The organism is Citrobacter sp. Cpo126, assembly GCF_030332445.1.
Classification (GTDB): domain Bacteria; phylum Pseudomonadota; class Gammaproteobacteria; order Enterobacterales; family Enterobacteriaceae; genus Citrobacter; species Citrobacter portucalensis.
On sequence record NZ_JAOWHT010000032.1, the window covers coordinates 286,561 to 344,231 of the forward strand.

The window sequence follows — 57,671 nt, forward strand, 5'->3', positions numbered from 1 at the left end:
CTTGATGTGACGCGTGCAGGGGATAATGGCGTGCTGGCTGCATTATTACTGCGGGCGCTATTTAATGGTTTACTGCAGGAGCAACTGACACAACAAAATCAACGGTTGCCGGAGTTGGGTACGTTATTGAAACAGGTAAATCATTTGTTGCGGCAAGCCAATTTACCAGGGCAGTTTCCCTTGCTGGTGGGGTATTACCACAGCGGATTAAAAAATCTGATTCTGGTATCGGCAGGGCTGAATGCGACATTAAATACAGGTTCCCACCAAGTGCAAATCAGCAATGGCGTTCCGCTGGGTACCTTAGGTAATACGTATCTTAATCAGCTGAGCCAACATTGTGAGTCATGGCAATGCCAAATTTGGGGGGCGGGAGGTCGCCTGCGCTTGATGTTGTCTGCGGAATGAACAATTGAGAGGCGTGCAAATGAAATTGGTTCACCCTCCCCATGTTGCGAGTGCTACTATCAACGCCAGATTTATTCGTATTTATCTTAATTATACCGACGCGCGTCCTTTTCAGACCAGAAGCTTGTCGCTGTACTGATATACTCGGATGCGATACAGAATGATGAACACGTTCAATACATGAACAGTCCAGGAGAGTTTTAAATGGCTGCCCTTAATTCAAAAGTCAAAAAAGCCGTTATCCCGGTTGCGGGATTAGGAACCAGGATGTTACCGGCTACGAAAGCAATCCCGAAAGAGATGCTACCGTTGGTTGATAAGCCATTAATTCAGTACGTCGTAAACGAATGTATTGCTGCGGGCATCACTGAAATTGTACTTGTAACTCACTCGTCTAAAAATTCCATTGAAAACCACTTTGATACCAGCTTTGAACTTGAAGCGATGCTGGAAAAACGTGTAAAACGCCAGCTTCTGGAAGAAGTGCAATCTATTTGCCCGCCACATGTGACTATTATGCAGGTGCGTCAGGGGCTAGCTAAAGGTCTGGGCCACGCGGTATTGTGCGCGCACCCTGTGGTTGGCGATGAACCGGTAGCTGTAATCCTGCCGGACGTAATTCTTGACGAATACGAATCTGATTTATCCCGCGACAACCTTGCCGAAATGATTCATCGTTTTGATGAAACAGGTAGCAGCCAGATTATGGTTGAACCGGTAGAAGATGTTACGGCTTATGGCGTTGTTGATTGTAAAGGCGTTGAATTATCCCCGGGCGAAAGCGTCCCGATGGTTGGCGTGGTTGAAAAACCAAAAGCTGATGTTGCGCCTTCTAATCTGGCCGTTGTGGGTCGTTACGTTCTTAGTGCCGATATCTGGCCTCTGCTGGCTAAAACCCCTCCAGGAGCGGGTGATGAAATTCAGCTGACAGATGCTATCGATATGCTGATTGAAAAAGAAACGGTTGAAGCTTATCACATGAAGGGCAAAAGCCATGACTGTGGTAATAAACTGGGCTATATGCAGGCGTTCGTTGAATATGGTATTCGCCATAATACTCTCGGCGCCGAATTTAAAGCCTGGCTGGAAGACGAGATGGGTATTAAGAAGTAACCTTCTGGTATTATCTGGTCAGAACGGCGCTGTATTAACAGCGCCGTTTTTTTATACCTAATCCGGGTAGGGTTGAGCGAAGTACCGGTAAAAAAAATCCCGCCAGTGGCGGGATTTTAAGCAAACTATTTCTGAATTATTCCTTGATCAGGAAATCGTCCAGTTGTTTACCTTGTTCTTCCATCGCTTTTTTGATCACTGCCGGTGTACGGCCCTGGCCAGTCCAGGTTTTAGTTTCACCGTTTTCGTCAACATAGCTATATTTAGCCGGACGTGCAGCGCGTTTAGCTTTGGTGCCAGATTTAACAGCAGCCATGCTATTCAGCAATTCGTTCGGATCAATGCCGTCAGCGATCAGCATTTCACGATATTGTTGCAGTTTACGAGTACGTTCTTCAACTTCAGCAGCAGCAGCGCTTTCTTCTTCGCGACGCTCGCTAACTACAACTTCTAATTTTTCCAGCATTTCTTCAAGCGTTTCCAGAGTGCATTCTCTTGCCTGCGCACGAAGAGTACGGATGTTGTTCAGAATTTTAAGTGCTTCGCTCATTGTAGTAATCTCAAACTTATATTGGGGTGGTTTGTTGAGCTAATAATAGAGCGATAAATTCAGTTGTGCAATAGCCAGGAATGTAAGGAATTCAAAATTGCGCTTTATTTAGTATCAGAATTAATTCTCCTGTCTTAAATTCCCCATGATGTTGGGCATAAAAAAGGCTTATTGACGAGGGGGCTTCTCAGCGGCTGAGAGTAAAAATTCAAGATTCAGGTCACATTTTATGGTGTACAAATAGTATCTCTTTGCAGTGATTTCAACCTTTTGTATTAGTTTTGCTTACGTGAATTCGCTAATACACGGCGACAGTGGGTAGATTCAATAACAATATGGGAAGGGTTTCTTTATTGCCGTATGATGATAAGTGACATTGATAAATTTCATGAGCACTATTTGTGAAAGAGTGTGTATATACGCGTCCGAGTTCAGGCTGTTTGGTCGATGGTTGTATGCTCTCTCACTATCCGTTACTTAAATTCAGGCGGCACTGTGCGAGCTTGCCCGCTCATTTATACGCCTTTGTGGCCAACGCTACACCGACATGTTCGTGAAATATGATACAATCCAGCCCATATTTATTTCCCCTCGTGAGGGCCTTCGGTCAATGGCACAACTATATTTTTACTATTCTGCAATGAACGCAGGTAAGTCGACTGCCTTGTTGCAATCTTCGTACAATTATCAGGAACGTGGGATGCGTGCCGTTGTATATACAGCGGAAATTGATGACCGTTTTGGTGCTGGAAAAGTAAGTTCACGTATAGGTCTGTCGTCACCTGCAAAATTGTTTAACCAAAATTCATCATTGTTCGAAGAGATTCGCGCTGAGAATGCGCAGCAAAGAATTCACTGTGTACTGGTCGATGAGTCTCAGTTTCTGACCCGACAACAGGTTTATGAATTATCTGAAGTTGTCGATCAACTGGATATTCCTGTTTTGTGTTACGGCTTACGCACTGATTTTCGTGGTGAGTTATTTGGTGGCAGCGAATACCTGCTTGCGTGGTCAGATAAACTGGTTGAATTAAAGACCATTTGTTTCTGTGGCCGTAAGGCCAGCATGGTATTACGCCTTGATCAGGCTGGAAGACCTTATAACGAGGGCGAGCAGGTGGTTATCGGCGGGAATGAACGCTATGTGTCGGTATGTCGTAAACACTACAAACAAGCGCAGTCTGAGGGCTCTCTGACGGCGATACAAGAACGACACAGCCACGATTAACCCTGTACTCTTCTGAGCGCTTATAAACACAGGGTAGGCCGGAACCTTCGTCAATGTTCTCTACCCTGTCAGACTCTTTTCTGACGGCTGGTCTCACATCTTCCTGAATACATCTCTTACACTGCCATTCTATTCACATGGTTAAATTGTGTATTCCCCGATGTTCATAACACAAGACGAAAAAAACGGCCCCAATTGGGACCGTTTATGATGAAGCTAAAACTTATCTGAGCAAATTAAGCGGATTTCTTCGCTTTCTTTTCTGCTTTCGGTGCAGCTACTGCTTCAGTCTTAGCGGCGGTCTGACCTTCGCTATACTCACGACCGTAGTAGGTATCCAGCAGGATCTGTTTCAGTTCAGAAATCAGCGGGTAACGTGGGTTAGCACCAGTACACTGGTCGTCAAACGCATCTTCAGACAGTTTGTCCACGTGTGCCAGGAAGTCAGCTTCCTGAACGCCAGCTTCACGGATAGACTTAGGAATACCCAGTTCAGCTTTGATTTCTTCCAACCAGCCCAGCAGTTTCTGGATTTTCGCGGCAGTACGGTCACCCGGTGCGCTCAGACCCAGGTGGTCTGCGATTTCAGCGTAGCGACGGCGTGCCTGCGGACGGTCGTACTGGCTGAATGCAGTCTGTTTAGTCGGGTTGTCGTTCGCGTTGTAACGAATAACGTTGCTGATCAGCAGGGCGTTCGCCAGACCGTGAGGAATGTGGAACTGAGAACCCAGTTTGTGCGCCATTGAGTGACATACACCCAGGAAGGCGTTAGCAAACGCGATACCGGCGATAGTTGCTGCACTGTGTACACGCTCACGCGCTACCGGGTTCTTAGAACCTTCATGGTAAGACGCTGGCAGGTTTTCTTTCAGCAATTTCAGCGCTTGCAGAGCCTGACCGTCAGAGAACTCAGAAGCCAGTACTGAAACGTAAGCTTCCAGAGCGTGAGTGACGGCATCCAGACCACCGAACGCACACAGTGACTTCGGCATATCCATAACCAGGTTGGCGTCAACAATCGCCATATCCGGAGTCAGCGCGTAGTCTGCCAGCGGGTATTTCTGCCCAGTTGCATCGTCGGTAACGACCGCAAACGGAGTCACTTCAGAACCGGTACCGGAAGTGGTGGTAACTGCAACCATCTTCGCTTTTACGCCCATTTTCGGGAACTTGTAGATACGTTTACGGATGTCCATAAAGCGCAGTGCCAGTTCTTCGAAGTGAGTTTCCGGGTGCTCGTACATAACCCACATGATTTTCGCGGCGTCCATCGGGGAACCACCACCCAGTGCGATGATTACGTCTGGTTTGAAGGAGTTAGCCAGCTCTGCACCTTTGCGAACAACGGTCAGAGTCGGGTCAGCTTCAACTTCAAAGAACACTTCGGTTTCAACGCCAGCAGCTTTCAGAACGGAGGTGATCTGGTCTGCATAACCGTTGTTGAACAGGAAGCGGTCGGTCACGATCAGCGCACGTTTGTGACCATCGGTAATCACTTCATCCAGTGCGATTGGCAGAGAGCCACGACGGAAGTAGATAGATTTCGGAAGTTTGTGCCACAACATGTTTTCAGCTCGCTTAGCAACGGTTTTCTTGTTGATCAGGTGCTTAGGACCAACGTTTTCAGAGATGGAGTTACCACCCCAGGAACCACAACCCAGTGTCAGGGAAGGTGCGAGTTTGAAGTTGTACAGGTCACCGATACCACCCTGAGAAGCCGGGGTGTTGATCAGGATACGTGCGGTTTTCATCATCTGGCCGAAGTAAGCAACACGCTCTGGCTGGTTGTCCTGGTCAGTGTACAGGCAAGAAGTATGACCGATACCGCCCATCGCAACCAGTTTTTCAGCTTTAATGACTGCGTCTTCGAAGTCCTTCGCACGGTACATTGCCAGCGTCGGAGACAGTTTTTCGTGAGCAAACGGTTCGCTTTCGTCGACAACCTTCACTTCACCGATCAGAATCTTAGTGGTTTCTGGTACGGAGAAGCCTGCCAGTTCAGCAATCTTGTATGCCGGCTGACCAACGATAGCTGCGTTCAGCGCGCCATTTTTCAGGATAACGTCCTGAACAGCTTTCAACTCTTTACCCTGCAGCATGTAACCGCCGTGAGTTGCAAAACGCTCACGTACAGCATCATATACAGAGTCAACCACGACGACAGACTGCTCAGAAGCACAGATTACGCCGTTATCGAAGGTTTTTGACATCAGAACAGATGCAACAGCACGTTTGATATCAGCGGTTTCGTCGATAACAACAGGGGTGTTACCTGCGCCTACGCCGATAGCCGGTTTACCGGAGCTGTATGCCGCTTTAACCATGCCTGGACCACCGGTCGCAAGGATCAGGTTGATGTCCGGGTGGTGCATCAGCGCGTTAGACAGTTCAACGGAAGGTTGATCGATCCAGCCGATCAGATCTTTCGGTGCGCCAGCAGCGATTGCTGCTTGCAGAACGATGTCAGCTGCTTTGTTTGTTGCATCTTTTGCGCGCGGATGCGGAGAGAAGATGATGGCGTTACGGGTCTTCAGGCTGATCAGTGATTTGAAGATCGCAGTAGAGGTAGGGTTAGTGGTTGGAACGATACCGCAGATGATACCAATCGGTTCAGCAATGGTAATGGTACCAAAAGTGTCGTCTTCAGACAGCACACCACAGGTTTTTTCATCTTTGTAAGCGTTGTAAATGTATTCAGAAGCGAAGTGGTTTTTAATCACTTTATCTTCGACAATACCCATGCCGGATTCGGCAACGGCCATTTTCGCGAGAGGAATTCGAGCGTCTGCGGCAGCCAGAGCGGCGGCACGGAAGATTTTGTCAACCTGTTCTTGAGTGAAACTGGCATATTCACGCTGGGCTTTTTTTACGCGCTCTACAAGTGCGTTAAGTTCAGCGACATTAGTAACAGCCATGATGCTCTCCTGATAATGTTAAACTTTTTTAGTAAATCATCTGCTCGATACGAGAGTATAGACAGACCGACGAAAATTTGTGTAATGGTTTGAAAATCAAACGGTTAATTAACGTCCACTTTACTTTGATTTACTAAAAGAGCTTATACGCTAGCGCCTGTTAACTCTAACGCGTTACCTCCAGGTGGCGTAAGCAAGATTACTCACTTCTGAGTAGTAATTGCGTGATCTGGATCAAAAATTCGCAAAGCTGACACCTTTCAGCAGGCCCTTTTAGCGTTTCTCGTTAAGTGTTAATAAATTGACGTAATGAATGCTAATAACATTAGCATATTTAATACATATTAATAACACTGAGTATTGATAGCGTATTTACATTGATATACGAAGATAGAAGGTGAAGTATGCTGACAAAAGGCGTATCTTCAGCGCGGATTTTATCAATTTTATGACTCATTTTATCCGGCTAACGCTTCGGAGCTAACCGTGATCCAAACGCTATTTGATTTTCCTGTCTATTTTAAATTTTTCATTGGGTTATTTGCGTTGGTCAACCCGGTAGGGATCATCCCCGTCTTTATCAGTATGACCAGCTATCAAACTGCCGCAGCACGAAACAAAACCAACCTCACGGCAAACCTTTCGGTCGCAATCATCCTGTGGACTTCGCTGTTTCTTGGTGATGGTATTCTGCAACTATTCGGCATCTCAATTGACTCGTTCAGGATCGCTGGCGGTATTCTGGTTGTGACTATCGCGATGTCAATGATTAGCGGAAAACTAGGGGAAGATAAACAAAACAAACAGGAAAAATCAGAAACCGCAATCCGTGAAAGTATCGGCGTTGTACCGTTGGCATTGCCGTTGATGGCGGGACCGGGTGCGATAAGCTCAACTATTGTCTGGGGTACGCGATATCATAGTGCGATTAACCTGTTTGGCTTTTTTGTAGCGATTGCGTTGTTTGCCCTGTGCTGCTGGGGGCTGTTCCGCATGGCACCATGGTTAGTGCGCCTGTTGGGCCAAACCGGTATCAACGTCATTACGCGTATTATGGGGCTGCTGTTAATGGCTTTGGGTATCGAATTTATCGTTACAGGCATCAAATCCATTTTCCCTGGTTTGCTGGCCTGAAACCTCTCTTCTGTGCAAACGGAGTCGTGTCCGGCTCCGTTTCATTTCATTATCAGTAAAACTTCTCACTAAATTTGAAAATCAGCAGAGCAATAATAAAAAATGCTGATGATTAACTCTCCTGTTAGCCATTGATTCTAAAGATATAACACGTCCCAGTACGCCCGGCGAAGACCGATGCTGCTGTTATTTTATTAACATCATACTCTGGGGCTTGCTGAAGGATTATCGAAATGTTATTAGTTATTTCAGCCTTTATTTCAGATGAATGTGCTAATTAATAACCAATTGTTAAATTTATGTGCATTTTGACATGGCGTTGACTTAGGACAGGATGGTTAACACCATGGTCGACATAATGCATTGATTTTTGTGAACTTCCCATAATAAATCTTCATTCGTAAGACTTTTTAAGTGAGATTTATTTCCAATAAAAGAGAATTGGTTAACAAATTTGTAAAATGTATTGGCGGTTAAGAAACGCATTTGATACTTTCCGGCCAAGTATTATGCAGAAGAATTCACGTTGATGAGAATCATTTGCAGTTAGTTTCTCTCAACAGGGTAATAGCGTGTTTCCGGCAGGGGAGGCACGTAGAGAATCGACGCAAGGCGGTCATACGAATCGCCAGAATAAATAAAGTCGGTGATAGCAAGCAGTAAAACAATAAACCACCTGACGGCAGAAAATCTCCGGTGCCGTACAGGGATCCTGACAGGATTAACAGTCTGGTTAAAAAACCAGCCATAATAATGAGGGAGTACAACACAATGACTAACATCACTAAAAAAAGTTTAGTAGCTGCGGGGATCTTAACTGCGCTAGTCGCTGGAAATGTTGCCACGGCGGCAGTAGTGCCAGCGGGTGTGCAGCTTGCTGAAAAGCAGACTCTGGTGCGTAATAACGGTTCGGAAGTGCAATCACTCGATCCCCACAAAATCGAAGGTGTACCTGAATCCAACATTAACCGTGACCTGTTTGAAGGTTTATTAATCAGTGATGTCGATGGCAAACCATCGCCTGGCGTGGCTGAAAAATGGGAAAATAAAGATTTTAAAGTCTGGACATTCCATCTGCGTAAAGATGCTAAGTGGTCTGACGGCACGCCTGTTACCGCGCAAGATTTCGTGTATAGCTGGCAACGTTTGGCTAATCCAAATACTGCATCACCGTATGCCAGTTATTTGCAGTACGGTCATATTGTCAACATTGATGATATTATCGCCGGTAAAAAGCCGGTCACCGATCTGGGCGTAAAAGCTCTCGACGATCATACTTTTGAAGTTACCCTCAGCGAACCAGTTCCTTATTTCTACAAACTGCTAGTGCACTCTTCCGTTTCACCGGTTCCCAGAGCGGCTGTTGAAAAATTCGGCGAGAAGTGGACCCAGCCCGCTAATATCGTTACTAACGGTGCGTATAAACTGAAAGACTGGGTTGTAAACGAGCGCATTGTGCTTGAGCGTAATACCAACTATTGGGACAACGCCAAAACGGTTATTAACCAGGTAACCTACCTGCCTATTTCTTCTGAAGTGACTGACGTTAACCGCTATCGCAGCGGTGAAATCGACATGACCTATAACAACATGCCGATTGAGTTATTCCAGAAACTGAAAAAAGAGATCCCGAACGAAGTCCACGTTGACCCGTATCTGTGCACCTATTATTACGAAATCAACAACCAGAAAGCACCGTTCAACGATGTTCGTGTTCGTACCGCCCTGAAGCTGGCGTTGGATCGTGACATAATCGTCAATAAAGTGAAAAACCAGGGTGACCTGCCAGCATATAGCTTTACTCCTCCATACACCGATGGTGCGAAACTGGTTGAGCCAGAGTGGTTCAAGTGGTCTCAGGAAAAACGTAATGAAGAAGCGAAGAAACTGCTGGCTGAGGCCGGATATACCGCTGAGAAACCGCTGACCTTTGATCTGCTGTATAACACCTCAGACCTGCATAAGAAGCTGGCTATTGCCGCGGCATCTATCTGGAAGAAAAATCTGGGTGCTAATGTGAAGCTGGAAAACCAGGAATGGAAAACGTTCCTCGATACGCGCCATCAGGGCAACTATGATGTTTCACGTGCGGGCTGGTGTGCGGACTATAACGAACCGACGTCATTCCTGAATATGGTGCTGTCCGACAGCTCCAATAATACCGTCCACTATAAGAGCCCGGCATTTGATAAGCTGATTGCGGATACGCTGAAAGTGACGGATGAAGCGCAGCGCAGCGAACTGTATTCGAAAGCGGAACAGCAGCTGGATAAAGATTCTGCGATTGTACCGGTTTATTACTATGTTAACGCCCGCCTGGTGAAACCATGGGTTGGCGGATACTCAGGTAAAGACCCGATGGATAATATCCACGTTAAAGACTTGTATATTATCAAGCATTAATGGCAAGACGTGGGGCAATCATGTTGCCCCACAGTGTCTTTTTCTTCGAACTATAAATACCTCTTTAGACAAAGAGAGGTATACCCTAAATAATTCACGTTGCAGGAAGGCGGCAACGCAGCGAATCACCAGGAGCTTACTTAAGTAAGTGACTGGCGTGAGCGAGTAAAGCTAACGCACTTGCAGCTTGAAGTATGACGGGTATAAAGGCACACGCCAGAAGGTACGGGCAATGTTAAAATTTATATTACGTCGCTGTCTGGAAGCGATTCCGACGCTGTTTATTCTTATTACGATTTCATTCTTTATGATGCGCCTTGCGCCCGGAAGCCCATTCACTGGGGAACGCGCGTTACCGCCAGAGGTGCTGGCGAATATTGAAGCGAAATATCATCTTAACGATCCCATCTCGACGCAGTACTTCAGCTATCTGAAACAGCTGGCGCACGGCGATTTTGGACCATCCTTTAAATATAAAGACTACACGGTTAACGACCTCGTTGCCTCGAGCTTTCCGGTTTCTGCGAAGCTGGGTGCGGCAGCCTTTATTCTGGCGGTACTCGTCGGTGTTAGCGCCGGAGTGATAGCCGCGCTGAAGCAAAATACACGTTGGGACTATACGGTGATGGGGGTGGCAATGACCGGGGTGGTTATCCCCAGTTTCGTGGTCGCTCCCTTATTGGTCATGATATTTGCCATAACCTTGAAATGGCTACCCGGCGGGGGCTGGAACGGCGGGGCGCTGAAATTTATGATCCTGCCGATGGTGGCCTTGTCACTGGCCTACATCGCCAGTATCGCCCGTATTACTCGCGGTTCGATGATTGAAGTACTGCACTCTAACTTTATTCGTACCGCACGCGCTAAAGGGCTGCCGATGCGGCGGATTATTTTCCGCCATGCGTTGAAACCTGCGCTGTTGCCAGTGTTGTCCTATATGGGACCGGCATTTGTCGGCATTATCACCGGTTCGATGGTTATTGAAACTATTTATGGCTTGCCGGGTATTGGCCAGTTGTTCGTCAATGGGGCGTTAAACCGCGACTATTCGCTGGTTCTTAGCCTGACCATACTGGTGGGTACGCTGACCATCGTGTTTAACGCGATTGTCGATGTGCTGTATGCCGTTATCGACCCGAAAATTCGTTACTGATACTGGAGCTCGCTATGATGTTAAGTAAGAAAAACAGCGAGGCGCTGGAGAATTTCAGTGAAAAGCTGGAGGTCGAAGGCCGCAGCCTGTGGCAGGACGCGCGTCGACGCTTTATGCATAACCGCGCGGCGGTAGCAAGCCTGGTGGTGCTGGTAATTATTGCGCTGTTCGTGACGCTGGCACCGATGCTGTCGCAGTATACCTACTTCGATACCGACTGGGGCATGATGTCTAGCGCGCCGGATACAGAATCAGGCCACTATTTCGGTACTGACTCGTCGGGACGCGACTTGTTGGTGCGCGTGGCGATTGGCGGGCGTATCTCGCTGATGGTCGGCATTGCCGCGGCGCTGGTCGCGGTAGTCGTCGGTACGCTGTACGGCTCTCTGTCGGGCTATCTCGGCGGTAAAATCGACTCGGTGATGATGCGTCTGCTGGAAATCCTCAACTCCTTCCCGTTCATGTTCTTCGTGATTCTGCTAGTGACCTTCTTTGGACAAAATATCCTGCTGATTTTTGTCGCTATCGGAATGGTCTCCTGGCTGGATATGGCGCGTATCGTGCGTGGACAAACGCTGAGCCTGAAGCGCAAAGAGTTTATTGAAGCGGCGCAAGTCGGCGGGGTGTCTACCGTGCGTATCGTTATCCGCCATATTGTGCCGAACGTGTTGGGTGTGGTGGTGGTTTACGCTTCATTGCTGGTGCCTAGCATGATCCTGTTTGAATCCTTCCTGAGCTTTTTGGGACTAGGTACGCAGGAACCGTTAAGTAGCTGGGGCGCGCTGCTCAGTGATGGTGCCAACTCTATGGAAGTCTCACCATGGCTGCTGCTGTTCCCGGCTGGTTTCCTGGTGGTCACTTTGTTCTGTTTTAACTTTATTGGCGATGGCCTGCGTGATGCCCTCGACCCGAAAGACCGTTAAGGAGTGCAGCCATGAGCGTAATTGAAACCTCAACCGCGCCGCTCGCGCAACAACAGGCTAACGCACTGCTGAACGTAAAAGATTTGCGCGTGACGTTTGCTACCCCCGACGGCGATGTAACTGCGGTCAACGATTTAAACTTTTCTCTGCGAGCCGGAGAAACGTTGGGTATTGTCGGTGAATCCGGTTCGGGTAAATCGCAGACGGCCTTTGCCCTGATGGGGCTGCTGGCGGCGAATGGTCGTATCGGGGGCTCCGCAACGTTCAACGGGCGTGAAATTCTGAATTTACCGGAACGTGAGCTGAACAAACTGCGCGCCGAGCAAATCTCGATGATTTTCCAGGACCCGATGACGTCTCTCAACCCGTACATGCGGGTCGGGGAGCAGTTGATGGAAGTTCTGATGCTGCATAAAGGCATGAGCAAAGCGGAAGCTTTTGAAGAGTCGGTCAGAATGCTGGATGCGGTGAAGATGCCGGAAGCGCGTAAGCGTATGAAAATGTATCCTCATGAATTCTCCGGTGGTATGCGTCAGCGCGTAATGATCGCCATGGCGCTGCTGTGCAGGCCCAAATTACTGATTGCCGATGAACCAACCACTGCGCTCGATGTGACGGTACAGGCGCAAATTATGACGCTGCTGAATGAACTGAAAAGTGAATTCAACACCGCGATTATCATGATCACCCACGATCTGGGGGTTGTTGCCGGTATTTGCGATAAAGTCCTGGTGATGTATGCCGGACGTACTATGGAATACGGCAGTGCGCGGGATGTTTTTTATAAACCCGTTCATCCGTATTCGATTGGTTTGCTAAATGCCGTACCTCGTCTGGATGCCGAAGGGGAAGAGATGCTCACTATCCCTGGCAACCCACCGAACTTACTGCGTCTACCAAAAGGTTGTCCATTCCAGCCGCGTTGCCCGCATGCGATGGAAATCTGTAGCAGTGCTCCGCCACTGGAGGAATTTAGCCCAGGCCGTCTACGTGCCTGCTTTAAGCCGGTGGAGGAACTGGTATGAATACGGTGACCGAACAACGTAAAGTGCTCCTTGAGATTGCCGACCTTAAAGTCCATTTCGATATTAAAGATGGCAAACAGTGGTTCTGGCAACCGTCTAAAACCCTGAAGGCGGTTGATGGCGTTACCCTGCGACTGTATGAGGGCGAAACCCTGGGCGTGGTCGGTGAATCAGGCTGCGGGAAATCGACCTTTGCCCGTGCGATTATCGGCCTGGTGAAGGCCACCGATGGAAAGGTTGCCTGGCTGGGTAAAGATTTACTGGGCATGAAACCCGATGAGTGGCGGGAAGTGCGCAGCGATATCCAGATGATTTTCCAGGATCCTCTGGCATCGTTAAACCCGCGCATGACCATTGGTGAAATCATTGCCGAACCGCTGCGAACTTATCATCCGAATCTTCCTGGTCAGGAAGTCCGCGACCGTGTGAAGGCGATGATGATGAAGGTTGGATTACTGCCGAACCTGATTAACCGCTACCCACATGAGTTTTCCGGTGGCCAGTGTCAGCGTATCGGTATTGCCCGCGCGCTGATCCTTGAACCAAAGTTGATTATCTGCGATGAACCGGTTTCGGCGCTGGATGTATCAATCCAGGCCCAGGTGGTTAATCTGCTGCAACAGCTTCAGCGCGAAATGGGATTATCGTTAATCTTCATTGCTCACGACCTCGCGGTGGTTAAACACATCTCCGACCGTGTGCTGGTTATGTATCTCGGACATGCGGTGGAATTAGGGACTTATGACGAGGTGTACCATAACCCGCTGCATCCTTATACCAAAGCGCTGATGTCTGCGGTGCCGATCCCCGATCCGGATCAGGAAAGGAACAAGGTTATCCAGTTGCTGGAAGGCGAGTTACCGTCCCCGATTAATCCTCCTTCCGGTTGCGTGTTCCGTACGCGCTGTCCGATTGCTGGACCGGAATGCGCAAAAACGCGCCCGGTTCTGGAAGGAAGTTTCCGACATGCAGTTTCCTGCCTGAAAGTAGACCCGCTATAATCCTGAGGGCTGACAAAGGTCAGCCCTTTTTTTGGTGAGGTATCTGTGCCAGGTTTAGTCTCTTCTGTCCGCCGTGCGCTCTATCGCAAATTATTTGATTTAAACACCCGTTCAGGGCGTCGCTTTGAAGGCATGTGTGCGCTATTTGCCTTGCTCAGCGTTATCGTTATCTTCATTGAGTCCGGAGTAGGGACGCAATACCATTTAACCTTTGAGGAATGGCGCGTTTTTGTCTGGCTGGAGATCTTTATTACTCTGGTCTTCACCCTCGAATATCTTCTGCGCTTATGTTGCTGGGCTAACCCCGCTAAATATGTGTTCAGCTTCTGGGGGATAATTGACCTTGCCACCATTCTGCCTCTGTATGTGATGTGGCTATGGCCGGAAATCAGTCTGAGCTATGTTTTCGCCTGGCGAGCGATGCGTGTCCTGCGCGTCCTGCGTATTCTCAAGCTGCTGCGATTTATGCCCTCTCTACGGGTGTTCTGGAATGCGTTAAAAAGCGCCCGACATCAGCTGATGCTGTTCTATTCCTTTATCGCCATCCTGATGGTGGTTTTTGGCGCGATGATGTATCTGATTGAAGGGCCAAAATATGGGTTTACTACGCTGAATGCGTCGGTGTATTGGGCGATTGTTACTGTAACCACCGTCGGCTATGGCGATATCACGCCGCACACACCGTTGGGGCGCATGGTGGCGTCTGTGCTTATCCTGATTGGTTACTCGGTGATTGCAATACCGACGGGATTGATTACCACGCACATGAGCAGTGCGTTCCAGCAGCGCGGGCACCAACGAAAATGTCCGCAGTGCCAGCAGGCGCAGCACGAACATAGTGCGCAATTTTGTAACCGCTGTGGAAGTAAACTGCCGGGTTAAAAATGAAAAAAGCTGCGAGAGCAGCTTTTTTGTTTGATTATTCGCGCCAGAGAATATGGCAGAGCTTATGATCTTTTTCGCGACATAATAAAACGCGCGCGAAAATATCGTTAATCTCGCCGTCTTCTGTATCTGCCAGACCAATCACCACCTCGGCAAAGAAGTCAGGGTTCAGGTCAAAATCAACATGCTCCTGCCAGTCTTCTGCCGGATCGAACAACTCGGCACCGCCACGCTCTTCAAACTGCAAATTGAACAGAATGATGTCGGCTGGATCCAGATTGTCCGCAGCCAGTTCGAGAAAAATGTCATAAGCCTGCTCAAGCGTTTCGTCTTCGGTCAGGCGATTGTTCAAATCCATATCCATAATGACTACCTGTTTACTGTCTGATGGGCACGTTTTACAGCAACGGACTAAAGAAGTAAAACAGTCGCTCTGCTATCCGCTGCCAGAGTGGTCGTTTTACCCACAAACGGGCATCAAGCAGGCGGGAACGCGAAATATAATCATCCTGTACTGCCGCGAGATCGCCACCGAATCCGGCATCATCAATGACCAGCGTGATTTCAAAATTGAGCCACAGACTGCGCATATCCAGGTTAACCGTACCGACCAGGCTCAGCTCGCCATCGACCAGTACGCTCTTGGTGTGCAGCAAGCCACCTTCGAACTGATAAATTTTAACGCCAGCCGCCAGCAGCTCGGTGAAAAAGGCCCGACTTGCCCAGCCAACCAGCAGGGAGTCATTTTTACGTGGAAGAATGATACTGACGTCAACCCCACGCTGCGCTGCCGTGCAGATCGCGTGCAACAGATCGTCGCTGGGGACGAAGTAGGGGGTGGTCATAATTAAATATTCACGCGCTGAATAAGCAGCGGTTAGCAGCGCCTGATGAATCAAATCTTCAGGGAAACCAGGACCCGAGGCGATAGTGTGAATGGTGTGGCCGCTGGCCTGCTCAAACGGCATGATATTGACGTCCGGTGGCGGAGGCAAAATGCGCTTTCCGGTCTCAATTTCCCAGTCGCAGGAATAGACAATGCCCATAGCAGTGGCGACAGGACCTTCCATTCTCGCCATTAAATCAACCCATTGCCCGACGCCCGCATCTTGTTTGAAGAAACGCGGGTCGACCATGTTCATGCTGCCGGTATAAGCAATGTAGTTATCGATCATGATCATTTTGCGGTGCTGACGCAGGTCCATACGGCGTAAAAATACACGCATCAGGTTCACCTTCAGCGCTTCTACAACCTCGATACCTGCGTTACGCATCATCGCCGCCCAAGGGCTGCGGAAAAACGCCACGCTGCCGGCGGAGTCCAACATCAGGCGACAGTGAATGCCACGCCTCGCGGCAGCCATTAACGACTCGGCTACCTGATCGGCCATACCGCCTGGCTGCCATATGTAGAACACCATTTCGATGTTGTGGCGCGCCAACTGAATATCACGGATCAGCGCCTGCATCACGTCATCTGAACTGGTGAGCAACTGCAGCTGGTTTCCCTTTACGCCAGCTATACCCTGACGACGCTCGCACAGTTTAAATAACGAAGAGGCGACGCTGCTGTTTTCCTGGGCAAAAATATGCTTGCAGGCCTTGAGGTCGTTCAGCCATTTGGCGGTTGAAGGCCACATCGCCCGGGCGCGTTCGGCACGTCGCTTACCCAGGTGAAGTTCACCAAAGGACAGATAAGCAATAATTCCTACCAATGGCAGAATGTAGATGATCAACAGCCAGGCCATTGCGGAGGGCACTGCGCGTCGCTTCATCAGAATGCGTAACGTTACGCCAGCAATGAGTACCCAGTAACCCAGAATGACCAGCCAACTCACCACGGTGTAGAAGGTTGTCATAAATTTAAAAATCCTTTTGAAAGCGTATTGTTAAGAGTTTACGCATCAGGATTAATCTGGCAAATAAAAACACGGGAAAACCACTGGTCTGCATTCGGTCTGGCGTTATAATGGCCGCTCAGTGACTGGAAGAGTAGTTAACATGAAGCGTAGTAGAACGGAAGTGGGACGCTGGCGGATGCTGCGTCAGGCTAGCCGCCGTAAAGCACGTTGGCTTGAAGGACAATCGCGTCGTAATATGCGTATCCATACCATCAGGAAGTGCGTTCTCAACCACCAGCGTAACTCGTTGTTGTTTGCGATCCACAGCATCTGATCCCAAAAGGGCACCGCTGGCGGTGCCCAATGTCTGTTTTCCCGTATTGATTCTTAAATACTTTCCTGCCGTCATTATTGTTTTTGGTCCAGGTAAGAGATAACCATTTCATTATTTATATTATTGTCATCTTTCAGGTGCCGTATCTACTCGAAAAGAAGAATGCTGGTGACAAGAAAATATGTTTTTATTTCAGTGAGAACTGATACATTTTAACGATTAAACAACGAGACAGTATGATGGCATTCGACAAAATTAAAGCCGATACCCACCGTGAATTTGGTTATTTCTCATGGAGTAAACTAATAATTGGTACAGTAATTAGCAGAACATTCCGTATCATTGTGATGATGCGTTTATGCCAATACTGTGCGGTTTCGCGCACACCGCTGCGTATCATGCTCTATCCATTTAAGATCTTGCATCGGTGTGCTGCTCACATGGGCTCGATGGATTTTCCATCGAGCACACAGGTTGGTGCCGGGTTGGCTATCACTCATGGCTGGGGGATAGTGATATCGCCGAGTGCAAGAATTGGAAAGAACGTTACCTTATTTCATGGTGTAACTATCGGTCAGCGAGATACTATTCAGGGAGCAGGAACCCGCATCACGGGTTACCCCATTATTGAAGATGAAGTTTGGATTGGTCCAAATGCTGTCATCGTCGGCGGGGTTATCATTGGGCAAGGGAGTAAAATTGCTGCCGGGGCGTTTGTGACCGAAAGTATCCCGCCTTTTTCTGTCGTTGTTGGTAATCCTGGTGTGATTGTTAAAACCGGGTGCATCCCAGACGTAATGAATAAAGCACCGTTGTTTCAAGAAAGAACTGTTGAAAAAACGGCAGCGTAAATTTCTCGCTGATTATACTTTTCTTTTTATTATCAATGCGATGATTCTACTTTCTGGGGCTAATGGTTCATAATAGTGTGGTCAGGTATTACCCGTTATCCTATTCTGTTATTTTATTGTCTTTTGAGGGAAGCCATTATGTGTACAAATCTTTTTGACAACGCTCGTCGTTACACTGACGAGAAAAAGTAACAACCAAAGCCGCTATCTGCGGCTTTTTTACTTGAGTGAATATTAGTATCCGAATGGATATGATTCCCATATTTCTGGTCAAGCATCAAAGTTGCAGGGCGTTAGTTGCCTCGGTATGTTCTGCTTGTTTAAATGCGCGTTGAAACATGGGGAGTAAAAGCGTACTGCCAAATGCACTTAGGTGGTTACTGTCTGAGTAAAGTGGACGTCCACCAGCATCTCCCCAACACCGCCCATCCTTGCAAAGATAGGGTAACGGATTGAGAATATTGACCCCGCAGCGCAGGGCCGCCTCATCTTGTGCTGCCCAAATGGCTGTTTGTCGCTGGTAATATTCATCGAGAGAAATAGATACTGTACTGTCTGACTTACCAAACATCAGTGCCCTGGCCATTGTATTAGGCACATCGACTGCCATTTCAGGAATAGGGCGGACCAGAAATACCCTCTGACTATTCTCTATGGAACACAGAGTTTTTACGAGTTTCTGGCTAAACTGCTGTGTTAAATTCTGATTGGGGTGTTCATTCGGTGTATCAAAAAATCCCATAGGAATATTAAAAAAATCGTCCTTTTCATTTTGTCCCAGGATAGCGAGGCTGCTTCTGTTGGCGATAAAGACGAGTTTATTTTTATATTCATTATTTAGTAAATTAATAGCTCGATCATTAAAAAGTTTACAGTCATCATTAATATCCTCTCTTCGTTTCATGCCTAACACTGTCGGACAGCTCGCATAGGTCATCTCAACAACCGCACCGGGTGCAGCTTCTGCGACAGCTGAAACCAGCATGCTTGCATGACTGTCTCCCAGGACAATGGCCGTTAACTCTCCTTTGCCATATCTGCACATAGGAGACTCGCTTCCTTTACCCGGCGCGAGCAGACATTTTTCAAATCGGACTGCGTAATCAAGTTTCGGGATCATCGCTAATTCAATTGCCGGGTTAATTCTACCATCGACTTGCTGATAACGAGCCCCTGCGGCCATTCCACCAGTGCTCAAAATTAACAGTAATAGTATCCAGCTCTGTTTGCGTGCAGGGGTTAGCGCAAGCTGTTTGCGTGTCGGAATCTCTACGAGCAATAAAGAGATCTTTCCCAATAGCACACTCATTACAATGCCAGTAGCAATCCACCAGGGATTGTGATGTTTGTCGGCATAACTAAGCAGCACCGTAAGCGGCCAGTGCCACAGATAAATTGAATAAGAACTGGCACCTATCTGGCGAAAAATTGCCGTAGATGTAAAAAATGATCGCTGGCGATTAGCCGCAAGAACCAGCACGGTCCCCAGCACAGGGACCACGGCATAACTTCCCGGCCATGGTCGTGTCGCATCCAGGAGTGTGACTGACAGGGCAATTAAAATAAAACCCACCAACTCTAGTATCCGGGCTGGGCGTTGCGACATAGAATGCCGACGAGTTAGCCACCATACACCTCCTCCAGCTAATAATTCCCAAATGCGGGTGGGGAGTAGATAAAACGCACTACCTGGGAGTCGAGGGCTCACGTAAATTGATAGAACTAATGACAGTACGCCTGCGGCGATAAGTGCAAACTTAACACCCTCCCGGCCAAACCAGCGCCAGAGTAAAATGCAGCCAACAGGCAACAAAATGTAAAATTGCCACTCCACCGAAAGAGACCATGTGTGCAGCAACCAGTTTTCTCTGGAAGTGATATCGAAATAACCCACTTCACGCCAAAACTTGAGATTGGAAACAAAAGTAAGCGCTGTGATCGCATTGGTTGCCAGCACATGATAATCAGCGGTGGGCAACCAAAACCAACCCAAGAAAAGTAACGTGCTACATAATGCAATTAAGGCAGGAATAATTCGTCTGGCACGTGCCAGATAGAAACTCCATAATGAAAAATTGCCACGTTCAAGGCCGTTCACGATGATGGCGGTCATCAGGAAACCTGATATAACAAAAAAAACATCAACGCCGATAAAGCCACCGCTAAATCCGGGTACGCCAAAGTGATAAAATACGACCGCTAATACAGCCCATGCTCGCAGGCCATTGATATCATGGCGGAATGCTTTAGGAGAGGGAGAGGCGGGACGGAACGAATCAAAAGCCATAATTGACTAAAATCCCGTATATCGTGACAACGCAGCCTGTCTGCATTGTGACAAATTAATCTCGACAGATAATAAAATACACTGAGGTTGAGTAAGAAACAATCAATGACACGCTAATAAACGGTCGTAGCTACCTTTTATAAGGGTACTTATCATTGCTTTGATATGCTGAATTAATGCATAGAGACGAGAAGTGAGGGCGTTTAGACTAATGTGCACCTAAATGCGCCCTCAATGGCTATGTATTTTGCTTACTGTTCAGTATTTTTATAAATGAAAATGGCTTTTTGTTTTGTCAAAATACTTTCTTGTAAGGTTTTACTGAAACCTGCGCATAAACCCCCGCCGCAACATACGGATCGGCTTCTGCCCACGCCTGTGCCGCCTCCAAAGATTCAAATTCGGCAATCACCGTCGAGCCGGTAAAACCCGCCGCACCGGGATCGTTACTGTCGACCGCTGGCATGGGGCCCGCCGTGAGCAAACGACCTTCGTCATGAAGGAGTTGCAGGCGAGCCAGATGAGCAGGGCGCACGGAAAGACGTTTTTCGAGAGAGTCTGCGATATCTTGAGCGTAAATAACATACAGCACGGGTAGAGCTCCTTGAACGGTAAAAGTCGTTAATAACGTTATTGGAAAGGCCTAACAACTGCAACGGAAAGATAACTGATATGTTAAGGCCATACTCTGAAAGTGGTTTTTTATCATAAAATCGCGTTTTAAATGTCAGTTAGCACCACGGGCTTATTGAATATGATTGCTATTTGCATTTAAAATCAGGGCCTGGTTTTTTTACTGAAACGATTATGACTTCAATGACCCTTGATTTACCTCGTCGCTTTCCCTGGCCAACGTTACTGTCTGTCGGCATTCATGGTGCCGTAGTGGCTGGTTTGCTGTATACCTCGGTACATCAGGTTATTGAACTACCTGCGCCAGCGCAGCCGATCTCTGTCACGATGGTCGCGCCTGCCGATCTCGAACCGCCTCAGGCCGTTCAGCCGCCGCCGGAACCCATTGTCGAGCCTGAACCGGAACCTGAACCGATTCCAGAGCCACCAAAAGAGGCGCCGGTGGTGATTGAAAAACCGAAGCCCAAGCCTAAACCGAAGCCAAAACCGGTGAAAAAGGTGGAAGAGCAACCGAAACGCGATGTTAAACCAGCAGAACCGCGCCCGGCCTCCCCAGTGGAAAATACGGCACCTACTCGCACAATGACCAATACCGCGCCGGCAACTACCAGCAAACCGGTGGTCAGTGCGCCATCGGGTCCACGCGCTTTAAGCCGTAATCAGCCTCAGTATCCGGCGCGAGCTCAGGCGCTGCGCATTGAAGGCCGGGTAAAGGTCAAATTTAACGTAACGCCGGATGGCCGGGTTGAAAATGTGGAGATCCTGTCTGCACAGCCTGCCAATATGTTTGAGCGTGAAGTGAAAAACGCGATGCGTAGATGGCGTTATGAAGCAGGCAAACCCGGTTCCGGGCTTGTGGTGAATATTGTTTTCAAATTAAACGGCACAACGCAGATCGAGTAAGCATCAGGCCGTCCGGCAATGATCAAGAGTGATGATTGCCGGATAGCAGTACTGACGTGTGCTATCAGACCAACGTGGGAATTGGACGCGGTTTCCCGTCTTTATCAACGGCAACGTAGATAAACAGAGCTTCGGTGGCCTTATAGCGCTGCCCAATAGGTTCAGAAGCGACCTTCTTCACCCAAACTTCAATATTGATGCTGATCGAGGTTGTCCCGCGTTTCACACAGCGCGCATAGCAACACACCACATCACCTACGGCGACCGGGCGCAAAAAGCTCATCCCTTCCACTCGCACCGTTACCACACGACCATGTGCGATCTCTTTGGCCTGAATCGCGCCACCTATATCCATTTGTGACATCAGCCAGCCGCCAAAAATATCACCGTTCGCGTTGGTATCGGCAGGCATGGCCAGAGTACGTAAAACCAGTTCACCCTGGGGAGTGTTATTCGTTGTTGTCATTGTAGAACCGACTATAGAGAAAGATTACAGGCGCGATGCTACTAGAATTTGTGCGTTGAGAACAGAGGTGATGCGGCGTGCAGAGCAGATGTAAGTCAGGTTGTCAGCTCTATGGAACGCGAAGGGATAAAAATTCGCCAGATCCGGGGATCTGGCGAGCATGTATTACGATTTATCTTCTTGCGGCAGATGACGGTAAATATAGACCCCACTAAGCAGCGTAAAGAATAAAGTCAGGGCGGTCAGGCCGAACACCTTGAAGTTGACCCAAATATTCTGCGGTAGCCAAAATGCAATATAGATATTCGCCAGACCACACAGGATGAAAAAGACGGCCCAGGCTAAATTAAGTTTCGACCACACCGGCTGCGGTAGGGTCAGCTCTTTACCTAACATGCGTTGAATCAGCGGCTTTTTCATCACCCACTGGCTAACCAGCAGAGCCCCAGCAAACAGCCCGTAAATCACCGTTACTTTCCACTTAATGAATTCATCGTTGTGGAAAAAAATAGTCAAACCACCAAATACGGCCACCAGGACAAAGGTGATTAACGCCATCTTCTCGACCTTGCGATAGCGAACCCAACTGTAAATCAACACTACAGCCGTCGCGACAATCAGCGCCGAGGTCGCCGCATAGATGTCGTAAAGCTTATAAAAAGCAAAAAAGACAACCAGCGGTAAAAAATCAAGAAACTGCTTCATTCTTCGATTCCGTCATCAAAAGCACCGGGAACAAGCCCGGAATGCGTTCAGGGTTTATTGGCGAATCAGCATATACAGGCGGAACAAATAGATCAGCAACACGGCGGAGATCATATTGCTCAGCGTATTCGCCAATACCGCGCCTACATTCGGCGTAAGTACTGCAAAACTTGGCGCAAAAAGCAACAGCAGCGTTTTTGCCAGCAACCAACCGATCACTGCCGGCGCAACCAGTCGCATATTCGACCACGCCAGACGCATACTGTTGCGCATCGCGGCAAAGACACCCATTTTGTCCTGTACCAACATCACCGGTGCGAGTGCCAGCAGGATCGCCAGCAGAATACCGGGAACAACAACCAGCATAATACCGATTTGCACTAGCAGAGTAGTCAAAAAAATCAGAATAAACAGCTTCGGCAACACTGGCGCACTGGCGCCGATAGCACGTAACGCACTGACCCGATGACCTGCTGAAATCAGCTGAATCATCAGGATGACCCCCCCGGCGAGGATGGCATTACCAATCAGACCGGAAAACGTCGACGCCGCGGAAGCGCGTAGCAAAATTTGCTGTTGCTCCGGGGTCATGTTTTGCACCAGATCGAACAGCCCCACGCTGCTGGTTAACTGATCGCCTTCACTGAGTTGCGCAATTTGTGCGTCAGTGGGGGAAAAGGCATGCCCTAACACCACTGTGATAAACGCGCACAACAACGATACCAGCAAGATGGTAATGAATTGATTACGGAAAAAGTTTCCCGTGTCACGGTAAACGGATTTCGCCGTGATAGACATGCACTCTCCTTGAGTTTTGCAGGTGTTCATTTGCGGGCAATTGTACCCTGGATAACTCTACAGTGGCAGCATCGCGCGATGTATGGAAAAGCATATCTTTGTAAAGCTGCAGTAATTTTTGGCTATGACTTCAGCGTCGTGCATAAACGCTGTTTGTTATCTGCGCATCACGCGCAGATATCCATCACCCATCAGCAATGAGCTGGGGGTACTTGCACATTGAAAATATATCAAAATTGATCTGAATTAATTTAACCAGGATTTTGAATGCAAGTTCTAACTTAATCTGGATCAATAAATGTTAAATTATCAAAGTCAATGTGATCCATGTTAGATCACTTATTACTCCAATGTGGGTATATTCGTTCCGCTTTTATAACCATAACGATGGAGCGGACATGAAAAAATTAACAGTTGCAGCATTGGCTTTAACAACTCTTCTCTCTGGTAACGCATTTGCGCATGAAGCTGGAGAGTTCTTTATTCGTGCAGGTTCAGCCACCGTCAGGCCGACGGAAGGTGCAGGTGGTACGCTGGGCAGCTTAGGTGGCTTTGATGTCAGCAATAACACGCAGCTGGGTCTGACATTTACCTACATGGCAACCGACAATATCGGTGTTGAATTACTGGCAGCTACGCCGTTCCGCCATAAAATCGGCACTGCTGCAACGGGGGATATTGCCACCGTACATCATTTACCGCCGACGTTAATGGCGCAGTGGTACTTCGGTGACTCCAGCAGTAAACTGCGTCCGTACGTAGGTGTTGGGGTGAACTACACGACCTTCTTCGATGAAGGCTTTAACGATAACGGTAAAGAAACAGGGTTATCGGACCTGAGTCTGAAAGATTCCTGGGGGGCAGCAGGGCAAGTCGGTATGGACTATCTGATTAACCGCGACTGGTTGATTAACATGTCGGTCTGGTACATGGATATCGATACCACCGCAAGCTATAAAATGGGTGGCGTCCAGCAGCGAGACAGTGTACGCCTCGATCCGTGGGTGTTTATGTTCTCTGCGGGTTATCGTTTTTAAGTTCTTCTGCAAAACCCCTGCAAAACTGGTCATCAAGTGACCAGTTTTTTTTCATTCTTTTCCACGCGTGTCGTTGTCTTGAACGGCCATTATTTTGCTCCTCTGGCCTGACAAAATTTGTGTGTCGAAACCTCGCTATAAGCAGTGCAGCAGCAACTTTAATAGTAGAAGTGTTTGTCTGGAATATCACTTTTGTTTCTCTTCACTTATGCATTATTGCTGCGGACCATTTATTAAGAACAAAAAAGAACCAGAGGATAATTTATCAATAATGTTAACTATTGATAAAATTAAAGTAACATATCGTAAAATTCTAATATTTTTATTTTTAATAGACGAGGATTTATACGTCATGATATAATGTAATGCTAGGTTATTTACCTGTCGGCTATGTAAATGAATTTTTGAGGAGATCATTCCAGTGGGACGTAAGTGGGCAAATATTGTTGCTAAAAAAACAGCTAAAGACGGAGCAACGTCTAATGTATATGCAAAATTTGGTGTCGAAATTTATGCTGCTGCTAAACAAGGCGAACCAGATCCAGAATTAAATACAACTTTAAAATTCGTTATTGAACGTGCTAAACAAGCGCAGGTTCCAAAACACGTTATTGATAAAGCCATTGATAAAGCCAAAGGCGGCAGCGATGAAACGTTCGTGCAAGGGCGTTATGAAGGCTTTGGTCCCAGTGGTTCACTGATTATCGCTGAAACATTGACTTCAAATGTTAACCGTACGATTGCTAATGTCCGCTCAATTTTTAATAAAAAAGGCGGGAATATCGGAGCGGCTGGTTCTGTCAGCTATATGTTTGACAATACCGGAGTGATTGTATTTGAAGGGACAGATCCTGACCACATTTTTGAAATTTTGCTTAATGCTGAAGTAGATGTTCGTGATGTAACCGAAGAAGAAGGAAACATCGTTATTTATACAGAATCTACAGATCTTCACAAAGGCATTGCAGCTTTAAAAGCCGCAGGGATTACTGAATTCTCTACCACAGAATTAGAGATGATTGCTCAATCAGAAATTGAACTTTCACCAGAAGATTTAGAAGTCTTTGCAGGGCTTGTTGATGCCCTTGAAGATGACGATGATGTTCAAAAAGTATATCATAACGTTGCTAATCTCTAATGATAGATTAAAAGAATCTGTCATTATGGCAGATTTTTTTAACTCATAAAATTGTTATGAAGAAGAATGTCTGGCCAGATATATCTATTCTAAAAAACTGATAAAAACCACTATCTTAAAAAAGAAAATGTAATAATTAAAATCTCTGGCCATAACTTCTTAGGTACGCGATAAACGTTATACGTCCAATATGCCCCGCGATATCCTGCATCCACTCAGCACCGCTATGAACAATTGAGATGTTAACTCCATCATTCCAGATAATCTGGTGTAAGCACAACGTGAGTTTCTCACTCATCACTGTCCCGACATTATCAGTGAAGCTTTACATCAGATTATGTGGTCCGCTTCTTGCTCAGAATAGTCCAATGATTGACAGTCTCAGACAGTATGGAAAAAATGAGTGCACCATTATTACAAACTCGGATATTTTCCATCGTCATCAACTAAATTTTCTGATCTTCGCCAGAGATTCGCACGGAGCTGTCTGTTACCGTTTTCAGACAATATCCTTACCTCGACCCATCGTTTAAACAATCCCATCCTACCTTTCTCCCTTTGATGTAGTGCTACTCTTTAAGCAAAACAACTTTGAGGGTATTGCTGATGATGTTGACCCGCCATCTGCTACAGCAAAAAATAACACTTCTGGAACCGTTCTCCGAAGATCAAACGGCAGCGTTTGCCGTGAGTGCTGCACGTGAGTTATTGCTTTGCATGGATAAAATTGAGGCGCTGGAGAAACTTATTGCGACTCCGGTTACACTACCTTATTGCAGCGCCAGTCCGGTTTGTGAGATTGAGGCGGGCTATGCCGCAGGCGTAAACGACTGCCGCGAGGCCATTCGACGGGCAGGGTATCCTATTGAAGGTGATGATTAGTTTGCGCTTATGTTAACAAATATGTGCTTTTGTTGTATAAAACTGTAACCTAAGCGCGCGACTGCGGGCTGCATCAACTTACCTGCTTCGGGGTGGCGAACATTCTCTATCAACGTACAACGCTGTTATGCAACAACATAAACGGGTAACCGATTTGGCAACACTGTTAACTATCAGGGTGGACTCGTGAAGATTGTGCAGGATAAGCTCAGAAACAGGCAGGCACTGCTGGTATCAGGGCTCATTACGTTGGTATTTACGTCGTTGTTTCTGTTTATTATTTATGAACAGCGAATGGCCGCTGCCAGCGAAGGTGTCAACCGCCTGCAAGCGCGCATGATGGACATTTTTAACGATAATGAGCTGATCGCTGATGCGATTGGTGAGCGCTATCACCACATCAAAAATGGCGAGCAATGTGGCGATATGTCTCGATTTGTTCCTCGGAATGATCAGGAATGGGGAATTAACGCCGACCCAAAGCGGCTGCATTCAGCGACCGGGACAATGGTTGCCCAGCAAACCAGCCACAATGCGCTGTGTATGTATACAGCGGCTGAATTTATTCGTGGTATGGTCAATGAGCTAAACCCGGGCAGTTTTGATGCACATCGTTATATTATCGCCAAAAACTCAGATTATTTTTACTGGTTTATGGCTTCCGATTCGCGCAATTTCAGTTTCTCTAATTCTGAAATGGCACGGGATATCACCAACTTTTTCTATCCTCCGGTCGATTTCTATACTCGATTACTGCAAAAAAACGTCAAAAACAAAGCCCTTAGTTCGACGAATTTTTATACCGATAAAATTACCGGTGAAAAAGCTTATAGCGTGGTGAGTTATATCTACGATCTGTCTGGCAAAGAGATATCAGACCAAATCGTAGCCTATCTGGTCTATGACCATTCAAAGCCCGAATTGCAGGAAGCGTTAGCCCAGGCATTTGACAACCAAATTCCACCGGAGCTGAATGTGGAGTTGGTGAATTTAACAAACCATGAGAGTCTCTGTTTATCCGGTAAATGTACCGGTCAATCCCGCTTTATGGTGCGCAATTTTTCGGAGAAATATGCGCTGCACTATTCGCTTTCATTAGGCCGTTTTATGGCGCGCGACGCACATGCCGGGATTGTTATCCTGCTGGCGCCGTTCTTTTTCATCATCATTAGCTTCTCGTTAAAGTCATGGCTAAACGAAAGCGACCTAAAAGTTTATATCGATACTCTGACCGGCTGTTTTAACCGCCGAATTCTCGACATCATCAAGCGTCGGGATTTATCACACTGCTCGGTGGTGCTACTTGACTGTAATAAGTTCAAGGCCGTCAATGACACCTGGGGCCACGCGGCAGGCGATCGTGCGCTGCAAATTATCGCCAACAGAATGCTGTCAAACACCCGCACCAGTCACGATATTGTGATTCGTACCGGCGGGGATGAATTTATGATCCTGCTGTTTCGATCGCAGGCAACTGACGCTATAGCAATCGCGCAACGTATTAGTGGGCAGGTGACCAGCCATGTGTTTGTGGTGGATGGCCATACCGTGCCATTGTCAGTATCGTGGGGGATTGCAGAGGTGAATGGTGAACTTGATGTGGCCATTCAGAATGCGGATAGCGCTATGTATAGAATGAAGCACACGAAAGAAGGATAAAACCGCCAGAAATTTCTGGCGGTTGATTTAGCTTATTGGTGGGTGGCGGCTTTCATCGCGCTGACAAACGCTTTCAGCTCAGCCAGCATCTGTTCCGGTGCCGCAACATTTTTCTCAATGATTTTCACAATTGCCGAGCCGGAAATTGCACCGGAAGCACCGGCTTCAATAGCACCGGCTACCTGTTCAGGCGCAGAAATACCAAAGCCCTGTAAAGAAGGTGGAGCATCATATTGTTTCAGCTTTTCAACCAGATGATGCAGCGGTAATGCCGCACGATTTTCGGCACCGGTCACGCCTGCACGTGAAAGCAGATAAGTGTAGCCACGACCATAAGAGGCAATCTGGCGTAGCAGTTCTTCATCAGCGTTCGGCGGGCAGATGAAAATTGGTGCAATATTGTGACGGAGCGCTGCAGTTCTGAATGGTGCAGACTCTTCAACGGGAACATCGGCCACTAACACAGAATCCACACCCACTTTTTCGCACTGGGCGTAAAACTCGTCAATGCCCTTGCTGAAGACCAGGTTGGCATACATCAGCAACCCAATGGGAATCGTCGGATGCTTCTGGCGAATCAGCGCCAGCATTTCAAAGCATTGCGACGGTGTAACGCCGGCGGCAAACGCACGCAGGGTGGCTTCCTGAATAGTTGGGCCATCTGCCAGCGGATCGGAGAACGGAATGCCGAGCTCAAGCGCGTCGGCACCGGCTTCAATCAGCGTATCAATGATTTTCAGTGACTGCTCAACAGACGGATCGCCCAGGGTTACGAAGGGGACAAAAGCGCCTTCTTTGCGGTCCTTCAGCTGTGCAAACAGGTTTTCGTAACGTTCCATCAGATTTCCCCTCGCGCTTTCAAAATATCGTGTACGGTGAAAATGTCTTTGTCGCCGCGACCGGAGAGATTAACCACCAGCAACTGCTCTTTTTCTGGATTCTCACGCATCATTTTCAACGCGTGCGCCAGGGCATGGGAGGACTCCAGTGCCGGAATAATTCCCTCGTGCAGACACAGCGTTTTGAAGGCTTCCAGTGCTTCATCATCGGTGATTGAAACATAATCGGCGCGACCAATGCTGTTCAGGTATGCATGCTGTGGCCCGACCGATGGGAAATCCAGCCCTGCAGAAATAGAGTAAGACTCTTCAATCTGTCCTTCTTCAGTCTGCATCATTGGGGACTTCATGCCGAAGTAAATCCCGACACGACCATGCTTCAACGGTGCGCCGTGTTCTCCAGACTCAATCCCGTGACCGCCTGGCTCTACGCCAATCAGACCTACGCTGGTTTCATTAATAAAATCGGCGAACATCCCGATGGCGTTAGAACCGCCGCCTACGCAGGCGATAACGGCGTCCGGCAGACGACCTTCTTTTTCCAGAATCTGCGCCTTGGTTTCTTCACCGATCATGCGCTGGAACTCACGCACAATGGTCGGGAAGGGGTGCGGACCAGCCGCCGTACCGAGCATGTAGTGCGCGGTATCGTAGCTGCCAGACCAGTCGCGAAGCGCTTCGTTACAGGCATCTTTCAGCGTTGCGGAACCGCTGTGAACGGGGATAACTTCAGCGCCCATCAAACGCATACGGAAAACGTTAGGCGACTGACGTTCAACGTCTTTCGCACCCATATAAATACGGCATTTCAACCCCAGCAGTGCGCTGGCGAGAGCAGATGCAACGCCGTGCTGACCCGCGCCGGTTTCGGCGATGATTTCCGTTTTCCCCATACGCTTCGCCAGTAACGCCTGACCCAGCACCTGGTTGGTTTTGTGCGCACCGCCGTGCAGTAAGTCTTCACGCTTGAGATACAGCGTCGTGTTGGTGCCTTGAGTAATGTTCTGGCACTTGGTCAGTGCGGTTGGGCGACCCGCATAGTTTTTCAGCAGATCTGTAAACTGCGCCTGAAATTCAGGATCCTTTTGTGCGCTGACAAAAGCTTCTTCCAGCTGGCGCAGGGCAGGCATCAGAATCTGTGGCACATACATACCGCCAAATTCACCAAAGTACGGATTGAGTAATGTTGTCATGTCCTTTTCCTTAATATGCGCGCAGCGTCTGAAAGACCGAAGCCAGAAGACGTGCATCTTTGATGCCCGGCTGTGACTCTACGCCAGAATTGAAATCGAGACCGGCACAGCCGGTTTTTGCCGCGTCAACGCAGTTATCTGCGCCGAGTCCGCCAGCCAGTAAAACGTTATCCAGCGATTGTCCGCCTAAAAGTGACCAGTCGAAGCGTTGACCGCTGCCGCCCTGGCCGTTGTCGAAGACGTATTTATCGACATGCTGATAATCACGGGCTGGCAACGTCTCGCTGACGCTGAGTGCCTTCCAGATTTGCACCTGTGCGGGCAGTAAGTCGCGCAGGGCGTCAACATAGGACTGGTCTTCGTTACCGTGCAGTTGCACGGCAGTTAGTCCCAGCTCCGCCGCTGTTGCGCTCACGTCGGTAATATCTGAGTTGCGAAACACCCCGACGTATTGCAGCGGCGCGCCGGTCATGACCTCTCGCGCTTGTTCAACGTTGACCGCGCGCGGTGATGTGGGGACAAAAATCAAGCCGCCGTAAATGGCACCCGCTTCGTATGCCGCATTTGCATCCTGAGCCCGGGTTAAACCGCAGACTTTATTCTCGCCGAGCAGTACGCGTCGCACGGCGGCGTGCAGATCAGCATGCGACATCAGCGCGGAGCCAATCAGAAAACCGTTAGCGAAGTGGCTGAGCTCGCGCACCTGACCGTAAGTATTGATGCCGGACTCGCTGATGACGGTCACACCATGACCCAGTCGCGGTGCCAGTTGACGGGTGCGATTCAGATCAATCGACAGATCGCGTAAGTCACGGTTGTTGATACCAACGACTTTGGCGCCCAGTGCGATAGCACGCTCCAGCTCTTCTTCGTTACTGACTTCGGTCAGTACGCCCATTTTCAGGCTGTGGGCGACGGCGGCGAGTTGACGATATTGCTCATCATCGAGCACCGACAGCATCAGCAAACAGGCGTCCGCCTGGTAGAAACGCGCCAGGTAAATCTGGTAAGGATCGATAATAAAGTCCTTACACAGAATCGGCTGCGGTGCGATGCGGCTGACGATAGGCAGGAAATCAAAGCTCCCCTGGAAATACTTCTCATCGGTCAGTACGGAGATCGCGGAAGCATAATGTTTATAGATGCTCGCAATCTGTGCAGGGTCGAAGTCATCACGGATCACGCCTTTTGATGGAGATGCTTTTTTGCATTCCAGAATAAAGGCGGTGCGTGCACCTTGCAGCGCATCGTAGAAATCACGTGAGCCAGGCTGAACATCATCTTGAAAGCTGGCCAGCGGTTGTTGCTGTTTGCGGGCTTCTACCCAAATCGCCTTGTCTGCGACAATTTTCGCTAAAACGGTTTGCATCATTTACCCTCTTGCTGCCAGTGCAGTGACGCGGTCATAGGCCGCACCGCTACGCAGTACATTAATCACGGTTTGCGCATTGGCTTTTAAATCTTCTTCACCGTGCAGGCGCATTAACATGGCGACATTCGCGGCAACAGCAGCTTCATGAGCGGCTTCACCTTTACCTTGTAACAAGCGACTAAGAATGTCACGGTTTTCTTCCGGCGTGCCGCCAGCCAGCTGTTCCTGGTGGTAAGGCGTCAAACCAAAGTCTTCTGCCGTCAGTTGATAACTCTTGATTTCCCCATCGTGCAGCTCTGCCACAATGGTCGGCGCATGCAGCGAAACTTCGTCCATGCCACCACTGTGCACCACGGCTGCTCGTTGATATCCCAGCACGCGCAGCGTTTCAGCAATCGGTAGCACCAGTTCCGGGCTGTAAACACCGATCAGCGCCAGCGGCGGATGCGCCGGGTTAATCAACGGGCCGAGCACGTTAAACAGCGTGCGGGTTTTCAACTGCTGACGTACCGGCATGGCATGGCGAAAACCGGTGTGATATTTCGGCGCAAACAGGAAACACACCCCGAGGTCGTCTAGCGCCTGACGGGATTTATCAGCGTTCATATCCAGATTGATGCCAAATGCCGCTAACAGATCCGAAGAGCCAGACTTGCTGGAGACGCTGCGGTTGCCGTGTTTGGCAACTTTCAGTCCGCAAGCCGCCGCAACAAAGGCGCTGGCGGTAGAAATATTGATGCTGTTGCTGCCGTCGCCGCCGGTACCGACAATATCGGCGAACAGATAATCAGGGCGCGGGAACGGGGCGGCGTTTTCCAGCAGCGCGGTTGCCGCACCGGCAATTTCATTCGGGTGTTCGCCACGAATTTTCATGCTCACCAGCGCCGCAGCCAGTTGTTCCGGCTTCAGTTCACCGCGAACGACTGCGGAAAACAGCTGGTGACTTTCCTGCTGGGACAGCGTCTGGGCCTGATACAGTTTCTCCAGAATGGGTTGCAGCGTATTGGTTTGTTCAAGCTTCTGTTGCGCCCAGGCCAGCGTTTGTTCCAGCAAACGCGCGCCCTGGGTGGTCAGAATTGATTCCGGATGGAACTGGAAGCCGCAGACGCGATCGGTATCGTGACGTACCGCCATCACCATGCCGTTAAAGTGGGCGTTAATGGTCAACCCAGCAGGTACGTTGCTGCCAACCAGTGAATGATAGCGTGCCACCGGCAGCGGATTCGCCAGACCGGCAAACATCGCCTGACCGTCGTGTTCAATGCTGGACGCTTTGCCGTGAAGGATCTCTCCGGCCTGACCCACATATCCACCATAGGCTTCAACAATGGCCTGGTGTCCCAGACAAATACCGATGATTGGCAGCTTGCCGCGCAAACGGGTTAACAGCTCCGGCATGCAACCTGCCTCGCTTGGCGCGCCTGGTCCTGGAGAAAGCATCAGCACCGGATTTTTCATGGTTGCTAAGCGGTCAATCAACGTCTGGGCCGGAATATGGTTGCGGTAAATCACCACATTGTGACCATTAGTACGCAGCTGATCCGCCAGGTTATAGGTAAAAGAATCGATGTTATCAAGCAGCAGAATGTCAGCCATTAGAAGGTCTCCTGTGCGTGGTGCGCGGTAGCGATAGCACGCAGAACCGCGCGCGCTTTATTACGGGTTTCATCGGCTTCAGACTGCGGTACAGAATCCAGAACAATCCCAGCACCGGCTTGTACGGTGGCAATACCGTCTTCCACGAGGGCGGAGCGAATGACAATACAGGTATCCAGATCGCCATGCGCCGTGAAGTAACCTACCGCACCGCCGTAGCTGCCACGGCGACGACCCTCGGCCTCGGCGATAAGCTGCATGGCGCGAACTTTTGGCGCTCCGCTTAACGTGCCCATATTCATACAGGCGCGGTAAGCGTGCAGCACATCCAGATCGCTACGCAATTCGCCGACCACGCGCGAAACCAGGTGCATAACGAAGGAGTAACGATCGACTTTGGTGAGGTCAGCAACATAGCGGCTGCCAGGCGTACAGATGCGCGCCAGGTCGTTACGCGCAAGGTCAACCAGCATCAGGTGCTCAGAAAGCTCTTTATGGTCGGTACGCATCTCCAGCTCGATACGGCTGTCGAGATCGCGATCAAGCGAACCGTCCGCACGACGACCGCGCGGGCGAGTACCAGCAATCGGGTAGATCTCAATCTGGCGGCTGGTGGCATCGTATTTCAGCGAGCTTTCCGGGGAGGCGCCAAACAGCGTGAACTCGTTGTCTTGCATGAAAAACATGTATGGGCTGGGGTTACTTTTCTTCAGCACATAGTAGGCCGCCAGCGGAGATGGGCAGGGCAGCGAGAAACGGCGGGATGGCACCACCTGGAAAATTTCACCCGCGCGAATCGCTTTTTGCATGCCACGAACTACGGCGCCAAACTCTTCATCGCTCTGATTGCACTCGCAGCGCATCTGCGGGACTTCAGTGACCGGCAACGGCGGCGCAGGCTCGGTAAGCTGCTGGCTCAATTGCGCCAGACGAGCGTTAAGACGCTGTTTTTCCGCATCATTGGGGGTAAAAATACTGGCCTGAATACGGGTGCTTTTTTTCTGGTGGTCAATAACCATCAGCGTTTCTGCCAGATAGAAGCAGTAGTCAGGGCAACGGTTGCCCGCTTCAAGCTGAGGTAAATCTTCAAAACCGGCAACCAGGTCGTAGGAAAAAAGACCGCCGAAGAACATCGCTTCACGTTCTTGCACAGGAACATTCACCAGCTCCTGCAATAAACGGAATGCATCAAATACGGACAGGGAGCATAAGCGGGCGTCTTCATCGAGCAGTGGGCTGACGGCAGGGAATCGCAGATGGCGACCATTCGGCTGTTGTTCGTTCTCAACGCCAGCGGGCAGGGCAACATCCAGCAGCGACAGCAGCGATGCGCCGTTTGCGGACAATGCCTGAATAGTGACAGTGTCACCGAGAGCGGTAATGCGTAATGCGCTGTCGACCAGCAGCAGGCTCTTCAGATCGTCTTTGCTGTCGATATCTGCAGATTCCAGCAGCAGTGTTGCTGGACGTGCGCCACACACTTGATGAAACAGCGCCGTCGGATTCTCACGGTAGGCGGCATCGCAGGCAAGCAGTTCGAGTGTCGGTTTTTGAGTTTGCATCGTTATTCTCATTAATTTTGTTCAAAAAAAAGCCCGCTCATTTGGCGGGCCGGGTATCTGGTTGCATATTGCAGACGTAAGACACTGCCCGAAATCAGGAAGTGCGCCACCAACCGTGCAGAACAAATGTTGCTTTCATCTCAGATACCTTCTTCATGTGAACTTTCGTACTAGTTAACTAGTTCGGTGGAATAAAGTCAACACCTGATTTCAGTATATTTGTCGAAACCGCTATGATGGGCGTGATACGACATTTATTGAAACGGGAGCCGCCTTGAGCGACACGAATTACGCAGTGATTTATGACCTGCACAGTCATACTACAGCCTCCGATGGGCGGTTAACGCCAGAAGCCTTAGTACACCGTGCGGTAGAGATGCGAGTCGGTACACTGGCGATCACCGATCATGACACCACGGCCGGCATTGCGGCGGCAAGAGAAGAAATTTCACGTTCAGGTTTAGCCTTAAATTTGATCCCTGGCGTCGAGATATCAACGGTCTGGGAAAACCATGAGATCCATATAGTGGGTCTGAACATTGATATCGCCCATCCCATGATGTGTGAGTTTCTGGCGCAACAAACGGAACGTCGTCAGCAGCGTGCACGCCTGATTGCCGAACGACTCGACAAAGCGCATATCCCCGGCGCTTGGGAAGGGGCGTTACGCCTGGCCGATGGCGGGGCGGTTACGCGGGGCCATTTTGCGCGTTTCCTGATGGAATGTGGAAAAGCCACAACCATGGCGGATGTCTTTAAAAAATATCTTGCCCGTGGGAAAACCGGTTACGTTCCGCCACAGTGGTGTACAATAGAACAAGCTATTGATGTCATTCATCATTCTGGCGGTAAGGCTGTTCTGGCTCATCCTGGGCGGTACGATCTTAGCGCTAAGTGGCTGAAAAGACTGGTTGCGCATTTTGCTGAACACCGCGGCGACGCGATGGAAGTAGCACAGTGCCAGCAGTCTCCCAATGAACGCACCCATCTGGCGACGCTTGCGCGTTCGCATCAACTGTGGGCATCGCAAGGGTCTGATTTTCATCTACCCTGCCCATGGATTGAGTTGGGCCGTAAACTTTGGTTGCCCGCAGGCGTAGAAGGCGTCTGGCAACTTTGGGAGCAGCCCGAGATCACAGAGAGGAAAGTATGAGTCAGTTTTTTTATATTCATCCCGAAAACCCGCAGCAGCGACTGATCAATCAGGCTGTTGAAATCGTGCGTAAAGGTGGGGTGATCGTCTATCCAACCGATTCCGGTTATGCGTTGGGCTGCAAAATTGAAGATAAAGGCGCCATGGAGCGCATTTGCCGCATCCGTCACCTGCCGGACGGACACAACTTTACGCTGATGTGTCGTGACCTGTCCGAACTGTCGACCTATTCGTTTGTCGACAACGTGGCATTCCGTTTAATTAAAAACAACACGCCGGGTAACTACACCTTCATCCTGAAAGGGACGAAAGAAGTTCCGCGCCGTTTGTTGCAGGAAAAACGTAAGACCATCGGCCTGCGTGTGCCATCGAATCCGATTGCGCTGGCGCTGCTGGAAGCACTGGGCGAGCCGATGCTATCTACATCGCTGATGCTGCCGGGCAGTGAATTTACTGAGTCAGACCCAGAAGAGATTAAAGACCGTCTGGAAAAACTGGTGGATTTGATTATCCACGGTGGCTATCTCGGCCAGCAGCCGACCACGGTCATCGATTTAACCGACGATTCTCCGGTGGTGTTGCGTGAAGGCGTCGGCGACGTTAAACCTTTCTTATAAGGGCGCGAACCGCTATACTACGCGGCCTTAAAATGGCGCTGACTGGCGCCGTTGATTCTCCTGTTCGACGCCTGTGAAGGCGACATCTAAAGGAAGCTCTATGAGCGAAAAGTTACAAAAAGTGCTGGCGCGCGCTGGCCACGGTTCTCGCCGTGAAATCGAATCTATTATTGCCGCGGGTCGCGTGAGCGTTGATGGCAAAATTGCCACGCTCGGCGATCGCGTTGAAGTCACTCCGGGTCTGAAAATCCGTATCGACGGTCATCTGATTTCGGTTAAAGAGTCTGCGGAGCAAATCTGCCGCGTTCTGGCCTATTACAAGCCAGAAGGTGAACTGTGTACCCGTAACGACCCGGAAGGTCGTCCGACCGTGTTCGATCGTTTGCCAAAACTGCGTGATGCGCGCTGGATTGCCGTAGGGCGTCTGGACGTGAATACCTGCGGTTTACTGCTGTTTACCACCGATGGTGAACTGGCTAACCGTCTGATGCACCCAAGCCGTGAAGTTGAACGTGAATATGCGGTACGTGTGTTTGGTCAGGTTGATGATGCCAAACTGCGCGATCTGAGTCGTGGCGTACAGCTGGAAGATGGTCCGGCGGCATTTAAAACGATCAAATTCAGCGGTGGTGAAGGGATCAACCAGTGGTATAACGTCACGCTGACCGAAGGGCGTAACCGTGAAGTCCGTCGCCTGTGGGAAGCTGTAGGTGTACAGGTAAGCCGTCTTATTCGTGTTCGTTACGGTGATATCCCGCTGCCGAAAGGCCTGCCGCGTGGTGGCTGGACCGAGCTTGACCTCGCGCAGACCAACTATCTGCGTGAACTGGTGGAGCTGAAGCCGGAAACGACCTCTAAAGTTGCCGTCGAGAAAGATCGTCGTCGCATGAAGGCAAATCAGATCCGTCGTGCGGTGAAGCGCCACTCACAGGTCGGTAGCAGCCGTCGTCCGGGTGGTCGTAGCAACAACGGTTAATTATGACCAGGCCTGATAAGCAAAGCGCCATCAGGCGTTAGCGTGGAGCCGGATGCGGCGCAAGCGCCTTATCCGGCCTACTGTCAGTAATCAATCCCTATCTGGGCCTTCACGCCCGCTTCAAACGCATGCTTGACCGGGCGCAACTCGCTGACCGTATCCGCTAACTCCAGAATATCGCGATGACATCCACGGCCGGTGATAATCACCGTTTGATGGGCAGGGCGCGCGTTTAGGGCAGTGATGACCTCTTCAAGCGGCAGATAGTCGTATGCCACCATATAGGTCAGCTCGTCCAGCACCACCATATCCAGTTCATCGTCGGCCAGCATCCGCTTACCATGTTCCCACACGGCCATACAGGCCGCGGTGTCGGACTCACGGTTTTGCGTTTCCCAGGTAAATCCTGTCGCCATAACCTGAAACTCTACTCCGTGGGGTTCAAGTAAGTTACGTTCTCCGTTTGGCCACGTACCTTTAATAAATTGTACGACGCCGACTTTTTTACCGTGGCCCACCGCGCGCGTGGCGGTACCGAATGCGGCGGTAGTTTTACCCTTACCATTTCCGGTGAATACGATGATGATCCCGCGCTCGTCCGTAGCGGCGGCAACGCGTGCGTCAACCCGATCTTTTACGCGCTGTTGACGTTGCTGATAGCGTTCTTCACTCATTGGGCAATTCCTGGTTTACGGCCCGGCTGGGCGTCAAAAGTCATACCGGTTTTACGGCGGCTGTCATCGCCCATCAGCCACAGGTAGAGCGGCATAATATCGGCGGGAGTTTTCAATTTTTGTGGATCTTCCGTGGGGAATGCACTGGCTCGCATACCTGTTCGTGTTCCACCAGGATTGATACAGTTTACGCGAAGATGACGGTTTTGATACTCATCAGCCAGAACCTGCATCATCCCTTCGGTAGCAAATTTTGAGGTGGCATACGCCCCCCAATTGGCGCGTCCCTGGCGGCCGACGCTGGAAGAGGTAAAGACCAGCGATCCGGCATCGGATTTGAGTAACAACGGCAGCAATGCCTGAGTCAGCATAAAAGTGGCATTCACATTTACCTGCATCACATCCTGCCAGACCAGCGGGTTTTGTTCACTCATTGGGCAAATATCGCCGAGTAATCCGGCGTTATGCAGTACGCCATCCAGACGCGGGAAATGTGCGGCAATGCGTTGCGCAAGCTGGTGACATTCTTCAGAGGTACAGGTCAGTAAATCCAGTGTAAACCACTGTGGTTGTGTTCCGTTTTCATCGGCGATAGTGCGGGCAACCTGACGCAGTTTTTCTTCGTTACGCCCAAGCAGGATAACGGTCGCGCCATAGCGTGCATAGGTCTGCGCGGCTTCGCGTCCGATACCATCGCTGGCACCGGTGACAAGAATAATGCGGCCCTGTAAAAGGTCTTGTTTAGGTTGGTAATGCACGGCTACTCCTCGGCGACGCCCTGGCCATCTCGTTCGCAATAACTTTTGGGCTTTATGCCTTAAACCCTGTTCTTTTTCAATCAGCCAAAGGCAATAACACCGCAAAATGAACGCTTTGTCATGCTTTTTACTGATTCAGCACTGGATGTATGAAGCAAGACGAGGTGACACGCCTGTTGTACACTGAGCGGAAGTCGCGTTGTTTAACCAAGGTGGGTCTCGTGGAATTGTTGTCTGAATATGGGTTGTTTTTGGCAAAAATTGTCACTGTCGTGGTGGCTATTGCAGTGGTGGTGATGCTGATCGTAAACGCGACACAACGCAAACGTCAGAGTGGGGAATTGCGGGTTATTAACCTCAGCGATCAATATAAAGAGATGAAGGAAGACCTGTCGCTGGCCTTATTGGATGGGCATCAGCAAAAATTCTGGCATAAAGCGCAGAAAAAGAAACAGAAGCTGGAGGCGAAGGCCGCCAAGGCAAAAGCAAAACTGGGTGACAGTACGTCATCAGATAAACCTCGTGTATGGGTGCTTGATTTTAAAGGCAGTATGGATGCCCATGAGGTCAGCGCATTACGCGAAGAGGTGACGGCGGTGCTGGCGGTTGTTAAACCTCAGGATCAGGTGGTGGTTCGTCTGGAAAGCCCGGGCGGTGTGGTACATGGTTATGGCCTGGCTGCGTCCCAGTTACAACGCCTGCGCGATAAGCAGATCCCACTGACCGTCACGGTAGATAAAGTCGCTGCGAGCGGCGGATATATGATGGCCTGCGTGGCAGATAAAATTGTTTCGGCGCCGTTTGCTATCGTCGGCTCAATTGGCGTGGTGGCGCAGATCCCGAACTTTAACCGCTTCCTGAAAGGGAAAAATATTGATATCGAACTGCACACCGCCGGACAGTACAAGCGTACGTTGACGCTGCTTGGCGAGAACACGGAAGAAGGGCGGCAGAAATTCCGTGAAGATCTGAACGAAACACATCATTTGTTTAAAGATTTTGTCCATCGTATGCGCCCGACTCTGGACATTGAGCAGGTTGCCACGGGTGAACACTGGTTTGGTCAACAGGCGCTGGCAAATGGGCTGGTGGATGAGATCAACACCAGCGATGAGGTGATCCTCGGGCTGATGGAAGGTCGTGAAGTGTTGAACGTTCGCTATCTGCAGCGTAAAAAGCTGATGGATCGTTTTACCGGTAGTGCGGCGGAGAGCGCCGATCGTTTGCTGATGCGCTGGTGGCAGCGGGGCAGAAGCCACTGATGTAAAATTGTCATTGCCGGATAGCGATGCTCACATATCCTATCCGGCCTACAAATAGGCATCAATGTAGGCTGGATAAGGCGTTGCCGCCATCCGGCAAATTATTTCTCGAGTTAATCGATCAAGTGATACTTTTCAGAAAGTACGTGCGCCAGGTGTTTAAACATATTAAACACAGCCGTACTTTTGGGCGTTGGTAGCCCTTGCTCGTCTAAAAAGTAATCTCCGCTGAAAACCAGCACGCCGTTTCGCTGCGTAACGCCGGTGGCGACAATCCCCGCCAGCGTGTCCTCATGCTCACGAATGATTTTGTTGGCTTCAATCAGCAGTGTTTCGCGATCGATGGGTTGAGTGTCTTTATGCATGATTTACTCCTTAAACAAGGACATTAGTCTACGCTGAGCCCGCCTTATGGGCAAATATTCCCTGACATAAATGAAGGTTTTACGACAGTGTTACAACTGGCGAGATTTGTTTTTGCATGCTAATAAAGTTGCGTAACGCATTTTATCAGGTACAGTGTGACGCTTTCGTCAATCTGGCAACAGATTTGCTTGACATTCGACCAATACTTCGTCGTGCTAGAGCGTTTGTGAGAAAAAAAGCCTGTTAACTCAGTTACATGAGAGTTACATTACAAACGCGAAACAGTTTAAGGGGTTGATATCCGCCGACGCAGAGACCATATCGATGTCTCGTCGCCAGTGGAAGGTGAATCAACGTGCGACGCATTCTGGAAGAATCAAATTAGGTAAAGGTGAATATGGGTAAAGCTCTTGTCATCGTTGAGTCCCCGGCAAAAGCCAAAACGATCAACAAGTATCTGGGTAATGACTACGTGGTGAAATCCAGCGTCGGTCATATCCGTGATTTGCCGACCAGTGGCTCAGCAACTAAAAAGAGCGCCGACTCAACCTCCACCAAAACGGCTAAAAAGCCCAAAAAGGATGAACGTGGCGCTCTCGTCAACCGTATGGGTGTTGACCCGTGGCACAACTGGGATGCGCGCTATGAAGTGCTGCCTGGTAAAGAGAAAGTTGTTTCTGAACTGAAGCAACTGGCTGAAAAAGCCGACCACATCTATCTCGCAACCGACCTTGACCGCGAAGGGGAAGCCATTGCATGGCACCTGCGGGAAGTCATCGGTGGCGACGACACCCGCTACAGCCGCGTGGTGTTTAACGAAATTACCAAAAATGCTATTCGCCAGGCGTTTGAAAAACCGGGCGAGTTGAACATCGATCGTGTTAATGCGCAACAGGCGCGCCGCTTTATGGACCGTGTTGTGGGCTATATGGTGTCGCCACTGCTGTGGAAAAAAATTGCGCGTGGTCTGTCTGCCGGTCGCGTACAGTCTGTGGCTGTGCGTCTGGTGGTTGAGCGTGAACGCGAAATCAAAGCATTTGTTCCAGAAGAGTTCTGGGAAATTGATGCTAACACGACCACGCCGGGCGGCGACGCGTTGCCGCTTGAGGTGACGCATCAAAATGATAAACCGTTCCGTCCTGTAAATCGGGAACAAACGCTTGCCGCTGTTAGCCTGTTGGAAAAAGCGCGCTATAGCGTCCTGGAACGTGAAGATAAACCGACCAGCAGCAAGCCGAGCGCACCGTTCATTACCTCCACGCTACAGCAGGCTGCGAGCACGCGTCTGGGCTTTGGTGTGAAGAAAACCATGATGATGGCGCAGCGCTTGTATGAAGCGGGTTACATCACTTACATGCGTACTGACTCAACCAACCTGAGCCAGGATGCTGTCACCATGGTTCGCGATTACATCAGTGATAATTTTGGCAAAAAATATTTGCCGGAGAGCGCGAACCAGTACGCCAGCAAAGAGAACTCGCAGGAAGCACACGAAGCTATCCGTCCTTCCGATGTCGCCGTACTGGCGGAGTCGCTGAAAGATATGGAAGCCGATGCGCAAAAACTGTATCAGCTGATCTGGCGCCAGTTTGTAGCTTGTCAGATGACGCCAGCGAAATATGACTCTACCACCCTGACCGTGGGTGCGGGTGATTTCCGTCTGAAAGCGCGTGGTCGTATTCTGCGCTTCGATGGTTGGACCAAAGTGATGCCAGCGCTGCGTAAGGGCGATGAAGATCGCATCTTACCGGCGGTGGACAAAGGCGATACCTTGACGCTTATCGAGCTGACACCTGCGCAGCACTTCACCAAGCCGCCTGCACGCTTCAGTGAAGCTTCGCTGGTTAAAGAGCTTGAAAAGCGTGGCATTGGTCGTCCATCCACCTATGCGTCGATCATCTCTACGATTCAGGATCGCGGTTATGTTCGCGTTGAAAACCGTCGCTTCTACGCTGAAAAAATGGGTGAAATCGTCACCGATCGTCTGGAAGAAAACTTCCGCGAGCTGATGAACTACGATTTTACCGCGCAGATGGAAGACAGCCTCGACCAGGTGGCGAATCACGAAGCCGAATGGAAGGGCGTACTCGACAACTTCTTCACTGATTTTACTCAGCAGTTAGATAAAGCCGAGAAAGATCCTGAAGAAGGCGGTATGCGTCCGAACCAGATGGTGCTGACCAGCATTGATTGCCCGACCTGCGGACGCAAGATGGGTATTCGTACCGCCAGTACCGGCGTTTTCCTTGGTTGCTCCGGCTACGCACTTTCCCCGAAAGAGCGTTGCAAAACCACCATTAACCTGGTGCCGGAAAACGAAGTATTGAACGTGCTGGAAGGCGATGACGCGGAAACGAACGCATTGCGCGCCAAACGCCGCTGCCAGAAGTGCGGTACAGCAATGGACAGTTATCTCATCGATCCTAAGCGTAAATTGCATGTGTGTGGTAATAACCCAACCTGCGACGGCTACGAGATCGAAGAGGGTGAATTCCGTATCAAGGGTTATGACGGTCCTATCGTAGAGTGCGAAAAATGTGGTTCTGAAATGCACCTGAAAATGGGACGTTTCGGCAAGTACATGGCGTGTACTAACGACGAGTGTAAAAACACCCGTAAGATCCTGCGTAACGGTGAAGTTGCTCCGCCGAAAGAAGATCCGGTTCCGCTGCCGGAACTGCCGTGTGAAAAATCTGACGCGTATTTCGTGTTACGTGATGGTGCTGCAGGTATCTTCCTGGCGGCCAATACGTTCCCGAAATCACGTGAGACTCGTGCGCCGTTGGTGGAAGAGTTGTACCGCTTCCGCGATCGCCTGCCGGAAAAACTGCGTTATCTGGCAGATGCGCCGCAAACAGACCCGGATGGTAACAAGTCTATGGTTCGTTTCAGCCGTAAAACCAAGCAGCAATACGTTGCCGCTGAGAAAGACGGTAAGGCGACTGGCTGGTCCGCGTTCTTCGTTGACGGTAAATGGGTAGAAGGGAAGAAATAACAGCGTTACGGCTGAATTTCTCCTCAAAGGGTCGCGTAAGCGGCCCTTTTTGTTTCTGGCATATTATTTTTTGTCATACCTATACAGCGTACATATAAATGATATAGTGGTTATAGTTAACAGACTTTTTATTATTAAATCGTATTAGCAGCGCCCACGAGCCTGCACTGAAACGATGATTTGATGGCGCGAATCGGGATGGCATAACATGAAATTACAGCAGCTTCGCTACATTGTTGAGGTGGTGAACCACAACCTTAATGTCTCCTCAACGGCGGAAGGGCTTTATACCTCTCAGCCCGGTATCAGTAAGCAAGTTCGTATGCTGGAAGATGAACTTGGCATCCAGATTTTCGCCCGTAGCGGTAAGCATCTGACCCAGGTTACGCCAGCGGGGCAGGAAGTTATCCGTATTGCGCGCGAAGTACTGTCTAAGGTAGATGCTATTAAGTCCGTTGCTGGCGAACATACCTGGCCGGATAAAGGCTCGCTGTATATTGCCACCACGCACACCCAGGCACGTTACGCTTTGCCGAACGTGATTAAAGGTTTTATTGAGCGATATCCTCGTGTTTCATTGCATATGCATCAGGGATCGCCGACGCAAATTGCCGAAGCCGTCTCGAAAGGGAATGCGGATTTTGCCATCGCGACGGAAGCCCTGCATCTGTATGACGATCTGGTGATGTTACCTTGCTACCACTGGAACCGTTCGATTGTCGTCACGCCGGATCATCCGCTGGCGGGAAAATCTTCGGTTTCTATTGAGGAACTGGCACAGTATCCACTGGTGACCTACACCTTTGGATTTACCGGGCGTTCGGAGCTGGACACCGCGTTTAACCGTGCGGGTCTGGAGCCGCGTATTGTTTTTACCGCGACCGATGCCGATGTTATTAAAACCTATGTCCGTCTGGGTCTCGGCGTGGGTGTAATTGCCAGTATGGCGGTTGATCCTGTTTCCGATCCTGACCTGGTACGTGTGGATGCGCACGATATCTTCAGCCATAGCACCACCAAAATTGGTTTTCGTCGCAGCACCTTCTTACGTAGTTACATGTATGATTTCATTCAACGTTTCGCGCCGCATCTGACGCGTGATGTGGTGGACACGGCGGTGGCGCTGCGTTCCAACGATGATATTGAAGCCATGTTTAAAGATATTAAATTGCCTGAGAAATAATAACGGTTGTTACCTCGTCGGTATCTGTAAGCATAAAGTGATACCGACGGGGGAGTCTGAATTCATTATTTCTCCTCCTATATATTAACCATATATTATTTATGGAAAAAGTTCTCTAAAGTAGTTTCAAATTAGTCAGCTTGCCAAAAATCACGCTCAAATATTCATAATTGATCAAACAATTGATTTATTTATCAGATCGAGTCCGAAAATTAACTGGCTTTTTTTTGCCTTTTTTATTAGGATTCCTCCTATCTGATGATTAATTGTACCAATTGTTTGGTGCCTAAATGATAAGTGATTTCGATAGTATGAGGTTAGCGATGCCTTCAGGAAACCAGCCTGCACGCCGGGATCCCGCGATGAAACGTAAAGCCTGGTTCGCCGTGTTTCTTGGCTCTGCGATATTCTGGATTATTGTCGCACTCGTGGCCTGGAACGTGTGGGGGTAAGTATGTCCGCACCGGAGCAGCACTCTACCGTGACGCCAGCGTCTCATGACCATGAGCAAGAGAGCAAAACCGTCGCCGAGAAGGAGCCAAAGATACCCGAATCCTGGAATCTTTCTCCTGAACAACGGGCGTTTATTGATCTGTTAACCGGTGATGATGAACAGAAACAATAATTCGTACGTATTTTATAATAATAACGATTACCTCGTGGCCTTAAATATCGAATTGTTTATCCCATGTATTCACCATCAGCCACCTAATCAACGTATTATCGATTGCGCTATTGCCTGCTGAATATTCATCCTATTAATCTACACGGCTAGACCTTCTTCCCTACCATTGACCTCACTTCGCGCTTTTGTATCGCGCGCTACTTTTATCAATTTGAGTTGTTATCAAAGCGTTACATTTTGTTTGTGTTATCTTTAATACTAACCCTGAGGAAATCAGGGGATCCAACCCTGTCATTTAAGGAGGAGCTATGTCGTCGACCCTACGAGAAGCCAGTAAGGACACATTGCAGGTTAAAGATAAAACCTACCGCTACTACAGTTTACCTCTGGCCGCTAAATCACTGGGTGATATCACCCGACTACCCAAATCGCTGAAAGTGTTACTGGAAAACCTGCTTCGTTGGCAGGATGGTAATTCCGTAACCGAAGATGATATTCATGCGCTCGCGCATTGGCTGAAGACTGCCCATGCCGATCGTGAAATTGCCTATCGACCCGCTCGTGTTCTGATGCAGGATTTTACCGGCGTGCCGGCGGTGGTCGATCTGGCCGCTATGCGCGAAGCGGTGAAACGTCTGGGTGGGGATACGGCAAAAGTGAATCCGCTTTCACCAGTGGACCTTGTCATTGACCACTCGGTAACTGTGGACCGTTTTGGTGATGATGATGCTTTCGAAGAAAACGTTCGCCTGGAAATGGAACGTAACCATGAGCGTTACGTGTTCCTGAAATGGGGACAGCAGGCATTTAGTCGCTTCAGCGTTGTACCACCAGGAACGGGGATTTGCCACCAGGTTAACCTTGAATACCTCGGCAAAGCCGTCTGGAGCGAGTTACAGGACGGTGAGTGGGTGGCTTACCCTGACACGTTGGTCGGAACCGATTCCCATACGACAATGATTAATGGTCTCGGTGTGCTGGGATGGGGCGTTGGAGGCATTGAAGCTGAAGCAGCAATGCTGGGTCAACCGGTCTCTATGCTTATCCCTGATGTTGTGGGCTTCAAACTGGTGGGCAAACTGCGGGAAGGCATCACCGCTACTGACCTGGTTTTAACCGTCACCCAGATGCTGCGTAAGCACGGCGTGGTCGGTAAATTCGTTGAATTCTATGGTGATGGGCTGGACACCTTACCGCTGGCCGATCGGGCAACCATTGCGAACATGTCACCGGAATACGGCGCAACCTGCGGTTTCTTCCCGATAGATAGCATCACTCTTGAATATATGCGTCTGAGTGGGCGCAGTGAGGAGCAGGTTGAGCTGGTCAGCGCCTATGCCAAAGCGCAGGGAATGTGGCGTAATCCTGGGGATGAACCCGTATTTACCAGTTCACTGGAGCTGGATATGGGCAGTGTAGAAGCTAGCCTTGCCGGACCGAAGCGTCCGCAGGATCGGGTGGCACTGGCTGATGTCCCGAAAGCGTTTTCGGCGAGTAATGAACTCGAAGTGAACAGCTCGCTGAAAGATCGCCAGCCAGTGGACTATACAATGAACGGTCACCAGTACCAGCTGCCGGATGGTGCTGTGGTTATTGCAGCGATCACTTCCTGTACCAACACCTCTAACCCAAGCGTATTGATGGCGGCGGGGCTGCTGGCGAAAAAAGCTGTGACGCTTGGTCTGAAACGTCAGCCGTGGGTGAAAGCCTCGCTGGCGCCAGGATCGAAGGTGGTGTCTGATTATCTGGCGCAGGCAGGGTTCACGCCATACCTTGATGAGCTGGGATTTAACCTTGTAGGTTATGGCTGTACCACCTGTATCGGTAACTCGGGACCGTTACCCGATCCTATCGAGACAGCTATCAAAAAAGGCGACCTCACCGTTGGTGCTGTGCTTTCCGGCAACCGAAACTTTGAGGGGCGTATCCATCCGCTCGTGAAGACCAACTGGTTGGCGTCTCCGCCGCTGGTGGTGGCCTATGCGCTGGCGGGGAATATGAATATCAATCTGACGAAAGATCCGTTAGGGCATGACAGAAAGGGCGATCCCGTATATCTGAAAGATATCTGGCCGACGGCTCAGGAAATTGCCCGTGCCGTGGAGCAGGTCTCTACCGCCATGTTCCATAAAGAGTATGCTGAAGTGTTTGAAGGCACGCCGGAATGGAAAGCAATCCAGGTAGATCGGGCTGATACCTATGGCTGGCAGTCTGACTCAACCTATATCCGCTTGTCGCCGTTCTTTGATGGTATGCAGGCGACGCCGGATCCGGTCCAGGACATTCACGGCGCGCGTATCCTTGCAATGCTTGGAGATTCCGTCACCACTGACCATATTTCTCCTGCAGGTAGTATTAAGCCGGACAGCCCGGCGGGGCGTTATCTGCAAAGCCACGGCGTAGAGCGTAAAGATTTTAACTCCTACGGTTCGCGGCGCGGGAATCATGAAGTAATGATGCGCGGTACCTTTGCCAATATTCGTATTCGCAATGAGATGGTGCCCGGCGTGGAAGGTGGGATGACGCGTCATTTGCCGGGAACTGAGGTAGTGGCTATCTATGATGCGGCTATGCAATATCAACAGGAGAATATTCCCCTGGCGGTTATTGCCGGGAAAGAGTATGGCTCTGGCTCCAGTCGCGACTGGGCGGCAAAAGGCCCGCGCTTGCTGGGGGTTCGCGTGGTTATCGCTGAATCCTTTGAGCGAATTCACCGTTCTAACCTGATTGGTATGGGGATTTTGCCGCTGGAATTCCCACAGGGCGTCACGCGTAAAACGCTGGGACTAACCGGTGAGGAAACGATCGATATTACGGATCTGCAAAACATCAAACCGGGTGCAACAGTGCCGGTGAGTATGGTTCGCTCAGATGGACGTAAAGAAGTTGTTTTATGCCGCTGCCGTATCGATACCGCGACGGAGCTAACGTACTACCAAAACGATGGCATTCTGCACTACGTGATTCGTAATATGTTGAGCTAGAATGTAAAAAGCCTGCGAGAGCAGGCTTTTTTATCGACGGTAACAACTATTACTTGCCCAGCAAATGTCCCATCTTGGCGGCTTTGGTGTCCAGGTAATGTTCATTGTTCGGGTTACGACCCACAATCAGCGGCACGCGTTCAACAATGTTGATTCCCGCTTCGGTCAGAATTTCCACTTTTTTCGGGTTATTGGTCAGCAAACGAACTTCGTCCACACCAAGCAGCTTGAACATATCCGCACACAGCGTGAAATCACGCTCATCTGCCGCAAAGCCCAACTGATGGTTAGCTTCAACGGTATCATAACCCTGGTCCTGCAACGCGTAGGCGCGGATTTTATTGAGCAGGCCGATATTGCGTCCTTCCTGACGATGATAAAGCAGGATACCGCGCCCTTCTTCAGCAATATGGGTGAGAGCCGCTTCGAGCTGGAAACCGCAATCGCAACGCAGGCTAAACAATGCATCGCCAGTCAGACATTCGGAGTGGACACGCGCCAGGACAGGCGTTTGGCCTGTGATATCGCCAAAAACCAGTGCGACGTGATCGTGTCCGGTTGCCAGTTCTTCAAATCCCACCATCAGGAAATCACCCCAGGGGGTTGGCAGTTTGGCTTCTGCCACACGTTTAAGCTGCATGTAATTCTCCAGATTATGCTGGCACTGTCGTGCCGTCGCCTGTTGGCTTCTGTTCTATATTGCACTATTTTGCCATAAGGCAACGATGTTCACCTAATCGCGACAACGGATTCGCTTTTGGAATGGCACAAAATTGTCAATTTCCCCGGCATGCGCTTTTTTCAGTTATGATTGTGAGACTTATCGACGAAAGGAGAGGCAATGCTGTCAATTGCAAAGCGCACTGCGGTCGGGGCCGGGCTGCTACTTATTATGCCGGTTGCCGTATGGGTATCGGGCTGGAGCTGGCAGCCGGGACATAACGTTTGGTGGCTAAAATCTCTGTACTGGATAACGGAAACGGTGACCCAGCCGTGGGGTATTATCACTCACGTTGTTCTCTGTGCATGGTTTCTGTGGTGTCTGCGTTTTCGTCTGAAAGCTGCGGTAATGCTGTTTGCGATCCTGGCTGCGGCAATTTTAGTCGGTCAGGGCGTGAAGTCCTGGGTTAAAGACAGGGTGCAGGAACCTCGGCCCTTTGTCGTTTGGCTGGAAAAAACGCACCATATCCCTGTTGATGAGTTCTACACTTTAAAACGTAAAGATCGTGGTCACTTAGTTAAAGAGCAATTGGCCGAACAACAGGATATTCCGACGTTTCTACGTAAGCACTGGCAAAAAGAAACAGGGTTTGCCTTTCCGTCAGGGCATACGATGTTTGCCGCCAGTTGGGCTTTACTTGCAGTAGGACTGTTATGGCCACGCCGACGTACGCTGACGATTGTGTTTTTACTTATCTGGGCTACGGGTGTTATGGGGAGTCGCTTGCTATTAGGCATGCACTGGCCCCGTGATTTGGTCGTTGCAACGCTGATTTCATGGTTGCTGGTAACACTGGCGACATGGCTTGCGCAGCGGGTATGCGGACCATTAACGCCGCCTGTGCAGGAGGAAAAAGAAATCGCTCAGCGTGAACAAGAAAGTTAGCCATGATTGATTTTTCGAATTTTGCCCTTAAATCAGAAAGGGGAAAGCGCTTTTCCGTTTCGCACTTGTTGTGAAAATGGTAATTTAAAGGGCTCAACGCGGTAAGTTGTACACGATTTATTCGCTCAAACCACATAACGGGAAGTAATGTGAAATATTTACTCATTTTCTTACTGGTGTTGGCGATTTTTGTTATTTCGGTGACATTAGGTGCGCAAAACGATCAACAGGTTACGTTTAATTACCTGCTGGCTCAGGGTGAGTATCGTATCTCTACGCTGCTTGCTGTATTGTTTGCCGCAGGTTTCGCGATTGGTTGGTTAATTTGCGGCCTTTTCTGGCTGAAGGTTCGTGTGTCTCTTGCGCGCGCCGAACGTAAAATCAAACGACTGGAAAACCAGCTTACGCCTGCGACCGACGTTGCGGTTTCTGCCGATTCGTCGGTTGTGAAGGAATAATTATTTATGTTGGAGTTGTTGTTTCTGCTTTTGCCTGTAGCCGCTGCCTATGGGTGGTATATGGGTCGCAGAAGTGCGCAACAAACCAAGCAGGATGAAGCTAACCGTCTTTCCCGTGACTATGTCGCCGGGGTTAACTTCCTCCTGAGCAACCAACAAGACAAAGCGGTGGATCTGTTCCTCGATATGCTAAAAGAGGATACGGGCACCGTTGAGGCTCATCTCACCCTCGGAAACCTGTTTCGCTCGCGCGGTGAAGTCGACCGTGCAATCCGCATCCATCAAACGTTAATGGAAAGTGCTTCGCTAACCTACGAGCAGCGTTTGTTGGCCGTACAACAGCTGGGGCGCGACTACATGGCCGCAGGTCTGTACGACCGCGCGGAAGACATGTTTAATCAGCTTACCGATGAAACAGATTTTCGCGTCGGTGCATTACAGCAACTGCTGCAAATTTATCAGGCAACCAGCGAATGGCAGAAAGCGATTGATGTTGCAGAACGCCTGGTGAAGCTCGGTAAAGATAAACAACGTATCGAGATAGCTCACTTCTACTGCGAACTGGCCTTACAGCAGATGGGCAGCGACGATATGGATCGCGCCATGACGCTGTTGAAAAAAGGGGCTGCGGCAGACAAAAACAGTGCACGTGTTTCCATCATGATGGGCCGTGTGTACATGGTGAAAGGCGATTACGCGAAGGCCGTTGAAAGTCTGCAACGCGTGATTTCTCAGGATAAAGAACTGGTCAGCGAAACGCTGGAAATGCTGCAAAGCTGCTACCAGCATCTGGGGAAAAACGATGAGTGGGCCGAGTTTTTACGTCGGGCCGTTGAGGAGAATACTGGCGCCGCCGCAGAGCTGATGCTGGCCGATATTCTTGAAGCGCGTGAGGGGACTGATACCGCTCAGGTTTATATTACCCGCCAGCTACAACGCCATCCTACGATGCGCGTGTTCCACAAGTTGATGGATTACCATCTTAACGAAGCAGAAGAAGGGCGCGCGAAAGAGAGCCTGATGGTTCTGCGCGATATGGTCGGGGAGCAGGTGCGCAGCAAGCCTCGGTATCGTTGCCAGAAGTGCGGATTTACCGCATATACACTGTACTGGCACTGCCCATCCTGTCGCTCATGGTCAACCATTAAGCCTATTCGCGGACTTGATGGGCTGTAATTTTTAAAAAAACTTCACTTTAGTTACAACATACTAATGAACTGTAACCAATCCATCCTCAGCCACCGTTGCCAAATTCGCCTAGCAGAAATGTAATCGCGCCTGTTAATTTTCTATTGCCGCAGGTAGAATGCACGCCGTTTACCCATTTTGCGCCGCCGATGGCGCCCATCCTCAGGAAGGTCTGGTCATGACGTTTACTGCTTCATCTTCTTCTCGTGCTGTTACTGATTCTCCTGTCGTTGTCGCTCTCGATTATTCCAATCGTGATAAAGCATTAGCTTTTGTCGACAGAATTGACCCTCGTGATTGCCGTTTGAAAGTGGGCAAAGAGATGTTCACGCTTTTTGGACCTCAGTTGGTTCGCGATTTACAACAGCGTGGCTTTGACGTTTTTCTTGATTTGAAATTTCATGATATTCCCAACACTACCGCACATGCCGTTGCGGCAGCTGCCGAGCTTGGCGTGTGGATGGTTAACGTTCATGCTTCAGGTGGGGCGCGTATGATGACCGCCGCACGTGAAGCCCTGGCGCCTTTTGGCAAGGATGCGCCGCTGCTGATTGCAGTAACAGTTCTGACCAGTATGGAAGCCAGCGATCTTGCCGACCTAGGCGTGACGTTGTCACCTGCGGAGCATGCGGAAAGGCTGGCGCGCTTAACCCAACATTGTGGTTTGGATGGCGTCGTATGCTCCGCGCAGGAAGCAGTGCGATTCAAGCAGGCATTTGGCCAGGCATTTAAACTGGTTACGCCGGGTATTCGCCCTGAAGGTAGCGAGGCAGGCGACCAGCGTCGCATTATGACGCCGGAACAGGCACAGTCAGCTGGCGTGGATTATATGGTTATTGGTCGTCCGGTCACACAGTCGGCAGATCCGGCTCAGACGCTGAAGATGATCAATGCCTCCCTGAAACGAGGTGCGTAAATGAACGACTCAAATTCTCGTCTGGTCTACTCAACTGACACCGGGCGTATTGATGAACCGAAAGCCGTCCCAGAGCGTCCCAAAGGCGACGGCATTGTCCGTATCCAGCGACAGACCAGTGGCCGCAAAGGTAAGGGCGTGTGCCTGATTACTGGAATAGATCAGGACGATGCTGAACTGACCAAATTAGCTGCGGAACTGAAGAAAAAATGTGGTTGCGGCGGGGCAGTGAAGGATGGCGTGATTGAGATACAGGGTGATAAACGCGACCTGATTAAATCGCTGCTGGAAGCCAAAGGAATGAAAGTTAAATTGGCTGGCGGTTAATAAAAAAAGCCACGGAATTTTTCCGTGGCTTTTTAATAATACAGACCTGAAAAAGTAAACGTATTATTATATCGAGCCGTTTAACCGTAAATTATTTACCCACCTGGTGGCCAATAATACCACCTACTGCAGCACCACCCAGCGTGCCTAGCGTGCTGCCGTCAGTCAGGACTGCACCACCGATTGCACCAGCACCAGCACCAATTGCGGTGTTACGGTCACGTTTGGACCAGTTAGAGCAGGCACTCAGCGACATTGCCAGAGTAATCGCCAAAATGGCAGCGGTCATTTTTTTGCTCGTTACTAACATAATACTTTCTCCTGAATTATTGATTCACGGAATCCAGTGTTCTTTAAGAATAGCGCTAAATTTAGGCTAACGAAGATATTTCCGTGAAACCGTTTAGCGAAGGCATGACAAACACTATCCTGAGATTGGAGGTTCGTTCCTGTTATATCGCTAACATTAATTTTACGACTTAATCCTGTTAACGACAGGTAAAAAGTCTTAATTGGACTGTCAGATAACTCTCAGAGAGGAGATGATTTGCCGACTGACAAATCATCTGCTGAAGATTTTATGCGTGCGCATCAATGATATTGACGGTTAATCCTGAATGCTCAAGCTGCATTTGTACGCTGGCGCTGAGTCTGGAATCCGTGACTACGCGGCTGAATCGCTCTAATGGACCTAGTGTGTAAGGGTGAATGGCTTCGAATTTTGAGCTGTCAGTAAGCACAATAACTTCTGCACCTTTTTCCAGCACCGCGTTAACCACATCAGAACGCATCATGTCGCGTCCGGTGAAGCCGGTGTCAGCCTGCCAGCCATCAATGCCGATAAAGGCCTTACTGAAGTGTACCTGCTGGATAAACTGGCGAGTTAAGGGCCCCACCATGCTTTCGCTTTTTTTCTGATAGATCCCGCCAAGGAGAATCACTTCGCAGGGGGTTTCTTTCAGCAGATGGGCTATATAACTGCTGACGGTAATGATGGTGACATCTTTTTGCTCCGCCAGCGTTCTGGCCAAGAGCGCATTGCTGCTGCCGTTTTCAATGAATACGGACTCGCCAGGGCTTACCAAAGATGCGGCAAATTCGGCCAGTTCACGCTTCAGCGTAAAATTAGTCATCATGCGCGTTTCCACATCATCACTGTTCAATGAAACAGCAAAACCGTGCGCACGGCGTAAATAGCTCTGTTTCTCCAGTGTGTTCAGATCCTGTCGAATCGTCACTTCTGAAACACCGGTGATTTTTGCCAGTTCGGCAACGCTCATCTGACCTTTATCAGTCACCATCTGCAAAATAGATTGTTGTCGGGAATTCATAATATTAATTTTATTGCGATATTGTATCGGAAATTAAACGGAAACTGCCTCATATGCAGTTTGCTTATAGCAGCGACATTAAAGGGTTAATGTCATCAGATCTCCCAGGGAGCCTTGTGCTTTTTGGGCAAAGACTCGGCATCTTCTTTGGCCGTGTCTAGCAGCTCAGCCTTCAGAATTTCGAGATTGTGGATGGCTGAGTGGTAATCACCTGCAACGAGGATATCCAGCACGGTATCAATGCGTTCGGCCAGACGCTGAGCGTCGATATCAGACATGGTTATCATCCTAATAGCAATAGAGTTTGAATTTCATGATGCAGAATTTCATGGCAAAAGAGAAGGGAAAAATAGTATTAACTATCAATGATAGAAGAATATTATATATTCTGTTATTACATGCAGATAGGATCGTTACGTAATGTCCATTTATGGCTATTAATGACGTTTGATCCCACAGCATTAGCGCGTTTTTTTATTCAGATGTCGTCGATACCAACGTTCAAATGCAGCCGCTGGCATTGGTTTGGCAAACAAAAAACCCTGACGCTCGTTGACACCATTTTTGGTTAAAAATGCATCCTCTTTCGCGCTTTCAACACCTTCGGCGATGACCTGCAGATTGAGTGCCTGTGCGACCGCAACAATGGCACGTACCAGCGACTGCGAAATAGGTTGTTTGTGTACATCCCTGACAAAGGTTTGATCCAGTTTAATTGCATCAAGCGGGAAGCGGGCCAGTTGAGACAGTGACGAATATCCAGTACCAAAATCATCCAAATGGATTTGCGCCCCCAACTGGCTAAACTGCTGAATGACGGACAGTGCCAACTGCTCATTTTCAATCAAACTGCTTTCCGTTAACTCGACATCGATGGGGCAATATTCAAAGTCGAGTTCATGAAGCACCTGTTTGAGATCGGTAAATAGCGTCTGATCGGCGAGCTGGCGGGCAGAAACGTTTACCGCCACGCGCAGATTGATTCCCTTGGCGCGCCATTTTGCGACCTGACGCACAACGTCCAGAATAACCCAGCGACCCAGCGGAACAATAAGCCCTGATTCTTCAGCGTAGGAGATAAATTCCAGTGGTGGAATGAGGCCGCGTTCCGGAGACTGCCAGCGTACCAGCGCCTCCAGGCTGCGCACTTCGCCTCGCCAGGTTATCTTTGGCTGATAATGGATAACCAGTTGATCGTTTTCCAGCGCCTTGCGCAGGTTAGTATCCAGCCACAGGTATTCAAATACCCGCTGATTCATTTCCGGAGAGAAAACACAAAACTGTCCGCGGCCGCCTTCTTTCGCGGTGTACATGGCCGTATCGGCGTTACGAATGACGCTCTCGCAGTCCTGACCATGCTGTGGAGCAAGGGAAATACCAATAGAGCAGCCTGTATAGACTTCAATCAGGCCAATGCGAAAGGGCTGACGCAGGCGTGTCAGAATGCGCGATGCGGTAGCTTCCAGAGTGCTCTGGGACGTTTCGGTGGCAAGGACGATAAATTCATCACCGCCAAACCGAGCCAATAGCTGGTTGTCGTCAAGACAACTGAGGATTGCAAGCGACACACTCTGTAATAGCTGATCGCCAAACATATGCCCGTAGGCATCGTTCACCTTTTTGAAGTTATCCAGATCGAGATATACAATCCCAACCTGAGTATCACCTGCGTTCTCAATCGCGTCGCTTATCAGCTCATGAATGGCGTTACGGTTCGGTAATCCGGTGATGGAGTCGGTATTAGCCAACATACGCAGGCGTTCCTGCGCGCGGCGTTCTTCAGTGATATCGGTGCCGGAACAGATCAGAAATATTTCGTTCTTGCCGCTACCGTTATGTACAAACTTATTGCGAAAAAGAAACAGGCGCTGACCTTTGCAGGTCTTCACCCAACGTTCGACTTCATATGAGTTGCCTTCGCGAAAAAAGACCTCGATGTTGCGTCTGGAGGCTGCGGCTTCACGTCGACTCATAAACAGTGTGAATACGCTTTGGCCAATGACTTCACGTTCTCTGAGTCCGGTGTACTCTTCGCACAGACGGTTAAAACGCTGAATGTTGCCCATGCGGTCAAGAATGACAATAACGGAATTGGCTTCTGAAACCACCTGCTCGGCAAAAGAGAGACCTTGAGCCAGATCGCGTGCGACGGAAGGGGTGTCATCCCAGGCTGATGCGCTGCCGGCCCATTCGCGCTTATTGATTTTCCGCCCGACCAAATGTACCGGAATATCGTCATCTTCAATAGGTAACGTCATCAACAGGCTTGACGTAATTACCGTCATCTCGCGAATGCGGTCGGCCTGCTCGGGTGATAATTCGATGGTCTGCTCAGCGTCTGCTGTTTCGTCAATAGAGAAATGCAGGATGTTGCAATCCTCTGACAAACGCCAGTAGGGGTTATGAGTGCCCACATAGCTATACAACGTAACCAGCTCCCGGACGTCTTTCATGATGTGTACTATCCCGTTTAAAGCGCATAAAGCCTCAAAAGTAAGGGTAGCCATGATTCATTCAGGGTGATTATGGCTGAACGTATTGTTTTATTTATATATTTATATGTAATCCAGAATCCATAAAAAGCAAAGCCAGCGGAACTGAAAAATAGTAAAAAAAAATTTTGACTGGATAAGAGAAGTGTAGTGTGTGGTTGAAATTTGGCCGCTAAAAAAAGAAAACGACCTTTCAAAAAAGAGAAAGGTCGTTGGATTTGTCAGTTTACGCTGCTGGACGCGCGATAACGCTACGGGTTTCCATGCGAACTTCGGCGATAGTTACGTCAATCACATCAGTGACTTTGTAAACCACTTCACCTTTGATTTGTACGGTACCACTTTCCTGGCTGCAGACCAGTTCATCACGCACGGCGTGCAGGAAGGGTGCAGGAATAAAGGCAACAGCGCCATTATCAACCAAACGTACGCGCATGCCGCCGCGGCTGACGTCGATGATCTCGGCCGCAAAGCGGGTGTCGGTTCCGGCTTTATCACTCAGGAAACGGGCGTATAGCCAGTCACCCACATCACGCTCAGCCATCCGATTCAGGCGACGACGTTCTGCCATCTGCGCGGTGGTATCATCCTGAGGTCGGGCGACGGTTTCGCCTTTGATGACGGCCTTAAGCAGACGGTGGTTGATCATATCGCCGTACTTACGGATTGGGGAAGTCCAGGTGGCATATGCCTCCAGACCCAACCCAAAGTGTGGACCTGGCTCAATACTAATTTCAGCGTAAGACTGGAAGCGGCGAATTCGGCTGTCGAGGAAGCCGGATGGCTGTGCATCCAGTTCGCGGCGCAGTTTGCAGAAACCTTCCAGTGTCAGTACTTCTTCGGCATCGACGTGCATACCGTGGGTTTTCAGCAGCGCGGCCAGAGCGTCGGCGTTGGCCGGGTCGAATCCCATATGGACGTTGTAA

Annotated in this window: 54 protein-coding genes, 2 pseudogenes and 1 other annotated feature (2 of these 57 only partly in view); of the genes and pseudogenes, 31 read left to right on the plus strand and 25 right to left on the minus strand. The window is 49.6% G+C overall.

Annotation, left to right across the window (positions count from 1 at the left end; translation table 11 throughout):
* Positions 1–408: the final stretch of a two-component system response regulator RssB gene (rssB, locus tag OGY17_RS10605; RefSeq protein WP_032943688.1), read on the plus strand. The gene continues 606 nt to the left of window position 1, outside the view; only the last 408 of its 1,014 coding nucleotides appear in the window; the start codon falls outside the window, past its left edge; it ends in the stop codon at positions 406–408.
* Between the two features lie 204 nt (positions 409–612).
* A complete protein-coding gene (gene galU, locus OGY17_RS10610) occupies positions 613–1,521 on the plus strand; it encodes a UTP--glucose-1-phosphate uridylyltransferase GalU (protein WP_003020727.1) in 909 nt (302 codons plus the stop codon).
* 136 nt (positions 1,522–1,657) lie between these two features.
* Here the strand turns inward: galU and hns are convergent, their stop codons facing one another.
* A complete protein-coding gene (gene hns / locus OGY17_RS10615) occupies positions 1,658–2,071 on the minus strand; it encodes a histone-like nucleoid-structuring protein H-NS (RefSeq protein WP_003020723.1) in 414 nt (137 codons plus the stop codon).
* A gap of 610 nt (positions 2,072–2,681) precedes the next feature.
* Between hns and tdk the strand changes: the two genes are divergently transcribed.
* Positions 2,682–3,299 carry a thymidine kinase gene (gene tdk, locus OGY17_RS10620; RefSeq protein ID WP_008784954.1) on the plus strand — a complete coding sequence of 206 codons (618 nt, stop codon included), beginning with the start codon at positions 2,682–2,684 and terminating at the stop codon, positions 3,297–3,299.
* A 236-nt stretch (positions 3,300–3,535) separates the two neighbouring features.
* On the opposite strand, the gene adhE is transcribed toward tdk, so the two are convergent.
* Positions 3,536–6,214, minus strand: coding sequence for a bifunctional acetaldehyde-CoA/alcohol dehydrogenase (gene adhE, locus OGY17_RS10625; protein ID WP_008784953.1), 2,679 nt, complete (start codon positions 6,212–6,214; stop codon positions 3,536–3,538).
* Positions 6,215–6,700: 486 nt separating this feature from the next.
* Between adhE and ychE the strand changes: the two genes are divergently transcribed.
* The 7 genes from ychE (at position 6,701) to OGY17_RS10660 (ending at position 14,735) form a co-directional block, all read left to right on the plus strand.
* Positions 6,701–7,348: an NAAT family transporter YchE gene (ychE, locus tag OGY17_RS10630; RefSeq protein ID WP_003020714.1), complete on the plus strand. Its 648-nt coding sequence runs from the start codon at positions 6,701–6,703 to the stop codon at positions 7,346–7,348.
* Between the two features lie 771 nt (positions 7,349–8,119).
* Positions 8,120–9,751, plus strand: coding sequence for an oligopeptide ABC transporter substrate-binding protein OppA (oppA, locus tag OGY17_RS10635; protein WP_048216252.1), 1,632 nt, complete (start codon positions 8,120–8,122; stop codon positions 9,749–9,751).
* A gap of 232 nt (positions 9,752–9,983) precedes the next feature.
* Positions 9,984–10,904: an oligopeptide ABC transporter permease OppB gene (oppB, locus tag OGY17_RS10640; RefSeq protein ID WP_003020708.1), complete on the plus strand. Its 921-nt coding sequence runs from the start codon at positions 9,984–9,986 to the stop codon at positions 10,902–10,904.
* Between the two features lie 14 nt (positions 10,905–10,918).
* Positions 10,919–11,827 (plus strand): oligopeptide ABC transporter permease OppC, encoded by a 909-nt coding sequence (oppC, locus tag OGY17_RS10645; protein ID WP_174771498.1) that lies wholly within the window; start codon positions 10,919–10,921, stop codon positions 11,825–11,827.
* 11 nt (positions 11,828–11,838) lie between these two features.
* Entirely contained in the window at positions 11,839–12,852 is a 1,014-nt protein-coding gene (gene oppD / locus OGY17_RS10650; RefSeq protein ID WP_003833364.1) for a murein tripeptide/oligopeptide ABC transporter ATP-binding protein OppD, read from the plus strand.
* The gene (gene oppF, locus OGY17_RS10655; protein WP_008784949.1) at positions 12,849–13,853 is read left to right on the plus strand and encodes a murein tripeptide/oligopeptide ABC transporter ATP-binding protein OppF; all 1,005 of its coding nucleotides are present in this window, start codon (positions 12,849–12,851) and stop codon (positions 13,851–13,853) included. The genes oppD and oppF overlap by 4 nt, the downstream gene beginning before the upstream one ends.
* Before the next feature lie 45 nt (positions 13,854–13,898).
* Entirely contained in the window at positions 13,899–14,735 is an 837-nt protein-coding gene (locus OGY17_RS10660) for an ion transporter (RefSeq protein WP_003833361.1), read from the plus strand.
* 37 nt (positions 14,736–14,772) lie between these two features.
* Here the strand turns inward: OGY17_RS10660 and OGY17_RS10665 are convergent, their stop codons facing one another.
* Entirely contained in the window at positions 14,773–15,102 is a 330-nt protein-coding gene (locus OGY17_RS10665; RefSeq protein ID WP_003020691.1) for an HI1450 family dsDNA-mimic protein, read from the minus strand.
* 34 nt (positions 15,103–15,136) lie between these two features.
* Entirely contained in the window at positions 15,137–16,597 is a 1,461-nt protein-coding gene (gene cls / locus OGY17_RS10670) for a cardiolipin synthase (protein WP_003020687.1), read from the minus strand.
* A gap of 142 nt (positions 16,598–16,739) precedes the next feature.
* Here cls and OGY17_RS10675 point away from each other — a divergent pair, with 142 nt between their 5' ends.
* Complete coding sequence (locus OGY17_RS10675) at positions 16,740–16,913, plus strand: YciY family protein (RefSeq protein ID WP_122984013.1); 174 nt, start codon at positions 16,740–16,742, stop codon at positions 16,911–16,913.
* A 236-nt stretch (positions 16,914–17,149) separates the two neighbouring features.
* Positions 17,150–17,764, plus strand: a complete 615-nt coding sequence (locus OGY17_RS10680) for a serine acetyltransferase (RefSeq protein WP_286576865.1) — start codon at positions 17,150–17,152, stop codon at positions 17,762–17,764.
* A 277-nt stretch (positions 17,765–18,041) separates the two neighbouring features.
* On the opposite strand, the gene OGY17_RS10685 is transcribed toward OGY17_RS10680, so the two are convergent.
* Complete coding sequence (locus tag OGY17_RS10685; RefSeq protein ID WP_286607198.1) at positions 18,042–20,051, minus strand: acyltransferase family protein; 2,010 nt, start codon at positions 20,049–20,051, stop codon at positions 18,042–18,044.
* Positions 20,052–20,346: 295 nt separating this feature from the next.
* Positions 20,347–20,643 carry a YciI family protein gene (locus OGY17_RS10690; RefSeq protein ID WP_003020675.1) on the minus strand — a complete coding sequence of 99 codons (297 nt, stop codon included), beginning with the start codon at positions 20,641–20,643 and terminating at the stop codon, positions 20,347–20,349.
* Positions 20,644–20,858: 215 nt separating this feature from the next.
* Here OGY17_RS10690 and tonB point away from each other — a divergent pair, with 215 nt between their 5' ends.
* Positions 20,859–21,587: a TonB system transport protein TonB gene (gene tonB, locus OGY17_RS10695; RefSeq protein WP_286607200.1), complete on the plus strand. Its 729-nt coding sequence runs from the start codon at positions 20,859–20,861 to the stop codon at positions 21,585–21,587.
* 64 nt (positions 21,588–21,651) lie between these two features.
* Here the strand turns inward: tonB and yciA are convergent, their stop codons facing one another.
* From yciA to OGY17_RS10715, 4 genes and pseudogenes are all read right to left on the minus strand, one after another.
* Positions 21,652–22,053, minus strand: coding sequence for an acyl-CoA thioester hydrolase YciA (yciA, locus tag OGY17_RS10700; RefSeq protein ID WP_008784945.1), 402 nt, complete (start codon positions 22,051–22,053; stop codon positions 21,652–21,654).
* A 165-nt stretch (positions 22,054–22,218) separates the two neighbouring features.
* Entirely contained in the window at positions 22,219–22,758 is a 540-nt protein-coding gene (locus tag OGY17_RS10705; RefSeq protein ID WP_003020667.1) for a septation protein A, read from the minus strand.
* Positions 22,759–22,812: 54 nt separating this feature from the next.
* On the minus strand, positions 22,813–23,556 hold the full coding sequence (locus tag OGY17_RS10710; protein WP_003020663.1) for a YciC family protein: 744 nt from the start codon (positions 23,554–23,556) through the stop codon (positions 22,813–22,815).
* A gap of 28 nt (positions 23,557–23,584) precedes the next feature.
* Positions 23,585–23,662: pseudogene (locus OGY17_RS10715) on the minus strand (YkgJ family cysteine cluster protein); the annotation flags it as partial.
* Between the two features lie 292 nt (positions 23,663–23,954).
* Here OGY17_RS10715 and ompW point away from each other — a divergent pair.
* The 4 genes from ompW (at position 23,955) to OGY17_RS10735 (ending at position 28,272) form a co-directional block, all read left to right on the plus strand.
* Complete coding sequence (ompW, locus tag OGY17_RS10720; protein WP_003833354.1) at positions 23,955–24,593, plus strand: outer membrane protein OmpW; 639 nt, start codon at positions 23,955–23,957, stop codon at positions 24,591–24,593.
* A gap of 421 nt (positions 24,594–25,014) precedes the next feature.
* Positions 25,015–25,731 carry a YebC/PmpR family DNA-binding transcriptional regulator gene (locus OGY17_RS10725; protein WP_100272378.1) on the plus strand — a complete coding sequence of 239 codons (717 nt, stop codon included), beginning with the start codon at positions 25,015–25,017 and terminating at the stop codon, positions 25,729–25,731.
* Between the two features lie 606 nt (positions 25,732–26,337).
* On the plus strand, positions 26,338–26,613 hold the full coding sequence (locus tag OGY17_RS10730; RefSeq protein ID WP_032943616.1) for a hypothetical protein: 276 nt from the start codon (positions 26,338–26,340) through the stop codon (positions 26,611–26,613).
* A 186-nt stretch (positions 26,614–26,799) separates the two neighbouring features.
* Positions 26,800–28,272, plus strand: coding sequence for a GGDEF domain-containing protein (locus OGY17_RS10735; protein WP_079935304.1), 1,473 nt, complete (start codon positions 26,800–26,802; stop codon positions 28,270–28,272).
* Positions 28,273–28,304: 32 nt separating this feature from the next.
* On the opposite strand, the gene trpA is transcribed toward OGY17_RS10735, so the two are convergent.
* The 6 genes from trpA to trpL all read right to left on the minus strand — a co-directional run bounded on the left by trpA (position 28,305) and on the right by trpL (position 34,973).
* Positions 28,305–29,111 (minus strand): tryptophan synthase subunit alpha, encoded by an 807-nt coding sequence (trpA, locus tag OGY17_RS10740; RefSeq protein ID WP_032943613.1) that lies wholly within the window; start codon positions 29,109–29,111, stop codon positions 28,305–28,307.
* Positions 29,111–30,304 (minus strand): tryptophan synthase subunit beta, encoded by a 1,194-nt coding sequence (gene trpB / locus OGY17_RS10745; RefSeq protein WP_003020645.1) that lies wholly within the window; start codon positions 30,302–30,304, stop codon positions 29,111–29,113. The genes trpA and trpB overlap by 1 nt, the downstream gene beginning before the upstream one ends.
* A gap of 10 nt (positions 30,305–30,314) precedes the next feature.
* Entirely contained in the window at positions 30,315–31,673 is a 1,359-nt protein-coding gene (gene trpCF, locus OGY17_RS10750; protein ID WP_079935308.1) for a bifunctional indole-3-glycerol-phosphate synthase TrpC/phosphoribosylanthranilate isomerase TrpF, read from the minus strand.
* 3 nt (positions 31,674–31,676) lie between these two features.
* Positions 31,677–33,272 carry a bifunctional anthranilate synthase glutamate amidotransferase component TrpG/anthranilate phosphoribosyltransferase TrpD gene (gene trpD / locus OGY17_RS10755; RefSeq protein ID WP_003020639.1) on the minus strand — a complete coding sequence of 532 codons (1,596 nt, stop codon included), beginning with the start codon at positions 33,270–33,272 and terminating at the stop codon, positions 31,677–31,679.
* The gene (locus OGY17_RS10760; RefSeq protein WP_234610715.1) at positions 33,272–34,834 is read right to left on the minus strand and encodes an anthranilate synthase component 1; all 1,563 of its coding nucleotides are present in this window, start codon (positions 34,832–34,834) and stop codon (positions 33,272–33,274) included. Before OGY17_RS10760 ends, trpD begins: the two co-directional genes overlap by 1 nt.
* A 23-nt stretch (positions 34,835–34,857) precedes the next feature.
* Positions 34,858–34,952: a sequence feature (Trp leader region), on the minus strand.
* Positions 34,929–34,973, minus strand: coding sequence for a trp operon leader peptide (trpL, locus tag OGY17_RS10765; protein WP_012905981.1), 45 nt, complete (start codon positions 34,971–34,973; stop codon positions 34,929–34,931). (Overlaps the previous feature by 24 nt.)
* A 135-nt stretch (positions 34,974–35,108) precedes the next feature.
* On the opposite strand from trpL, the gene rnm reads away from it, so the two are divergent.
* From rnm to rluB, 3 genes are all read left to right on the plus strand, one after another.
* Positions 35,109–35,987: an RNase RNM gene (gene rnm, locus OGY17_RS10770; protein ID WP_008784938.1), complete on the plus strand. Its 879-nt coding sequence runs from the start codon at positions 35,109–35,111 to the stop codon at positions 35,985–35,987.
* On the plus strand, positions 35,984–36,604 hold the full coding sequence (locus OGY17_RS10775) for an L-threonylcarbamoyladenylate synthase (RefSeq protein ID WP_003833336.1): 621 nt from the start codon (positions 35,984–35,986) through the stop codon (positions 36,602–36,604). The genes rnm and OGY17_RS10775 overlap by 4 nt, the downstream gene beginning before the upstream one ends.
* Positions 36,605–36,704: 100 nt before the next feature.
* Positions 36,705–37,580, plus strand: coding sequence for a 23S rRNA pseudouridine(2605) synthase RluB (rluB, locus tag OGY17_RS10780; RefSeq protein WP_003020625.1), 876 nt, complete (start codon positions 36,705–36,707; stop codon positions 37,578–37,580).
* 83 nt (positions 37,581–37,663) lie between these two features.
* Here the strand turns inward: rluB and cobO are convergent, their stop codons facing one another.
* Both cobO and OGY17_RS10790 read right to left on the minus strand, forming a co-directional pair.
* Positions 37,664–38,254 carry a cob(I)yrinic acid a,c-diamide adenosyltransferase gene (cobO, locus tag OGY17_RS10785; RefSeq protein ID WP_003833333.1) on the minus strand — a complete coding sequence of 197 codons (591 nt, stop codon included), beginning with the start codon at positions 38,252–38,254 and terminating at the stop codon, positions 37,664–37,666.
* Positions 38,251–39,012: a YciK family oxidoreductase gene (locus tag OGY17_RS10790; RefSeq protein WP_048216262.1), complete on the minus strand. Its 762-nt coding sequence runs from the start codon at positions 39,010–39,012 to the stop codon at positions 38,251–38,253. The genes cobO and OGY17_RS10790 overlap by 4 nt, the downstream gene beginning before the upstream one ends.
* Before the next feature lie 221 nt (positions 39,013–39,233).
* Between OGY17_RS10790 and sohB the strand changes: the two are divergent.
* A pseudogene (gene sohB / locus OGY17_RS10795) lies at positions 39,234–40,279 on the plus strand (protease SohB).
* A 108-nt stretch (positions 40,280–40,387) separates the two neighbouring features.
* Here sohB and OGY17_RS10800 read toward each other — a convergent pair.
* Positions 40,388–40,639, minus strand: a complete 252-nt coding sequence (locus tag OGY17_RS10800; protein ID WP_003020616.1) for a YciN family protein — start codon at positions 40,637–40,639, stop codon at positions 40,388–40,390.
* A gap of 398 nt (positions 40,640–41,037) precedes the next feature.
* Here OGY17_RS10800 and topA point away from each other — a divergent pair, with 398 nt between their 5' ends.
* The 5 genes from topA (at position 41,038) to acnA (ending at position 48,427) form a co-directional block, all read left to right on the plus strand.
* Positions 41,038–43,635: a type I DNA topoisomerase gene (topA, locus tag OGY17_RS10805; protein ID WP_003833325.1), complete on the plus strand. Its 2,598-nt coding sequence runs from the start codon at positions 41,038–41,040 to the stop codon at positions 43,633–43,635.
* A gap of 208 nt (positions 43,636–43,843) precedes the next feature.
* Positions 43,844–44,818 carry an HTH-type transcriptional regulator CysB gene (gene cysB / locus OGY17_RS10810; protein ID WP_003020610.1) on the plus strand — a complete coding sequence of 325 codons (975 nt, stop codon included), beginning with the start codon at positions 43,844–43,846 and terminating at the stop codon, positions 44,816–44,818.
* A gap of 311 nt (positions 44,819–45,129) precedes the next feature.
* Positions 45,130–45,270 carry a YmiA family putative membrane protein gene (locus OGY17_RS10815; protein WP_213732144.1) on the plus strand — a complete coding sequence of 47 codons (141 nt, stop codon included), beginning with the start codon at positions 45,130–45,132 and terminating at the stop codon, positions 45,268–45,270.
* Between the two features lie 2 nt (positions 45,271–45,272).
* Positions 45,273–45,443 (plus strand): YciX family protein, encoded by a 171-nt coding sequence (locus OGY17_RS10820; RefSeq protein ID WP_165755481.1) that lies wholly within the window; start codon positions 45,273–45,275, stop codon positions 45,441–45,443.
* Between the two features lie 308 nt (positions 45,444–45,751).
* Positions 45,752–48,427: an aconitate hydratase AcnA gene (acnA, locus tag OGY17_RS10825; protein ID WP_150388548.1), complete on the plus strand. Its 2,676-nt coding sequence runs from the start codon at positions 45,752–45,754 to the stop codon at positions 48,425–48,427.
* 49 nt (positions 48,428–48,476) lie between these two features.
* Here acnA and ribA read toward each other — a convergent pair whose 3' ends face one another.
* Complete coding sequence (gene ribA / locus OGY17_RS10830) at positions 48,477–49,067, minus strand: GTP cyclohydrolase II (protein WP_003020601.1); 591 nt, start codon at positions 49,065–49,067, stop codon at positions 48,477–48,479.
* A 201-nt stretch (positions 49,068–49,268) separates the two neighbouring features.
* Between ribA and pgpB the strand changes: the two genes are divergently transcribed.
* From pgpB to yciH, 5 genes are all read left to right on the plus strand, one after another.
* The gene (gene pgpB, locus OGY17_RS10835) at positions 49,269–50,033 is read left to right on the plus strand and encodes a phosphatidylglycerophosphatase B (protein WP_003833318.1); all 765 of its coding nucleotides are present in this window, start codon (positions 49,269–49,271) and stop codon (positions 50,031–50,033) included.
* A gap of 149 nt (positions 50,034–50,182) precedes the next feature.
* Positions 50,183–50,491 carry a LapA family protein gene (locus tag OGY17_RS10840; protein ID WP_003020595.1) on the plus strand — a complete coding sequence of 103 codons (309 nt, stop codon included), beginning with the start codon at positions 50,183–50,185 and terminating at the stop codon, positions 50,489–50,491.
* Positions 50,492–50,497: 6 nt separating this feature from the next.
* A complete protein-coding gene (gene lapB / locus OGY17_RS10845) occupies positions 50,498–51,667 on the plus strand; it encodes a lipopolysaccharide assembly protein LapB (protein WP_008784929.1) in 1,170 nt (389 codons plus the stop codon).
* Positions 51,668–51,857: 190 nt separating this feature from the next.
* A complete protein-coding gene (gene pyrF / locus OGY17_RS10850; protein WP_020996371.1) occupies positions 51,858–52,595 on the plus strand; it encodes an orotidine-5'-phosphate decarboxylase in 738 nt (245 codons plus the stop codon).
* Positions 52,596–52,922, plus strand: coding sequence for a stress response translation initiation inhibitor YciH (gene yciH / locus OGY17_RS10855; protein WP_003833315.1), 327 nt, complete (start codon positions 52,596–52,598; stop codon positions 52,920–52,922).
* Positions 52,923–53,013: 91 nt separating this feature from the next.
* Here yciH and osmB read toward each other — a convergent pair whose 3' ends face one another.
* From osmB to OGY17_RS10880, 5 genes are all read right to left on the minus strand, one after another.
* The gene (gene osmB, locus OGY17_RS10860) at positions 53,014–53,232 is read right to left on the minus strand and encodes an osmotically-inducible lipoprotein OsmB (protein WP_003020583.1); all 219 of its coding nucleotides are present in this window, start codon (positions 53,230–53,232) and stop codon (positions 53,014–53,016) included.
* 268 nt (positions 53,233–53,500) lie between these two features.
* On the minus strand, positions 53,501–54,253 hold the full coding sequence (gene yciT / locus OGY17_RS10865; RefSeq protein ID WP_003020580.1) for a DNA-binding transcriptional regulator YciT: 753 nt from the start codon (positions 54,251–54,253) through the stop codon (positions 53,501–53,503).
* 95 nt (positions 54,254–54,348) lie between these two features.
* The gene (locus OGY17_RS10870) at positions 54,349–54,531 is read right to left on the minus strand and encodes a YciZ family protein (protein WP_003833313.1); all 183 of its coding nucleotides are present in this window, start codon (positions 54,529–54,531) and stop codon (positions 54,349–54,351) included.
* A gap of 183 nt (positions 54,532–54,714) precedes the next feature.
* Positions 54,715–56,706 carry a cyclic di-GMP phosphodiesterase gene (pdeR, locus tag OGY17_RS10875; RefSeq protein WP_008784927.1) on the minus strand — a complete coding sequence of 664 codons (1,992 nt, stop codon included), beginning with the start codon at positions 56,704–56,706 and terminating at the stop codon, positions 54,715–54,717.
* 265 nt (positions 56,707–56,971) lie between these two features.
* A protein-coding gene (locus tag OGY17_RS10880; RefSeq protein WP_234103848.1) for an exoribonuclease II crosses the window boundary here: on the minus strand, positions 56,972–57,671 show its end. 1,235 nt of this gene lie beyond the right edge of the window; the window shows 700 of its 1,935 coding nt (coding positions 1,236–1,935); its start codon lies beyond the right edge, outside the window; it ends in the stop codon at positions 56,972–56,974.

Bases quoted from the DNA above. Each gene is read 5' to 3' on its own strand.
- galU (WP_003020727.1), top strand. From the start codon at position 613: ATGGCTGCCCTTAATTCAAAAGTCAAAAAAGCCGTTATCCCGGTTGCG.
- hns (WP_003020723.1), bottom strand. From the start codon at position 2,071: ATGAGCGAAGCACTTAAAATTCTGAACAACATCCGTACTCTTCGTGCG.
- tdk (WP_008784954.1), top strand. From the start codon at position 2,682: ATGGCACAACTATATTTTTACTATTCTGCAATGAACGCAGGTAAGTCG.
- adhE (WP_008784953.1), bottom strand. From the start codon at position 6,214: ATGGCTGTTACTAATGTCGCTGAACTTAACGCACTTGTAGAGCGCGTA.
- oppA (WP_048216252.1), top strand. From the start codon at position 8,120: ATGACTAACATCACTAAAAAAAGTTTAGTAGCTGCGGGGATCTTAACT.
- oppB (WP_003020708.1), top strand. From the start codon at position 9,984: ATGTTAAAATTTATATTACGTCGCTGTCTGGAAGCGATTCCGACGCTG.
- oppC (WP_174771498.1), top strand. From the start codon at position 10,919: ATGATGTTAAGTAAGAAAAACAGCGAGGCGCTGGAGAATTTCAGTGAA.
- oppD (WP_003833364.1), top strand. From the start codon at position 11,839: ATGAGCGTAATTGAAACCTCAACCGCGCCGCTCGCGCAACAACAGGCT.
- oppF (WP_008784949.1), top strand. From the start codon at position 12,849: ATGAATACGGTGACCGAACAACGTAAAGTGCTCCTTGAGATTGCCGAC.
- OGY17_RS10665 (WP_003020691.1), bottom strand. From the start codon at position 15,102: ATGGATATGGATTTGAACAATCGCCTGACCGAAGACGAAACGCTTGAG.
- cls (WP_003020687.1), bottom strand. From the start codon at position 16,597: ATGACAACCTTCTACACCGTGGTGAGTTGGCTGGTCATTCTGGGTTAC.
- OGY17_RS10675 (WP_122984013.1), top strand. From the start codon at position 16,740: ATGAAGCGTAGTAGAACGGAAGTGGGACGCTGGCGGATGCTGCGTCAG.
- OGY17_RS10680 (WP_286576865.1), top strand. From the start codon at position 17,150: ATGATGGCATTCGACAAAATTAAAGCCGATACCCACCGTGAATTTGGT.
- OGY17_RS10685 (WP_286607198.1), bottom strand. From the start codon at position 20,051: ATGGCTTTTGATTCGTTCCGTCCCGCCTCTCCCTCTCCTAAAGCATTC.
- tonB (WP_286607200.1), top strand. From the start codon at position 20,859: ATGACTTCAATGACCCTTGATTTACCTCGTCGCTTTCCCTGGCCAACG.
- yciA (WP_008784945.1), bottom strand. From the start codon at position 22,053: ATGACAACAACGAATAACACTCCCCAGGGTGAACTGGTTTTACGTACT.
- OGY17_RS10705 (WP_003020667.1), bottom strand. From the start codon at position 22,758: ATGAAGCAGTTTCTTGATTTTTTACCGCTGGTTGTCTTTTTTGCTTTT.
- OGY17_RS10710 (WP_003020663.1), bottom strand. From the start codon at position 23,556: ATGTCTATCACGGCGAAATCCGTTTACCGTGACACGGGAAACTTTTTC.
- ompW (WP_003833354.1), top strand. From the start codon at position 23,955: ATGAAAAAATTAACAGTTGCAGCATTGGCTTTAACAACTCTTCTCTCT.
- OGY17_RS10730 (WP_032943616.1), top strand. From the start codon at position 26,338: ATGATGTTGACCCGCCATCTGCTACAGCAAAAAATAACACTTCTGGAA.
- trpA (WP_032943613.1), bottom strand. From the start codon at position 29,111: ATGGAACGTTACGAAAACCTGTTTGCACAGCTGAAGGACCGCAAAGAA.
- trpB (WP_003020645.1), bottom strand. From the start codon at position 30,304: ATGACAACATTACTCAATCCGTACTTTGGTGAATTTGGCGGTATGTAT.
- trpCF (WP_079935308.1), bottom strand. From the start codon at position 31,673: ATGCAAACCGTTTTAGCGAAAATTGTCGCAGACAAGGCGATTTGGGTA.
- trpD (WP_003020639.1), bottom strand. From the start codon at position 33,272: ATGGCTGACATTCTGCTGCTTGATAACATCGATTCTTTTACCTATAAC.
- OGY17_RS10760 (WP_234610715.1), bottom strand. From the start codon at position 34,834: ATGCAAACTCAAAAACCGACACTCGAACTGCTTGCCTGCGATGCCGCC.
- OGY17_RS10775 (WP_003833336.1), top strand. From the start codon at position 35,984: ATGAGTCAGTTTTTTTATATTCATCCCGAAAACCCGCAGCAGCGACTG.
- rluB (WP_003020625.1), top strand. From the start codon at position 36,705: ATGAGCGAAAAGTTACAAAAAGTGCTGGCGCGCGCTGGCCACGGTTCT.
- cobO (WP_003833333.1), bottom strand. From the start codon at position 38,254: ATGAGTGAAGAACGCTATCAGCAACGTCAACAGCGCGTAAAAGATCGG.
- OGY17_RS10800 (WP_003020616.1), bottom strand. From the start codon at position 40,639: ATGCATAAAGACACTCAACCCATCGATCGCGAAACACTGCTGATTGAA.
- topA (WP_003833325.1), top strand. From the start codon at position 41,038: ATGGGTAAAGCTCTTGTCATCGTTGAGTCCCCGGCAAAAGCCAAAACG.
- cysB (WP_003020610.1), top strand. From the start codon at position 43,844: ATGAAATTACAGCAGCTTCGCTACATTGTTGAGGTGGTGAACCACAAC.
- OGY17_RS10815 (WP_213732144.1), top strand. From the start codon at position 45,130: ATGAGGTTAGCGATGCCTTCAGGAAACCAGCCTGCACGCCGGGATCCC.
- OGY17_RS10820 (WP_165755481.1), top strand. From the start codon at position 45,273: ATGTCCGCACCGGAGCAGCACTCTACCGTGACGCCAGCGTCTCATGAC.
- acnA (WP_150388548.1), top strand. From the start codon at position 45,752: ATGTCGTCGACCCTACGAGAAGCCAGTAAGGACACATTGCAGGTTAAA.
- ribA (WP_003020601.1), bottom strand. From the start codon at position 49,067: ATGCAGCTTAAACGTGTGGCAGAAGCCAAACTGCCAACCCCCTGGGGT.
- pgpB (WP_003833318.1), top strand. From the start codon at position 49,269: ATGCTGTCAATTGCAAAGCGCACTGCGGTCGGGGCCGGGCTGCTACTT.
- lapB (WP_008784929.1), top strand. From the start codon at position 50,498: ATGTTGGAGTTGTTGTTTCTGCTTTTGCCTGTAGCCGCTGCCTATGGG.
- pyrF (WP_020996371.1), top strand. From the start codon at position 51,858: ATGACGTTTACTGCTTCATCTTCTTCTCGTGCTGTTACTGATTCTCCT.
- yciH (WP_003833315.1), top strand. From the start codon at position 52,596: ATGAACGACTCAAATTCTCGTCTGGTCTACTCAACTGACACCGGGCGT.
- osmB (WP_003020583.1), bottom strand. From the start codon at position 53,232: ATGTTAGTAACGAGCAAAAAAATGACCGCTGCCATTTTGGCGATTACT.
- yciT (WP_003020580.1), bottom strand. From the start codon at position 54,253: ATGAATTCCCGACAACAATCTATTTTGCAGATGGTGACTGATAAAGGT.
- OGY17_RS10870 (WP_003833313.1), bottom strand. From the start codon at position 54,531: ATGTCTGATATCGACGCTCAGCGTCTGGCCGAACGCATTGATACCGTG.
- pdeR (WP_008784927.1), bottom strand. From the start codon at position 56,706: ATGAAAGACGTCCGGGAGCTGGTTACGTTGTATAGCTATGTGGGCACT.